This is a genomic window from Vibrio sp. CUB2 (assembly GCF_001557945.1).
GTDB classification, from domain to species: Bacteria; Pseudomonadota; Gammaproteobacteria; order Enterobacterales; family Vibrionaceae; genus Vibrio; species Vibrio owensii.
The window spans coordinates 403,701-461,371 of the sequence record NZ_LNRB01000005.1; the positions used below are offsets into that span (position 1 = coordinate 403,701).

Annotated in this window: 40 protein-coding genes (2 of these 40 cut by a window edge); 25 read left to right on the forward strand and 15 right to left on the reverse strand. The window is 45.5% G+C overall.

The window, feature by feature from the left end; all coding sequences use genetic code 11:
• The 5 genes from ATB78_RS10790 to ATB78_RS10810 form a co-directional block, all read right to left on the reverse strand.
• A protein-coding gene (locus ATB78_RS10790) for a DEAD/DEAH box helicase (RefSeq protein WP_061008659.1) crosses the window boundary here: on the reverse strand, positions 1 to 5,573 show its 5' portion. Its footprint begins 829 nt before the window's first position; only the first 5,573 of its 6,402 coding nucleotides appear in the window; its start codon is at positions 5,571 to 5,573; its stop codon lies off the left edge, out of view.
• Entirely contained in the window at positions 5,574 to 8,897 is a 3,324-nt protein-coding gene (locus ATB78_RS10795; protein ID WP_155647794.1) for an STY4851/ECs_5259 family protein, read from the reverse strand. It lies immediately after the preceding gene.
• 392 nt (positions 8,898 to 9,289) lie between these two features.
• Positions 9,290 to 10,249 carry a hypothetical protein gene (locus tag ATB78_RS10800; protein ID WP_061008661.1) on the reverse strand — a complete coding sequence of 320 codons (960 nt, stop codon included), beginning with the start codon at positions 10,247 to 10,249 and terminating at the stop codon, positions 9,290 to 9,292.
• 246 nt (positions 10,250 to 10,495) lie between these two features.
• Complete coding sequence (locus ATB78_RS10805) at positions 10,496 to 11,458, reverse strand: GGDEF domain-containing protein (RefSeq protein WP_020197995.1); 963 nt, start codon at positions 11,456 to 11,458, stop codon at positions 10,496 to 10,498.
• A complete protein-coding gene (locus tag ATB78_RS10810; protein WP_061008700.1) occupies positions 11,458 to 12,426 on the reverse strand; it encodes a response regulator in 969 nt (322 codons plus the stop codon). The genes ATB78_RS10805 and ATB78_RS10810 overlap by 1 nt, the downstream gene beginning before the upstream one ends.
• Before the next feature lie 224 nt (positions 12,427 to 12,650).
• On the opposite strand from ATB78_RS10810, the gene ATB78_RS10815 reads away from it, so the two are divergent.
• Together ATB78_RS10815 and ATB78_RS10820 are read left to right on the forward strand one after the other, a co-directional pair.
• Entirely contained in the window at positions 12,651 to 13,517 is an 867-nt protein-coding gene (locus ATB78_RS10815; RefSeq protein ID WP_009706070.1) for a fructosamine kinase family protein, read from the forward strand.
• Between the two features lie 252 nt (positions 13,518 to 13,769).
• The gene (locus tag ATB78_RS10820; RefSeq protein WP_005427574.1) at positions 13,770 to 13,964 is read left to right on the forward strand and encodes a CPXCG motif-containing cysteine-rich protein; all 195 of its coding nucleotides are present in this window, start codon (positions 13,770 to 13,772) and stop codon (positions 13,962 to 13,964) included.
• A 118-nt stretch (positions 13,965 to 14,082) separates the two neighbouring features.
• Here ATB78_RS10820 and ATB78_RS10825 read toward each other — a convergent pair whose 3' ends face one another.
• Positions 14,083 to 14,694 carry a riboflavin synthase gene (locus tag ATB78_RS10825; protein WP_061008662.1) on the reverse strand — a complete coding sequence of 204 codons (612 nt, stop codon included), beginning with the start codon at positions 14,692 to 14,694 and terminating at the stop codon, positions 14,083 to 14,085.
• Between the two features lie 281 nt (positions 14,695 to 14,975).
• Here ATB78_RS10825 and ATB78_RS10830 point away from each other — a divergent pair, with 281 nt between their 5' ends.
• Positions 14,976 to 16,346, forward strand: a complete 1,371-nt coding sequence (locus tag ATB78_RS10830; protein WP_009706068.1) for an MATE family efflux transporter — start codon at positions 14,976 to 14,978, stop codon at positions 16,344 to 16,346.
• 105 nt (positions 16,347 to 16,451) lie between these two features.
• Complete coding sequence (locus tag ATB78_RS10835) at positions 16,452 to 17,468, forward strand: DUF3080 domain-containing protein (protein ID WP_061008663.1); 1,017 nt, start codon at positions 16,452 to 16,454, stop codon at positions 17,466 to 17,468.
• A 7-nt stretch (positions 17,469 to 17,475) separates the two neighbouring features.
• On the opposite strand, the gene ATB78_RS10840 is transcribed toward ATB78_RS10835, so the two are convergent.
• Positions 17,476 to 18,318 carry a DNA ligase gene (locus ATB78_RS10840; RefSeq protein WP_005440958.1) on the reverse strand — a complete coding sequence of 281 codons (843 nt, stop codon included), beginning with the start codon at positions 18,316 to 18,318 and terminating at the stop codon, positions 17,476 to 17,478.
• 317 nt (positions 18,319 to 18,635) lie between these two features.
• On the opposite strand from ATB78_RS10840, the gene ATB78_RS10845 reads away from it, so the two are divergent.
• The 13 genes from ATB78_RS10845 (at position 18,636) to ATB78_RS10905 (ending at position 33,798) form a co-directional block, all read left to right on the forward strand.
• The gene (locus tag ATB78_RS10845) at positions 18,636 to 18,956 is read left to right on the forward strand and encodes an STAS domain-containing protein (RefSeq protein WP_005440957.1); all 321 of its coding nucleotides are present in this window, start codon (positions 18,636 to 18,638) and stop codon (positions 18,954 to 18,956) included.
• Positions 18,957 to 18,983: 27 nt separating this feature from the next.
• Positions 18,984 to 19,832, forward strand: coding sequence for an OmpA family protein (locus ATB78_RS10850; RefSeq protein ID WP_020198006.1), 849 nt, complete (start codon positions 18,984 to 18,986; stop codon positions 19,830 to 19,832).
• A complete protein-coding gene (locus tag ATB78_RS10855; protein WP_009706064.1) occupies positions 19,829 to 21,928 on the forward strand; it encodes an SLBB domain-containing protein in 2,100 nt (699 codons plus the stop codon). The genes ATB78_RS10850 and ATB78_RS10855 overlap by 4 nt, the downstream gene beginning before the upstream one ends.
• Complete coding sequence (locus ATB78_RS10860) at positions 21,928 to 22,617, forward strand: AAA family ATPase (protein ID WP_061008664.1); 690 nt, start codon at positions 21,928 to 21,930, stop codon at positions 22,615 to 22,617. Before ATB78_RS10855 ends, ATB78_RS10860 begins: the two co-directional genes overlap by 1 nt.
• A gap of 12 nt (positions 22,618 to 22,629) precedes the next feature.
• Complete coding sequence (locus ATB78_RS10865) at positions 22,630 to 23,013, forward strand: Hpt domain-containing protein (protein ID WP_005440949.1); 384 nt, start codon at positions 22,630 to 22,632, stop codon at positions 23,011 to 23,013.
• 213 nt (positions 23,014 to 23,226) lie between these two features.
• Entirely contained in the window at positions 23,227 to 24,786 is a 1,560-nt protein-coding gene (locus tag ATB78_RS10870; protein ID WP_061008665.1) for a sigma-54 dependent transcriptional regulator, read from the forward strand.
• Complete coding sequence (locus ATB78_RS10875; protein WP_061008666.1) at positions 24,761 to 25,837, forward strand: glycosyltransferase family 4 protein; 1,077 nt, start codon at positions 24,761 to 24,763, stop codon at positions 25,835 to 25,837. Before ATB78_RS10870 ends, ATB78_RS10875 begins: the two co-directional genes overlap by 26 nt.
• A 152-nt stretch (positions 25,838 to 25,989) precedes the next feature.
• Entirely contained in the window at positions 25,990 to 27,174 is a 1,185-nt protein-coding gene (locus tag ATB78_RS10880) for a glycosyltransferase (RefSeq protein WP_061008667.1), read from the forward strand.
• A gap of 10 nt (positions 27,175 to 27,184) precedes the next feature.
• On the forward strand, positions 27,185 to 28,357 hold the full coding sequence (locus tag ATB78_RS10885; protein WP_061008668.1) for a glycosyltransferase: 1,173 nt from the start codon (positions 27,185 to 27,187) through the stop codon (positions 28,355 to 28,357).
• Entirely contained in the window at positions 28,350 to 29,771 is a 1,422-nt protein-coding gene (locus ATB78_RS10890) for a lipopolysaccharide biosynthesis protein (protein ID WP_061008669.1), read from the forward strand. Before ATB78_RS10885 ends, ATB78_RS10890 begins: the two co-directional genes overlap by 8 nt.
• The gene (locus tag ATB78_RS10895; protein WP_041055776.1) at positions 29,768 to 31,153 is read left to right on the forward strand and encodes an O-antigen ligase family protein; all 1,386 of its coding nucleotides are present in this window, start codon (positions 29,768 to 29,770) and stop codon (positions 31,151 to 31,153) included. Before ATB78_RS10890 ends, ATB78_RS10895 begins: the two co-directional genes overlap by 4 nt.
• 96 nt (positions 31,154 to 31,249) lie before the next feature.
• Entirely contained in the window at positions 31,250 to 32,374 is a 1,125-nt protein-coding gene (locus ATB78_RS10900; protein ID WP_061008670.1) for a glycosyltransferase, read from the forward strand.
• On the forward strand, positions 32,371 to 33,798 hold the full coding sequence (locus ATB78_RS10905; protein WP_061008671.1) for a chain-length determining protein: 1,428 nt from the start codon (positions 32,371 to 32,373) through the stop codon (positions 33,796 to 33,798). Before ATB78_RS10900 ends, ATB78_RS10905 begins: the two co-directional genes overlap by 4 nt.
• Positions 33,799 to 33,832: 34 nt before the next feature.
• Here the strand turns inward: ATB78_RS10905 and ATB78_RS10910 are convergent, their stop codons facing one another.
• Together ATB78_RS10910 and ATB78_RS10915 are read right to left on the reverse strand one after the other, a co-directional pair.
• Entirely contained in the window at positions 33,833 to 35,341 is a 1,509-nt protein-coding gene (locus tag ATB78_RS10910) for an ABC transporter ATP-binding protein (protein WP_061008672.1), read from the reverse strand.
• Positions 35,338 to 36,201 carry a molybdopterin guanine dinucleotide synthesis B family protein gene (locus tag ATB78_RS10915; protein WP_240537393.1) on the reverse strand — a complete coding sequence of 288 codons (864 nt, stop codon included), beginning with the start codon at positions 36,199 to 36,201 and terminating at the stop codon, positions 35,338 to 35,340. The genes ATB78_RS10910 and ATB78_RS10915 overlap by 4 nt, the downstream gene beginning before the upstream one ends.
• A 595-nt stretch (positions 36,202 to 36,796) precedes the next feature.
• On the opposite strand from ATB78_RS10915, the gene ATB78_RS10920 reads away from it, so the two are divergent.
• From ATB78_RS10920 to ATB78_RS10930, 3 genes are read left to right on the forward strand one after another with little or no spacing between them, the layout of a single operon-like run.
• Positions 36,797 to 37,909 carry a glycosyltransferase gene (locus ATB78_RS10920; RefSeq protein ID WP_061008674.1) on the forward strand — a complete coding sequence of 371 codons (1,113 nt, stop codon included), beginning with the start codon at positions 36,797 to 36,799 and terminating at the stop codon, positions 37,907 to 37,909.
• Complete coding sequence (locus ATB78_RS10925; protein ID WP_061008675.1) at positions 37,906 to 39,114, forward strand: glycosyltransferase family 2 protein; 1,209 nt, start codon at positions 37,906 to 37,908, stop codon at positions 39,112 to 39,114. The genes ATB78_RS10920 and ATB78_RS10925 overlap by 4 nt, the downstream gene beginning before the upstream one ends.
• 10 nt (positions 39,115 to 39,124) lie before the next feature.
• Positions 39,125 to 39,763, forward strand: a complete 639-nt coding sequence (locus ATB78_RS10930) for a sugar transferase (protein ID WP_061008676.1) — start codon at positions 39,125 to 39,127, stop codon at positions 39,761 to 39,763.
• Between the two features lie 47 nt (positions 39,764 to 39,810).
• Here the strand turns inward: ATB78_RS10930 and ATB78_RS10935 are convergent, their stop codons facing one another.
• A complete protein-coding gene (locus ATB78_RS10935) occupies positions 39,811 to 40,200 on the reverse strand; it encodes an ATP-binding protein (protein WP_061008677.1) in 390 nt (129 codons plus the stop codon).
• A gap of 313 nt (positions 40,201 to 40,513) precedes the next feature.
• Here ATB78_RS10935 and ATB78_RS10940 point away from each other — a divergent pair, with 313 nt between their 5' ends.
• Positions 40,514 to 44,914, forward strand: a complete 4,401-nt coding sequence (locus ATB78_RS10940; RefSeq protein ID WP_061008678.1) for an SslE/AcfD family lipoprotein zinc metalloprotease — start codon at positions 40,514 to 40,516, stop codon at positions 44,912 to 44,914.
• 90 nt (positions 44,915 to 45,004) lie between these two features.
• Here ATB78_RS10940 and ATB78_RS10945 read toward each other — a convergent pair whose 3' ends face one another.
• Positions 45,005 to 45,667 (reverse strand): DNA alkylation repair protein, encoded by a 663-nt coding sequence (locus ATB78_RS10945; RefSeq protein ID WP_061008679.1) that lies wholly within the window; start codon positions 45,665 to 45,667, stop codon positions 45,005 to 45,007.
• A 325-nt stretch (positions 45,668 to 45,992) separates the two neighbouring features.
• On the opposite strand from ATB78_RS10945, the gene ATB78_RS10950 reads away from it, so the two are divergent.
• A complete protein-coding gene (locus ATB78_RS10950; protein ID WP_033006358.1) occupies positions 45,993 to 46,424 on the forward strand; it encodes a hypothetical protein in 432 nt (143 codons plus the stop codon).
• 56 nt (positions 46,425 to 46,480) lie between these two features.
• Here the strand turns inward: ATB78_RS10950 and ATB78_RS10955 are convergent, their stop codons facing one another.
• Positions 46,481 to 48,016, reverse strand: coding sequence for a diguanylate cyclase (locus ATB78_RS10955; RefSeq protein WP_061008680.1), 1,536 nt, complete (start codon positions 48,014 to 48,016; stop codon positions 46,481 to 46,483).
• A 445-nt stretch (positions 48,017 to 48,461) separates the two neighbouring features.
• Between ATB78_RS10955 and ATB78_RS10960 the strand changes: the two genes are divergently transcribed.
• From ATB78_RS10960 to ATB78_RS10970, 3 genes are read left to right on the forward strand one after another with little or no spacing between them, the layout of a single operon-like run.
• A complete protein-coding gene (locus tag ATB78_RS10960) occupies positions 48,462 to 51,620 on the forward strand; it encodes a response regulator (protein WP_061008681.1) in 3,159 nt (1,052 codons plus the stop codon).
• A 17-nt stretch (positions 51,621 to 51,637) separates the two neighbouring features.
• Positions 51,638 to 52,117 carry a hypothetical protein gene (locus ATB78_RS10965; protein WP_009706043.1) on the forward strand — a complete coding sequence of 160 codons (480 nt, stop codon included), beginning with the start codon at positions 51,638 to 51,640 and terminating at the stop codon, positions 52,115 to 52,117.
• Between the two features lies 1 nt (position 52,118).
• Positions 52,119 to 53,222, forward strand: coding sequence for a porin (locus ATB78_RS10970; protein ID WP_032802720.1), 1,104 nt, complete (start codon positions 52,119 to 52,121; stop codon positions 53,220 to 53,222).
• Positions 53,223 to 53,322: 100 nt separating this feature from the next.
• Here ATB78_RS10970 and ATB78_RS10975 read toward each other — a convergent pair whose 3' ends face one another.
• From ATB78_RS10975 to ATB78_RS10985, 3 genes are all read right to left on the reverse strand, one after another.
• Entirely contained in the window at positions 53,323 to 54,264 is a 942-nt protein-coding gene (locus ATB78_RS10975; RefSeq protein ID WP_061008682.1) for a DMT family transporter, read from the reverse strand.
• Positions 54,265 to 54,447: 183 nt separating this feature from the next.
• A complete protein-coding gene (locus ATB78_RS10980; RefSeq protein ID WP_020197365.1) occupies positions 54,448 to 55,062 on the reverse strand; it encodes a sugar O-acetyltransferase in 615 nt (204 codons plus the stop codon).
• A 173-nt stretch (positions 55,063 to 55,235) separates the two neighbouring features.
• On the reverse strand, positions 55,236 to 57,671 hold the 3' portion of the coding sequence (locus ATB78_RS10985) for an ATP-binding protein (RefSeq protein ID WP_061008683.1). It continues 48 nt past the right edge of the window; 2,436 of the gene's 2,484 nt are visible here — the last part of the coding sequence; the start codon falls outside the window, past its right edge — the gene reads right to left on this strand; its stop codon occupies positions 55,236 to 55,238.

Below are 57,671 nucleotides of genomic sequence, written 5' to 3' on the forward strand. Positions count from 1 at the left end.
TTTGCAGACAGATACTTTTCATCAACGATGCGAATATCCACTGTCGCGCTTGGTAGCATTTGTAGACCTGCCAGCTGAGATTTCACCGAGCTGTCAAGCTGTTCCATGTCTTCCTTGGTCAACATAAGTTGCACGTTACCGTCATTATTGGCAGCGTATCGGATCATATCTTCAAATAGGGGCCAGCGGTCCAGTTGCCACTCTGCTGCGTTCCCTGACAAAAGAACGCCACAACGAAGTACATTACCCTTTGATAGCTCCAAACGAAGTCTATCGGTCATTGAAAGAGTCTCAAAAACGCTGTTTTCACCAAGGTATTTTAGGTGTGAGCCTAACTCCAAGCGATTCACCATTTCTGGACTTACCCATCGCGACGCTTCAGTATGATCGAGCTTATCGATGAAGAATTGTGTGTCGTAGCTCAACAAACAGTTATGGCACGCCTTGTCACACTTACAATCCAATACATCACGTGCTTTTTCAAATACAGCTTTCCAACAATCTACCAGTTGTACCGCGTAACCTGCGCCCCCTGCCGATTTATCAAAGATAAACAAAGAGTATGTAAACTCTTCACGCTCATCTTGTGCTTGTTGAACCGATAGCCCCAACTCTGACGTTTCAATCCCTAGGTGACGGGCTAAACCTTCACGCAACGCAACAACTAACGACCAAGCCTCAGTGTCATTGCTAATTGAAATACCATCCATATCTTTTAGCTGGATTTCGATCACGTCTGTTTGTGCGCTATATCCAAGCTGTAGGTCAGTAATGACACTGCCGTGACAGAGTTTGGCTTCTCTACCATCACCGTCATTAGTTGATTTACCGCCTCGTAAACGAAAGTGCGTGTTCTCTAATTCTGGATTGATGAGTGAACGTGGCTTTCTCCCTTCTTGAGATTGAGATTCCGTTCGACCGCAGCTAAGGCAAACTGAATACCCCAAATCACACTCACCGTTCGAGTAGTGATAAATCTCACCTTTATTACTAAAACGGTAACGTCCCATACTTGGATCCGGTAGAGATAGCCACTGCGATACTGGTAGCAGCACCCTTGGCTGCTTAAACGGCATCTGTTTTGGCTGGTTCACGTCATTATGTGATTGATAACGAATATCCGTGGCAAATCCGATTGGTTGTAAGTAGCGATTGATGTCATCTTGTTTTAGCTTTGAACCACAGTGTGTACATACTCTTGGCATGGTTTGCTGAGTAGCACCTGCACCACAAGACGAACAATGCCAGAAGAAAGGCAGATGCTGTGAATCTCCCTTAAGTTCCTGCCCACTAGCCAAGACTTTGCCTAGCATAACCCCAGCACTACGATACACCTTTCCGCCCAATACAACATCGGCTCCAGGAGCATATTCTCTTAATGCTGTTGGCAAGTCACGACTCGGCATTGATGCAAAGTTGCGTGAACTTTTTCGCTCTTTTTCTGGTGCAGCGATCGCTTTAGCATCGTTTTCTGAGATCTTCTTAAAGTTCAAATCTTCAATGGTTTGATAATTGAAGTTAACAACACCAACAGGGAAACCATGCCCCGGCAAAAACGCTTTAGTTGCAAGCGATGAGAACAAATAATCCCCGCGGAAATCACGAAGCTGGAACAACACCGCTTTTCCAGCTGGTGAGTTTTGCCAGTTTTTATCCTCATTCTTCAGTAACTCAATGTTATCCAACATAATTTGAAGCTGGTCGAGCCATCGCTCTTGAACAAATTCAATGGATGAAATCACTTTTACAAGCATTGCTTTGGTCGACAAATGGGCAATTGCGGTACCTTTGGCAATGCGCTCAGCCCCTTTTGCCCAGTCACTTGAGTTGCCTTCTTGAGCAAGATCCTTTAGCCATAAAACGAATTTTTCACACTGGCTCACGTCGCCTTCAAAGAACCATTCACAGTTCAGTTTGGTGGCATCATTCGATTTTTGGTGTAAGAAGCTACCCAACGCGAAAGCATTAATATGACGGAGTGCTATCGCTTCACTTTCCAAACGAACTTGTGGTGGCTGACACGTCACGACAAACGGCCACAGTGTATTTTCGAACACTTCCATACCATGAGCGGTGTTTTTACATAGTGTCACAGCCGCCGCCGCTGTTTCTCCTCGACGGCCAGCACGACCAGCACGCTGCAAATAGTTAGCTGGCGCCGGCGGAACGTTATTCATAGCAACAAGAGACATGCCACCAATATCTACCCCCATTTCCATCGTGGTAGAACAGTTTAGAACGTTGACTTTGCCTTCTTTAAACAGAGCTTCATTCGATTTGTTTACTTCTGAGCTTTGTTGCGCTGAGTGTTCTTCTAATCGGTACCATGACTCTTTCGCTGCAATCCTGTCGCTTCGGTTCGGCCACATGTTTTGCTGACGCGCTTCTAATACCACTGGGTTGCTTTCTAGCCACGCTAACCGTTCTGCTTTAGGGATCGTTGAGTCATCTTCATTGCGCCAATGCTTGTTCGGAATAGCAGGCATTTCAACTTGTGTTGCTTTGAAGACGTCACGGATATCTTTATTTGGCAAATAAGGTGAATAACCACAAAGAGTCACATCCAGTGCTTTTCTCGTATAAGGACAAATCCACACTTTCTTCGGCGTTGCAAACACCACCTGCTCTTTGAGGTTGAGTTGATAACCAGATTCAAGTGAATGCAACATAGGCTTTATCGCTTCCCACGCTGAGACCATCAAATGATTAACGCTCTCTCGCCAAAAAGCCTCTTCCGGTATGATCTGAGGAAAAGCCGCCACCAGCAGTTTAATGATGCGGTTATGTTGTTTTTTCCTAAACTTTGGCCATAGCAAATCACGGCGTTGCTCTGCAAAATCAACCGCTGGACCACGAAGAATCTTTCTTGGGAAGCGCGCCCCCATCCATCGTTGGTAATGCTCGTTATCAAAGAATACCGCACTGTTTTCACGAAGGTAGAAATCCAGAATGATCTTTAAGAAGTTACGCCATTCGGCTACTTGACTATCGGTATCCGTTAGCAGGTGCTTCCACTCACTCGGGACTGTAATAATTTTCTCAAGTGCTGGGTATCGAACAGAGACCAGTCCAAGGCTTTCCAATGACCACGTCTTCTTAGGGCGACGACCGAACTCTGTATACAAACAGAAATCAGCGTACTGCTCTTTATCAAGATTTAGGCCAGACAACTTGTTGAGGCGACCACGCATCGTGTCAAAATCAGAACGGCTATTTGCCAACTGTTGAGCCATTTGCTTCCAGCTCAGCAATACCCCTGAATTCTTAGCTGTCCCTTTTAGCGCTTGCTGGAAAGACTCAACATACTCAGGTTTACCCCACATCGGTAACATTGATGGAATCGATTCCAACATCGTCCTTTCATGTGCTGGCACTTCTTCTCCGGACAGAAACTTTCTGATGATCGCCGCGGTCATGGCTGTCATTGGATGCCCATCAAGATCTTTACAAAGCGGCTCAAATTCAACAGAAAAATCGACGCCCGTATCACCTGTCGACGTTTCTACCAACTCATGATAAGTCAATGTTCTTAGAGTATTTCGGTCTGCGTCTTGCTGAAGTCTCGCTGAGATTCGTGCCGTTCCTTGACGAGAGTCGGTAAACGTCAAAAGGCGCTTACCTTGACTCGGCCCCATACGTTGATCTTTCTCTTGTGGCGCAGGAGAAAAATCGAGCATGGTTGGGATCATATCACCCAAGAAGAAAGGTGCACCAAGTCGTGCATAGCGGAACAATCCGCCGTTTTTAGTTTCTTTCTCGCCACAACACCCACATCGGAAATGACTGCGGGTTTCTCCATCGTCCGCTGATTGAAGCGGTCTCAATAAACCAATGTTGATGGCGTTTCCTTCTTTGGGTGACAACAGACCAAGATTTTCGCGCCCAATCCCCAGTTTAAAAGGTTCCCCACCTTCACCGAGCATGCGCTCAAATCCAGTGCCACCAATTTCTTCATCAGCGTCACTTTCAGGTTGCTCGATATCTAAAACAAACTCATCTTCATCAAAATCCAATATGCGGGGACGTAGATAAGTATTGCCTTGATGTAACTTTTCCTCACACGCCAAATAGGATGTGCCACATCCTTGACAGCTTACAAGCTCAAAGACTGGTGCGCCGCATTCACAGGTGTGCTTGAGATTGGTGAATACTTTGCCAAAGTTCCAATCGTCAGACTGTAAGGTCTCATGTTTGTGAGAACAACTTTGGTTACTACATGCCCATAAGCCTGAAGTTGTTCGCAAATACGCGTGCATACGTAGCGGCGTAAATGCTTCACCATTCATGGCATAAGTCATGAGATCAAGTACAGTTAGAACCTGCTGCTTGGTAATAGATGAATCAACCGATTTAGCAACACGATGTAATGTTGAAAGCTGGTAAGCAGGCATTGGCGTTAAATTAAACTGCTCTAATACCCTCGGGTCATTAGAAAAAACCTGTCGCAATAATCGGGTTAGCGTGTAGTTGCTTAACGTAGAATACAACTCTTCTCTAGTAAGCGCTTTAAGACGACTAACATGCTCAAATGGGAACTCCAAATTAGCGATCTCGATTGCAGGTAGCTTTGGAATGTCACGATAACCACGGACAATTTTCACCTTTTGTTCTACTTCAGCATCTTCTACACCCGCAAGAGCAGCAAGATACTTAGCAAGTGTTTTATTCCCTTCAGCCGTGTCTTCACCAATAGTTGCCGATGTAGCAATAACTTGAACTGGATAATCTGTTCCAGGCCCTACGCCATAAGCTTGCATCACGCGACGTAGCAATAAGGCAAGTTCAGCCGCCTGCGAGCCAACATAAGTATGAGCTTCATCCAGAACGATATATTTGAGCATACCTTTTGACTGCTCGATCAGTTGTTCATCTTCTTTACGAACCAACATGTATTCAAGCATTGTCGCGTTGGTAACAAGAATCGAAGGCGGATATTGCCAAAGTTCTTCTCTACTCAGAACCTGTTCCGGATGATCTAATTGTTGCTCTTTAACCTTAGAACGGTAACGTTCTGTTTCACCGTTGTACAAAGCAAAGCGAATATCCCCTCTAAACTCTTTTGTCCATTTAGAGAGTCGCTCTTGTTGACTGTTGATCAGAGCGTTTAATGGGTACAGGAATAAAGCCTGAGTACCGATAAGCTTACCCTTCCGAGCTTTTTGTTGGCGAACAAGGTCCTCCAAAATCGGAACCATAAAACATTCGGTTTTACCAGAACCTGTGCCGCTGCTGACCAAGGTCGATTTACCTTCCTCCAAAATAGAACGCCAGGCTGTCAATTGGTGCTTGAAAGGCGCTTCTATCCCTTTGAGGACATCAACCAAATGCTCAGAGAGTAATGAGCCCTTAAGCGAGTTCATCGTTTCATTTGCCTGCTGCCAAGGGAACATTGCCTCAAAAACAGGATCTGCCATTAAAGCGCTTTCAGAACCTGGCGCAGAGGACAGTGCATTACGCAAAAACGAGGTTAGAGCTTTACTCTTAAAAGCATATTGACTAACAACCGAACGTTCTGAACGTTTCTGTAGTTGTTCCAGTAGAGGAGCGAATTCTAAATGCCTATTCTGCGTCATCTATTTCACCAAATTATTCTGAAAAAAATTAAAAATTGGACCAAAATGCTCAGGAGCTTGTTGGTAGGCCAAGTTAAATAATGTGTTTAGTTTTATATATTTCTTAGCTTCATCAGCCCGTAATAACGTGAAAGCAGCAGAGAGCATCACGTGGTTCAGAAGATTGGATACTTCTATCGAATACTGTCGATCAAACCAACACTTATCTACCGCTTTAGCAAGTGTCTTTTCCGTACGCAAAGCACTTATATAGATCTCTCTACCATACCCATCGATTCGAGCAAGGTTATCAACAAGTCGAATGAGATCTTGAATTGCAACGTTGAATTGTTCCTCTGTCGCATTCTCAACTAATTCGATTGACTGCCCTATCTCTTTAGATAGACGTTTAAGAACAATATTGACCCCAGCTCTGATACGCCAATCTCGGTGAGCCAGCGTTCGCAAAGGAATTTGCATCATCGCTAACATGCCAACAAACATATTTGGGTCGTTTTTAGTATCCAAAACCAGCTTTTCTACTGCGGCTTCCCAGTCTTCTAACGGAATCCCGCCCCAACTAAAGCCAAGTTGATTCTCTAAGCTATATATTTGCTCATAGTTGCCGGTAAACGTAGATATAAGCAGTAGGTTTATCAGATGTTTGTTGTTCTTTTTCAGTTGGTTACATATCGAAAACGTCTTGGCATCGAAACGCCCCATAGCGACCAGATTTTTGAGTAATTCATACCAATTTACAGACGCAAATGAGCTCAGGTCCTCAACAAGGAATTTTGCAGCTGCGTCATCACAGTACAGTGAACGCGATACTAAATTTTCGTTATTTGGGACCTCAATGTTATTTACGATAGTTTGATTAGAAACAACAACGCCATCTCTTTCACAATAGAGCAACCAAGCACCTTGTTCACCAACTAAGTTGTAGAGCTCAACCCCACCATGCTCAGAAAAGCTTAGCGGTATAGGTTCCTGATCTAACGATGACAAATCCATAGCAAAAACTGACACATCATTGTCGAGATTCTGCATTGAATCAGGCGTCAAGCTGATGCCACTGCTATGAAAAGACAAAATCAATGAATATCGACCAACTGAAAGTGTATTTTCCTTGGTTCCTGCAGAATAAGCGCGCAAGTTAATGACTTCATCCGTTTCAGCCACTGATAGTAGACTTTGAACAGGTCGCTGCATGAATGCTAACGACAGCTCTTTTGTCCCCTCATTACCAGTCCCCAGCATTGGAAACTTGATCTTGAGTAAGTTAGCCCCGTTTGAAGGAGATTTGAGGTCTGATAACGTTTTTTCAGCCTCAATCCAATACTTTTCATCCTGACCGTCAATTTCAATGCCTTCAGCTCTCATACCAAAAAGATGACCAACCGAAACTAAGTCACTAAGATTCTTATCAAAACTAACAAATCGACTGCCTTTAGCTGGGAATGGGATCAAAAGCTCCACCGGTTCAACATCAGGCCAGCTAATTTTGAGTTTAAGGGACTGTTTATACTGAGACTTCGACAAAACCTCTAGGCGAATATCATTCTCTGAAAAATCAGAATGGGATTCATAGAACTCCCCCTCGTGAAGATCTTCAAACTTAGCGTCTTTAAATCCTACGAATCGAACTACTCCAGAAACTTCGCTTTTTGGTAGCAAGGACACATTGGCGTTTTCAGGGAAAATCACACAGCGGGAGCTGTAACGAACGACACCATCGACTACTTGTCTAAGTTCTACTTTACCTAAAGGCTTTCTTTCTGAACAAGGAATCCACTCGGCCTGACCAGGTCTCAGGCGACGCCAGACAAAAGACTCCGTATTAACACGCTGATATTCTGCCCCCATAACTTGAAATATAATGGGTTCACCAACAAATATTGGATACTTACTGAAGATATTCTTAAAAGCGGTTCGACCAAAAACAAAGTGAGGCACTTCATCTTCAACCTGTCCTGTCTTGATATTACAACGAACGCCATCTTCAAGCGTAACAATGTAATCACCGCGCACCTGAGTTAAGAACCTTTCACAGTTATCAATCAATTCAGGAATGCCAAAATCACCATCACTATCTAAGGTAATAAAACTGTTAGACAGCGGCATAGCTAAAAATACACTTGGAGACTTCGCAGATAGACTTCCGCTACCGATCAATCGTAGCTTTGTCATATCTTCATCAAGCGGCTCTAAGACCCAAGGAAGGTCACCAGATAACGCCTCGCCACCAACTGGTACATAAGCTCCTAACTCTGTACCACCATCAAGCAGTTGAAAGCTAAACTCACTTAGTGAATGTCGCCCACTAATAATGTCATTGGCTGCCGCATACTTTTCAACACTCCAGATGTCTTCATCGTGCTTTGAAAGTAAAGCTAGCGTTTTAGCTTCATCTGAATATGTGCACGCCAGAACCAATCTAGTCGCCTTGCTGTTTGGATTAAGGTTGAAGTGATTTTCTAAAACTTTAGTTTTTACTTGCAAAGGTAACTTGAACGTTGTCTCACAAAACCAAATGTCATCTTCTTTGATCCACTCTCGCTGGATCCTAAGAGACGAGCGAACGTTCGATGTCGAAGATGAGTCACTTGCAAATACGGCTTTAGCTAGCTTTTCTGCATCAACTTCACTCAACACCACAGGAAGCTGCTTATACCAGTTTTTATCGTTAGCTTTAATTTTACAAACAACGTCAGAACGCGATACATCAACCTGACGAGCTAAATCATTTAGCGTTCGGCAAAACTCACCAGCTAAGTTAAATACAACATCATTACGAAGAGATGTTGGTAGAAACTCTTCACAGCTCGCTGCCAACTCATATACATCAACAGTCTGCTGAGTGTTTTGGCGAATAGCTGTTAACACTTTGCGGAAGTAAGTTACTAATGTCCCCTCATTTGTAGAAACCATTTTCAGAGGAAGTCCACCTTCTAACACTAGTGTTAATAGGTAAGCTGGTTTGTTACCTTTAGTTCGTAGTGGTCTTTTCCAAAACTTTAAACCACTTTCAGTCAGATAAGTGAGTGTACTGCTACTTAAGTTCGGCCAATCTAAAGCTTCCGTTATGTCAGACCATTTTACGTGCCCCGTTAAATGATTTCGGCGAACCCATTCCGAGCAAAACAAACAAAACGCCTCATGAACATAGAGAGGAGCGCGCCTACCTTGACGCATAGACTGATTATGACTTGAGAGAAGTGTTTTCAGCTGTTCATACTGCTCGTCACTACAACGATAGCGATATAGAGGTAAGCCACTAGGGACAGAATGCCCATTAACAGCAAAAATACTATGCAAAACCGAGTACAACGGGTTTCGATACATAACTTAAAGTGCCTTTAAACGAATACCTAAATTTCTAAAATTCGCCCAACTAAACGACAGATTATATTTTGGGGAAAATAACACAGCATCCATGCCCTCGCCTTCATCGCTCTGTTAATACCTATGAGCTATATGAATACTCCAACTAAATCCTTATTTGATGCCAACCTATTCATGATATTGGTTGTTGCCCCACTACGAGAGCATACTACTTATTGAGTACATGGTAGCATATAGCTCTGTCTGCTACATGCTTTACCAAACTCAATATCAAGGGCGATCTTCAAAATAGATAGCAATATCTAGTTTTAGAATCATCATTGCTCCAGATTTGAGCTAAGTTGTTTAAATTTGACAACTTATATTCAAATTACATTATTTAATTGAGCCCCTTAAGCGGCCTCTAAGCGTGAAATGATTGCTTCTAGTGGCAAATCTTTCTCTTTTATCATGGCAATCACTTCTGCAATGTCTTGCTCGCGGTTCATTGCTAATGCTTGGTTCACATCATCAATCAGCTGCAGTGCCTCTGTTTTCGACAATTGACGTAACAACGAAATACGGTTGTTTGGAGACATAGCCATCAACTCGGAGGCTGAACCACCTTTTTGCTGGTTCTTATTGTTTTTCATATTGACCTCCGGTTGTGGCTGTTCTCCCACCAAACTGTTTTCCTTTTTAGGATCTGGTTTGGCAGTACCTTCCAACTTAATGACGTTGTTAGTTAAGGATTCTTTTGTTGCTTTAGATTGAGAATCATTGTTTTGATACTTTGTTTTGCTCCCTAACAATTCTGCGTAATAAGCCAACGTCGGCATCATAAAATCCAAGTGCGTTAAGATTTTTGATTCGATCGTCTTCATCTCTTTTGATTTGATGTATACACCCTGCTTACGAGCTTGAAGCGCCAGTGATACTGCGTGTTTGATGGCGGATAGACGATATTCGCCCACTTCATTGAGAGATTTGGTTGCCAATACTTGTTCTTCTTCTTTCGACTTCATCGTGTCGATGCGAGCACGCAATGACTTCACACAGGTTTGGATTAGTCTGTCTTGCGACAATTTAATTGGATTTGGCAATTGCATCGGTGCCGCGATGTTTTGTGCACTTTCGCCTTCTAGCTTGCTTGCCTTCACTTCTCGTTTTACTTCCGCCATGAAGTTGTTTATCGATTTGCAATCCGAAGGCGTCGAACCAGTGAAGATGGGCTTTGCTACCCCATCAATTAATACTTTGAGATGGTTAGTTTGTGTTCTTTCGTAGGAAAATGGGGTATCCGCACCTAAGTAATCAGACAGGAATTTAATCGCGCGTTTTTGATATTTGCTGAACGTTGCTTGTTTACACATAAAAAAATACCTCTCAATGAATCGTTTCGTTGAGAGGTATATTAGTGATGTTTTTTGTTGAATTGAGGTTCGTAAGCTTATGAGATTAATTTGACTTTGCCTCCAATCCTCACTCAAAGGCAACCTAAGGGAAAACTAACTAACAAGCTTATCATTAAATCACTTTAAAATGGGGACTGGATCTTTTTGCATTAGAGTAACTTGTAAAGCCCATAACTAGACCTGAATGGTTTTCAACCAATTAGGTTAGTCATCTTCGTGACAACAGGTTTGATTTCGTCCATTTTCTTTAGCGCGATATAACGCAGCATCGGCACTCTTAAGCCATTGTGTGTGACTCTCGAAGTACGATTTATACTCGCAAACGCCGATACTTATCGTGTAGTTAATCAAAAAGTCTTCAACTTTCACGATTTCTTGCTCGATTCGCTTTCTTAAACGCTCTGCAAAATAGCTCGCCTGCTCTTGATTGGTATGCGGCAGTAGAACAGTAAATTCTTCCCCACCGAAACGCCCACAAACATCACTGCTGCGTGCAGTTTTACGCAATAAGCTAGATGTACGACGAATCACTTCATCGCCAGTGTGGTGGCCATAGGTGTCGTTGACCTTTTTAAAATGGTCAATATCAAAGATCACCAACGAACTTGCCCCTTCAATGACTTTGAGTTGGGCAAACTCTTCTTTCAATGACTGCTCCCAGTACGCACGGTTAAACAACCCCGTGAGGCCATCTTTACGACTGATTTCAGAAAGGTGCTGGTTAGTTTCTCTCAAGTGAATACGGTTACGCGCGGTTTCTGAGACATCGTTGATTTGAATCGCAATGTGGCTCACTTCTCCTGAGAGGGAGCGCAATGGCGTGATCACAATGTCTTGGAACATCAAGTTGCTGCTGTTTGAAACCGGCGAGAAGTTGTTGAACTTAAAAAGATATGGTCGATTTTCCCAGCTAGAGAATGAACGCGTCTCTAGATCCGCCGACGTTTTTAGCTTTGTCTCTAACCATGTTCGAGGTAGATCTTCAAAGTGATCAAATAAGCACTCACCCAAGATGTTTTGCGACAGGATACCGCTGTACGACTGCATGAAACTGTTCCACACACAGACTTTATACTCTTGGTCGAGTACGATAAGTCCAGAGTCCATGGTATCCAGAATTTGGGTAACCCAGTGAAAGTCTGCTATGTCCAGCGTGATTTCGGACATTAGATTAACTCCATGATTTCATAGATGATTTCTACGGATGATTTATCTATCAAAAACAGAACTTCACACTCAAAGTCGAGTGCCTCTGCCATGTAGGTGTATTCGATGGTAAAGAGTTGGCCAGCTTCGCCCTTTTCTTCACTAAAAGGCGTAATGGTTTCAATGAGACCTGGCTGACGCAGAGAGAATTGCTTATCCAGTTGGTTACCTAAAGACGTTAGGAAAGAAGAAACCAACAAGTTAGAAACGTTTAAGATGATTTCATTGTGTGGCGTAAACTCTAACAAGTACCCTAACCGCTCACCGATTTGGTTGATGTCTTTACCGCGCAAGCAAACCAGTGCTTCACCGTGGATACCACCACCTACAAATCGCTGGGCAACCGCCACAGAACTCTCACGCCCGATCACATCCACCAGCGTCATATGAAGCTCGCCATAAGAAAGCGGCCCTACATGAGGCACAGGAAGTTGAATAAATTCGCGTAGATGGTCCGCCATGATTGCTGCGCCTTTGCCTAGCGCAATATTGGCCACCTCACGGAACTTAGATAATGGGGTAATTTCTATGTTTGGCGTTGGTTCAATTTCAACACTAGAACTAAAGGCGTAGTGCAAGCCCAGACTTTCATACAAAGGAACGACTTGTTCTTCAGAGAGTGGTTTTGCAATAAAGTCTATTGCACCAAGATCTAAACAACGTTGTTTGGCTTCTTGCTGGACGTCACCCGAAACGATGACAATCTTAGTTTGATGTTGGCTAACAGGCAGAGACTCTAGTACCTCGAATCCGTCCATTATCGGCATCGTCAAATCTAGAAACAAAACGTCAATATTTTGTTCCGCTAGGATTTTCAACGCCTCGTGACCATCTTGGGCTTCGAGAAGGTGCAATGATGTATCTTGTACGATGGATCGGGAAATCAACTTTCGTGCGACTGCCGAATCATCACAAATCAGTATTTTCATGCCACCAATGGAACTAAAGTCAAAAAAATTATAATACTCGTTGTATCTCAATAGCTCCATATGTTAAGTCGATAAATCATAGAGTTATAGGCGACATGATTCACACTTATGCACATTTTTCACTATGACCGACGTATTTATTGTCGAAGTTTGCTCAAGTGCGCGTCAATCTTCCGCCGTTTATCCTAAACTATTGTTGGTCAAATAGATGAGCGAGGTTTTGTATGTGGCAAGCAATATCGCAACAGCTTTCTGATACCTTAATGTTTGAATATCAAATCACCGAGAAAGTGAAACTTTCAGGCGGCGACATTAGCGAAAGCTACATGATCAATGACGGAGAGCAACGCTATTTCGTCAAACTTAATGATCGGGATTTCTTAGCCAAGTTTGAAGTAGAAGCGGAAAGCCTTCACCTTTTGCGTGAAACCTCTACTCTATTTGTCCCTGAAGTCGTTTTAGTCGGTAAAACTAAGACGCACTCATTTATTATCCTCAATTACCTCCCAACCAAACCGCTTGAAGATGCCAGCAACAGCTTTAAGTTTGGCCAACAACTGGCTCGCCTTCACTTATGGGGCGAACAGAAAGAGTTCGGTTTCGACAGCGATAATTATATCGGGTCGACACTCCAGCCAAATCAATGGCACAAGAAATGGTGCGTCTTCTTCGCAGAGCAGCGCATTGGGTGGCAATTACAATTGCTGAAAGAGAAAGGCGTATCTTTGGTTGATATCGATGACTTTATTGACGTCGTGAAACAGCTTTTAGCAAATCACTCACCTCAGCCTTCTCTTCTGCACGGTGACCTGTGGAATGGAAACGTTGCACTGACCCCTGCAGGACCTATTAGTTTTGATCCAGCCTGTTACTGGGGAGACAGAGAATGTGACCTCGCCATGACCGAGTTATTTGGAGGCTTCCAACCAGATTTTTATCAAGGATATGAATCAGTTGCACCACTTTCGGCTGGCTATGAAGAACGCAAAGATATCTATAACCTCTATCATGTTCTTAACCATTGCAACCTGTTTGGCGGACATTATCTGGAACAAGCGCAATCGATAATTAAGAAGATAATTTCTTATTGATTTGGAAGGAAAAGATCATTGCTGAGTGTAAATTTTCGACGCATATCACTCTAGAGAAAGACCCCAAGCCCAACGTTGGGTTTGGGGTCAACTTTTGTACTTATTTCGACTCAATTAGCAACAAGAGCACCTAATATTCTAAGTAACTCGGCTTACGTTGTATCTCTAACCCTAAGAGACAAGCGAGTAAATAAGGGCTGTATTTTCTCTACAATAAAGTATTAAAAGCCCTGCAATACTAGGAGTTTTTGTATGCAAAATTACACTGAAAGACATGTGAAATGTCCCCACTGTGGGCACTCAATCGGCATCACTCTCGATGCAAGTAATGGTAACCAAGAGTTCTATGATGACTGTCCGGCTTGTTGTCATGCGATTCACCTCAACATGAAAGTTGATGAGTTGCAGCAAAAGGTCGAATTGTTCATTGACGACAACTACGAGTAGGAACTCACATCCCCCCCCTAAAAACAGAAGAAACAAAAAAGGAGCCTCAAGTGCTCCTTTATTATTTTTACCCTGTTACTTTTGCCTAGTTAAACAGAATTAACTATTCCTCGCAGAACTAGAGCTGCTTCGCTGCCAATACACGTTCTACCGTATCAACAATGGCTTGCGTTTGTGGATCGAATTCTACGTTGATTTTTTCACCCACTTGGCGACGACCAAATAAGGTTCTCTCCAGTGTTTCCGGAATTAAGTGTACTGAGAAACGGTTGTCTTCGACTTCACCAATGGTCAGTGAGCATCCATCTAAGCCAATGTAGCCTTTCGCAAGCACGTACTTCATCGACTCTTCTGGCAGCGTAAACCAAATCGTGCGGTTGTTTGGCGTATCAATGACTTCTGCGATTTCTGCCATCAAGCTAATGTGGCCAGACATGCTGTGACCGCCGATCTCGTCACCGAACTTTGCTGCGCGCTCAATGTTGACGCTGTCGCCTTCCGCCAATTCGCCGAGGTTGGTCAGCGCAAGTGTCGCTTGCATTAGGTCAAAGCTGATTTGCGATCCTTCGATTTTCGTTACGGTGAGGCAACAACCGTTGTGCGCGACAGAAGCGCCAATTTCAAGACCTTCATTTAATGCGCCTTCCAGTTCAACAACGTGAGTTTGAAAGCGATCTTTCGTGTCGATATGAACGACTTTAGCCGTACCCTGAACGATTCCTGTAAACATTCTTTTTACCTATTTGTTAGAAGCGACTGATAGCCAAGCTAAACGTCCGCCGAGTGTTTTTACAATCGTCTATCAATTAACCAAAAATCCACATCTTGTGGGTATGGTATCTGAGCATACAATTGTTTATCATCTGCGCGGAGTTCCACCGAGGCATTTTTTCACCTTATAGTGACTAAAATCAACCATCAGATCAGTTCATCACATCTTTTGTCCTCGAGCACTCTCTTTCGATTCAAATTATTTCTTTTACAATATATTGTTCCGCTCTGGAGTATTTCGTGCATCGCTATAAAGAAGAAGCATCGAGTCTTATTAAATTAGCTACCCCTGTGTTGATCGCTTCTGTCGCGCAGACGGGGATGGGATTTGTCGATACCGTAATGGCAGGTGGCGTCAGCGCGACCGACATGGCTGCGGTATCAGTGGCTGCAAGTATCTGGCTTCCATCAATTCTATTTGGTGTGGGTTTATTGATGGCGCTTGTACCAGTGGTTGCTCAGCTCAACGGTTCAGGTCGCCGAGTTAAAATCCCATTCGAGATCCAACAAGGCATTGTACTTGCGCTACTGATCAGCATTCCAATCATCGGAGTGTTATTCCAAACCCAGTTCATTCTTGGGTTAATGGATGTCGAAGCAGCAATGACAGAGAAAACCATTGGCTATATCCATGCGGTTATTTTTGCTGTACCAGCGTTCTTGCTGTTCCAAACCTTACGCAGCTTTACTGATGGTATGTCTCTAACGAAGCCTGCGATGTTCATCGGCTTTATCGGTTTGATGCTGAACATCCCACTTAACTGGATTTTCGTTTACGGTAAATTCGGCGCACCTGCACTAGGCGGTGTGGGCTGTGGTGTTGCAACCGCGATCGTCTACTGGGTGATGTTTGGCTTACTGCTTCTTTACGTAACCACTTCTGCACGACTAAAAAGCATCAACCTGTTTGGCGAGTTCCACAAGCCTCAACTAAAGGCTCAAATTCGTCTATTCAAACTGGGCTTCCCTGTTGCTGCGGCGTTGTTCTTTGAAGTGACGTTGTTCGCAGTGGTTGCGCTTTTGGTTTCGCCACTCGGTTCGATCATTGTTGCCGCGCACCAAGTTGCGATTAATTTCTCTTCACTTGTTTTCATGTTACCAATGAGTGTGGGTGCCGCAGTGAGTATCCGCGTTGGCCACCGTTTGGGTGAAGAAAACGTTGATGGCGCACGTGTTGCTTCTCGTGTAGGTGTGATGGTCGGTCTCGCTCTTGCCATGATGACGGCAATTCTAACTGTTGTGTTCCGTGAGCAAATTGCCCTGCTTTACACCAATAACCCTGAAGTTATCGAACTGGCGATGGTGCTATTACTGTTTGCAGCAATTTACCAATGTACCGATGCAGTACAAGTTATTGCGGCAGGTGCGCTGCGCGGTTACAAAGACATGCGCGCGATCTTCAACCGTACCTTTATTGCGTACTGGTTACTTGGTCTGCCAATCGGCTACGTATTAGGTCGTACAGACTGGATTGTTGAGCCTATGGGCGCACAAGGTTTCTGGTTAGGCTTTATCATTGGTCTATCGTCGGCGGCATTCCTACTAGGTATTCGCTTGCGTTGGATGCACCGCCAAGACCCTGAAGTGCAATTGAATTTCTCTCAGCAGTAGTTCAAACTTCGACTATCAAATCTTAAAGCCAGCGAACGCTGGCTTTTTTGATCTCTCCCGCTCGTCACAAAGTATACTTATCTAAGTGATTAAAAAGGAAATGCTGTGAGAAGTTCACTTGTTGCTACGGCGCTTTTATTATCGACAAGCTTACTCACTGGGTGTAACGAATGGTTTAACCCAGAGAAAGCGGTATTCGAAAAATACAATCAACGCTTAGCGAACGTGTTAGACACATCAGAATCTGACCTAGAGGCCTCTCCTGCTGTCACGGTTCCTGAGAAAAGAGAACTGTTTCAAGAGCTCCCTCGCCTTTCACTTGGCTTGTTGGAAAGCTATCAATTACGTCAATGTGGCCTGTTCAACTTGCTTGCAGAAAAGAACTCGCAATTGGGTAAAGTTCAAGACGCCTTTTACGATTTCGACTATCAAACCAATCTGCTCAGAACGCTGAATGGTTGTTTGAATGATTACCCATTGAGTGACGAAGAAAGCACAAAGCTTAGCGGGTTGTACGATCAGAAATGGCATCACCTAAGCGTACATCTCGACAATATGTTGCTGACTAGCGATGCCATGCGCAAGCAATTAACCGGCTCTCAATGGTTGCCGATGGAAAGCAAAGACCAAGTCGCCCACGTTCGAGACGCTTTCTTAGCTTTGGATGAAATCTACCAAACGCCTTATCGCACCCTTTCTCGCTTACCCGACGTAACGATAGTGAACTATCAAGAAGAGATTGAAAAAACACGTCTCGTTGGACGACTGTATTACACCTTGATTGATGCGACCCATTGGCTAGAACAAACCACACAAATGCTCGAAGCAAACCAAGACAAAATTATTTGTGGTGCTAACCGAGACACCACGCAGTTTCGCTATTTGAGAAACGTATTTCAGTCGATTTATGTCGGCGAGGTTCAACCTTATATGGCGTTTGTCGACAGTACTTATCAGCAGCTCGATGGCGGGATTAACTTAGTCGAACAAAGAATGGCCGCACAGGGTGCAAATTACGGTATTGAAAAAGCACATGACCAATTTCGACAAAAGACATTGGAGCATGTGCAATTCTGGAAAGACTTATTTAAACGCTGCGGTGTCAGTGTTGGCAATCAGTAGCTTCGATTTATTGAGGAACACGCTCTCTTAGGAATCGGGCAAACCGTGGTTTTCCATTATGGGTATAGCCGTTAAAACGAAATGTGATTGTTGAGCCGATTCGTGGCGGCGACTTTCTTACATCATCGGTAAAGCCACTGCCAATGTAAAACTCTGTCCCATTGCTCAAACGCACCAATAACGCTCCCATCATTCCCAGCAAACGTCCCGTCCCTGGTTTGTAACCGACCACTAAGGCTTCTGCATCTTCAAAGCGTTTGAGCTTGAGTAAATCACTGCCTCTTCCTGCCTGATAACGGCTTGATACCTTTCTCAACATGACACCTTCACCGTCAGATTGCGAAATTTGGTCGAGTTGTTCGAACAAATGTTTCTCATCTTGAATTGCACGATGCTCAACGTACTTGATATGAGGCGCGTCAATCGCAAACACTAGGTCCTGAATGTTGTAGTACCGCTTTCTGTAATCACCGGCCGAATAAGGCATATCAAACAGCATGAAATCGATTCTTTGCCATGCACTGTCTACCGGTGTTCTGTCTAAAACCGTCTGCTGAACAAGATGGAAGTTACCTCGCCCAGCCCACAATTCGCCATCTAAAGGATAATCAGGTAACACTCGGATAAACCAATCTGGCGCGTAAATGCGATTACCATTTCGCGTCACTAAATGTTGTCCCGTCCAATACGCCCGAATGCCATCGAGCTTTTCGCTATACCAGTATTGGGATACGTCTATTCCGTCTTGATAGGAATCGGCAAGTGAAACAGGTGGTAGTAAGTTGGGATCAGCTTGAGGCTGGGCGGAAGCTATTACAGCGAGGGCAATCAATGTCATTCTTAATGGCATGCGGGAACCTTGTACGAAAAAGCACCTCTATTGAACCGTACCTCTCTTCAAACGCCTAACCCACATTTTACGTTCTACGACTCAACGCAACACTCATAAGCAAATAAATGCAACTAAATACATAAAGATCGGATCGAATTAGCATTTATAAACCCCTAAAACGATTCACTTTTTTGATTCTCATATTGAGAAAAACCAGATTCTCAATATGAAACATCGCTCTAAACTTATTTAATGCCCTGTAATTAAAGGATTTTTTATTTGGCACGTTCCCTGCTCTATCCAAATCAGGAAATCGAATAAATGGAGAAAGCATCATGGAACTACGTAAACTTGAAACCACCCCAAATACGCTAACTATCGAATTTTTTGGTGACCTAGATGCAAAGGGCTGCCGTCAAGCACAACATCAAATTGATGAGGTGATTCACAGTGACGATCACAAGGAAGTAGAAATCAACCTGCAACACGTCCAATTTCTTGATTCTTCAGGGATTGGTGCCATTGTTTATCTATATAAGCGCCTAGTTGAACGTGAGCGTAGCATGATTATTGAAAACGTATCAGGACAGCCATTGGAGATCATGAGCCTGTTACGCATCAATCACGCTATCCCGGTCAATTCAAAAGGTCATTAAAAAATACCGGTTAATACGGAGGTTGGCATGGTGAATCTTTTACGACAAAGTGTGTTTTGTAGTCTCGTTGTCGGCATGTTTGGTTGCTCAACGTTTAACTACCCTGATCATGGTAAGGGTGGCATGGCTGAAAGCTACCAAGATATTTCTATCGAGAATTATCAGTTTTCACCAGTGATGCCCGACGAGCCTCTTGGCCCTGAGCACGGTTTACGTTTCGATTGGCAGTTAACTAAACTGCATTTGGATGCTTTGATTCAAGAAGGCGCACGCTGGTGTTTCCCTGCAGCCGTCGTGCAGGCACTTGAGAAACAAAACCGTATCGCTCGTGAGTTGGAAGGTGGACTACTTCTTGATGCAGCTAACGACATCGTGATTCAGCGCCGACGCCTAAACCAGCTTGAGCAACAACTCGATTACGTATTATCGCAAACTACGTGTAAACCACCACAGGACATAGAAGCATTGCGCAGTGACCTAAACATCGTTGCGGACATCTATGACCTTCTGAACGTAGACAACCAATTCGCTGTCGACTCTGCGGAGATCAACCCAAAATACATGGGACATCTTGCTGAGGCGGCTTATATCCTTCGTGACCATCCATCTTTATCTCTGGTCGTAACCGGACATGCAGACGCCACGGGCACACCGGAATACAACCAAAAATTGGCTCAAGACCGAGCAGAGCAAGTTAAGCGTTACTTGAATGTATTCGGCATCACCTCTGACCGTGTGCAAACCAAATCCGTGGGTGAAACACTGCCTCTTTACGAAGGGCAAACACCAGCGGTTCGTTTGACTAATCGCCGCGTGAGCATAGAAGTCCTGAACGCTAATTCAGACACAAGCGCAGAAATGGGAGGCACGCTATGAGAATCCTCAAAGCCATTACCACCCTACTGATGCTGTGCTTAATCACCATCAATACGGCTTGGGCAGCGGAAGATGACGTGGTTAAAGTCGGCGACTTGGTACAAATCAACCTTCCCGGTGAAGCATCGCTGAATAAAGGTTTCCAAGTTGATAAACGTGGTCGCATCAATCTGCCAGAAATCGGTCCGGTTTTTGTTGCGGGTTACAACGAGACTCAGCTTCAAAATGTCATCACCGATAACCTTAAAACTGTGTTCCGCGATGTAAGTAACGCACGCGTATTCATCAAACAACAACAGCTATTGATTTCAGTACAAGGCTACGTGGTCAAGCCGGGCGAATATACGCTTCCATCTGGCTCCAATATTCAAATGTTCCTGTATGAAGCTGGCGGTCTACGTGCTGGTGCTCAGCTTGATAAAATCATCGTAAAGCGTGGCAATAAGAACATTGAGTTCGACTACAAACGCTTCCTCGATACCGGTGACGATTCAAAACTGCCAACTCTAGAATCATTGGACGTTCTTTTCGTCCCTGCTTCACCATTGGTGGGTAACATTGAACAAGAATTCGATGCAGCGAAACTGGCAAACTCGGGCGACAGTGCTGATTCTGCTCGCGCAATTAAAGTGTTTGGTGAAGTAAACGCACCGGGCTCATTTACCTACAAACCCAACACGACACTTGTCGATGTGGTCATGCGCGCTGGCGGTGTTACCCGTTACGCTAGTGTCGAACAAATCCGCGTTATCACCAACAACACACCGATTATGTTTAACCTAAAGCGCTACCTTGATACAGGCGACCAGAGCTTGCTGCCAGAGATCCTTCCGGGTGCAACCATCTTTGTGCCAAAGCAGGAAGAAGAAATCAAAGCTGGCGCGAATGTGGTTTACGTGATGGGTGAAGTGGCTCACCCTGGTGCTTACGAAGGCAAAAAAGGCGCGAGCTTTATGGACATTCTTGCCAACGCAGGTGGTCCAACACGTTTTGCAGAATCTCGCCAAATCCGCGTTATCAAAGCGGATGGTGGTGTCATCAATTTCGACTTAACCGCTCACACCGAAGGGCTGTCTAAGCAAAAAGTACCGACAGTTGGCCCAGGTGACGCTATCTTCGTCCCTGAAAAAACCGACATGAATGAAAAGTCATGGTTAAAGGTTGCACCAAGTCGTGCAGTCGCTGTAATGGGTGAAGTGGTTCGCCCGGGTCGTATCGAATGGTCAGACGAAATGGACTTGATCGATTTGATTGCCCATGTGGGCGGCCCTACTCGCCGTGCGGACACCAGTAAGATTGAAATATCCAACAACGGTAAAGTGACTAAGTTTGATTTGGATAAATACATCCTACAAGGCTCACCACATTCTAAGTTGCCAAGGGTTTCAGCAGGCACAGTGGTTCGTGTTCATGCGTTACCAGACGATCCATCAGACAACAAATCACAATGGGTCAGCCAAAGCTCTGATGCATCGATTTACGTGTTCGGTCAAATCAACGCGCCGGGTCGTTACCGCTTTACCAAAGAGATGCATTTCCTAGATATCTTGTCTGCGGCTGATGGTCCTACCAAAGATGCTGATATTCATAACATCCGAGTGACGCATCGTGGTTTGGGGTACGCAAAAGTAAGCAAACTTAACCTATCGCTTTACTTTGAAACTGGCGATGAATCGATTCTGCCAGATGTACGCCCTGGCGATACTATCTACATTCCAGAGAAAGATAAGAACTGGCTAGATCGCTCTAAAGAATCCACAGTTCGCGTTCTGGGTGAAGTACATGCACCGGGTCGCTATGTCTTCAATGACAACATGACCATTCTTGACCTGCTTGCTGAAGCTGGTGGACCGAGTGACAGTGCTTACGTTGAGAAGATCAGTGTGGTTAACATGTCTTGCTGCCAAGGTCAGGCGCGTGTGTTTAACTTGGTTGAATTCAGCAAAACCGCCAATATTTACGACCTGCCTGTGATTCGTGCCGGTGATACGATTTACGTTCCGCACAAAGACGAAAGTTTTGCTGAGAAAGCCCGTGCTGGTTTACGTGACTTGCTACAAATCACCACCACCATAGTGTTAATAGGAGCGCTGTAATGACTATTCCTGCAACACATGCTGAGATTGAGCAAATCTATCTTCAAAGCGAGCTCAAGGGCTACAGGTCAATTAGTGTGGTGGCTTGTCAGTCTGAAGATGGGGTTACGTCTGTGGCTTCCGCACTGGCAGAACGCTTGATTCTTGCGGGTCATAAAACACTTTATGTCGACTTGAACCTGTTCAAGCCCGCTTACAGCACGGTTCATGCTTTTGAAGAAGAGCCGGAAGAAGTCGGACAATTGATCTCTCGTGAGGAAGACCATCAAACGCTGGTAGGGTTAACCGTCCCTTCCCTTGCGAGCACACAACTCGCCTATCGCGACCCAACCATGTTGCGAAAGGCGGTCGATAAGTGGCTTGAGCAATACGACCGAGTGGTAATTGACACTTCACCGCTACTGAGCATGAACCGCAGCAACATTCCTGCCCAAGTCGTTGCAGGCGTTTGCGATACTTGTGTACTGGTTGCAAGTTATGGCTCAACGACTACGAGCCAAATCGACCAAGCTAAAAAGCTATTAGAAACCAGCAATGCCAATCTGCTAGGCGCTGTGCTCAACATGAAGCACAACGCAGGTTTAAAAGACGAACTGATTCGTCAGGTGAAAAAACTGCGCTTTTTGCCAGAGAAGCTGAAAGCGAGAATATCGAAACAAATAAAGAACAGCGAATTATTTACCTTATAGGGAGCGCGCACTATGAATACTCAAACTGATGTAACGTTGGAGCAAGAATTGGTCGACGAGTTGATTCTTCAGCAAATGATCAAAGACACCTGTGCGGAAATCATGCCTACCTTAATAGAGCACTATATTGAGGAATCTCGTGAGCGCGTCGAAAAGATCCAGCAGGCACTCAACAGCCAAGACAAAGAAGCGATGGAGTTTGAAGTCCACACGCTTGGTAGCTCTGCACTTGCCTTAGGCAATCGCACTCTATCGCGTCACGCTCGCACCATCGAGAAATACTGTGTTGAAGGTGATACAAAACAAGCTTTTGAGCTTTGCCAATCCTTACCAGAACTGGCAGAACAGTCTTTTACCGCGCTAAACCAAAGAAAAGAGCAAGGGTTTGAAGACTAACAACAAATTTCAGGGATTTAATTAACTAAAAAATATAGAATTTTCTGCAATCCTCACAGCGTGTGCTAATACTTAAATATAAAGATTCTCAAAATGAGAATCGAAAAGAAGCCATCAGCTTGAGGCAAGAAAAACGAACTTATCATGACAGCATGAACCTCAAGCCGACTTAACGCATTAAAACAACGAATTGAAGAAAGTTGGGAAAGGATTATGAGACCAAGGGTGTTACTGGTAGAAGACTCTACTTCACTAGCCATACTTTATAAGCAATACGTCAAGGATGAGCCTTACGACATCTTCCACGTAGAAACGGGACGTGAGGCGATTCAATTCATTGAGCGGAGCAAACCGCAACTTATCATTCTCGACCTTAAACTTCCGGACATGTCGGGCGAAGACGTGTTGGACTGGATTAATGAAAACGAGATCCCGACATCCGTTATCATCGCAACGGCGCACGGCAGTGTCGATCTCGCGGTCAATCTTATCCAGAAAGGCGCGGAAGACTTCCTAGAGAAGCCCATCAATGCTGACCGTTTAAAAACCTCAGTCGCTCTTCACTTAAAACGCGCGAAATTAGAAAATCTCGTCGAGAACATTCAATCAACCTTCGATCGCCACAACTACCATGGCTTTATTGGCTCTAGCCTGCCGATGCAAGCAGTTTACAAGACCATTGATGCGGTTGCTCCAACCTCTGCAAGCGTGTTTATCGTTGGTGAAAGTGGCACGGGTAAAGAAGTGTGTGCAGAAGCCGTTCACAGACAAAGCGATCGCAGAGACAAACCTTTTATTGCCATTAACTGTGGCGCTATCCCACGCGATTTGATGGAAAGTGAAATTTTCGGTCACGTTAAAGGCGCATTTACCGGTGCAACCACCGACCGTAAAGGTGCTGCAACGCTAGCCCACGGCGGCACACTATTCCTAGACGAACTGTGTGAAATGGAACTTGAGATGCAGAAAAAACTTCTACGTTTTCTGCAAACAGGGACTTACACCCCGCTTGGTGGCACCAAAGAGATGAAGGTGGATGTACGGATTATCTGTGCAACTAACCGAGATCCATTGACCGAAGTGGAAGAAGGTCGTTTCCGCGAAGACTTGTACTATCGTGTGCATGTTGTGCCAATCGATATGCCGCCACTTCGCGAACGTGGTAGTGACATTGTCACGCTAGCTAAGCATTTCTTAACCACTTACGCGAAGCAGGATAAGAAGAAGTTCAACAATATCGACAGCGAAGCCCAACATGTGATTAAGCATTATGACTGGCCGGGCAATGTGCGTCAGTTGCAAAACATCATTCGCAACATTGTCGTGTTGAATGACGATGACAAAGTGACGCTGGCACACCTACCCGCTCAACTGACTCGCAAGCCGTCAAAAGCACGCACTGTCACTTCACCTCATGTTGAAAGTGCTCAAGTAGCCGCGGTAAATCCAGTCTCCACTGCAACGCCAATGCAAGCACAACCATTAGAAAGTGCGCTTGTAGAAACATCTGCGCAACCGGAGTTCTCCTCAACTATGGTTGCGAACGAAGTGGCTCCAGCAAGCCCTGCGGCACAAGTGTCATCACCTTACTTCAATTCCGATGGCACCATTCGTCCAATGTGGAAAGTTGAGCGAGAGGCGATTCAAAACGCCATTGCGTATTGTGATGGTAACGTGCTTAACGCGGCGGTGATGTTGGAGCTTAGCCCTTCCACTGTGTATCGCAAAAAACAAGCGTGGGAAGCGGATGAAGCTAATCTCGAACAATCTTGAGATCCCAATCGTTGGCGAAGTTTGGATTCTGCTGGATAGCCGCATTTACGGTGGCATTGAAAGCCATGTCGTCGAACTCGCCACTGGGTTGCAGTCCTTTCATGTTAATGTACGAGTTGTGTTGGTGGTGGAATACGATCCACCAGCACCACTTATCGACAAATTAAACCAAGCTCAAATCCCTGTGAGTTATTTGTGGCACCTATGCCCAAAGTCAGAGCGGTCAAAAACCATTCCAGTCAAACAAATCACTGGCGCGGTGGCTGAGCATCAACCCAGCGTTATTCATACCCATGGTTACAAAGCGGCACTTTTAGCTAGAAGCGCAAAGCTATTCACTCGTACTTTCCCCCGTTTAATCTCCACCTACCACGCCGGTGAAACACCAACGGGCAAAGTTTGGGCGTATGACTGGCTCGACCGATATTCCGCGCGGCTCTCTGTTCACAGCTTTGCGGTGAGTCAGGCCATTCAAGACAAGCTCCCCACTCAATCAGAATTGCTCAATAACTTTGTTACGATTCCCGAACAGCATTGTCGCTACAAAGAAATCGCATTTGTTGGTCGCCTAAGCCATGAGAAAGGTGCAGACCGCTTCATCGATATTGCCCGCCAAATTCCTGATGTCGAGTTCTCAATTTATGGTGACGGCCCCGAAAAACCGAGACTCGTAGAAAGTGCACCAACCAACGTGATATTTCACGGCCATCAAAGTGACATGGATGCCGTTTGGCGCAATATCAGCGTTCTCGTCATTTCATCGCGCTATGAGGGCTTGCCAATGGCGGCGTTAGAGGCGATGGCTCGTGGTATCGTTGTGATAAGCCTTGACGTTGGTCGCCTTCCTGATTTGATCCAAGATGGTCAAAATGGATTCCTCGCCCACGATATTCCGGCACTAACCGACAAGATCAATAACTGGTTGGAAATGAGTCATAGCGAACAATACCCAATGCGCCACAAAGCGATTGAGACCATCAAAGCGCACTATTCCTCTCGCAGCATCATTCCTATTCTGATTGAACGCTACCAAATTGAGAATCACACTTGATGCATATCCATTGTCAAATTGAGAAGTTTCGTATCTAATTTTCACACCCACTTCATTTCCCATTCAAAAACAGACACTTAAATCAATAGCATATTTTGGCATCTCGGTTGCAATAGCTAATCCAAACAGATTGGCTAACCGAGGTAACGACTATGACTACTCCAAAACGCATTCTTTACGTTCATTATGGTGATAACTGGATTCGCGGCAGCGAAGTAGTACTGCTTGACCTCATCACAAATATTGACCGCGACCAGTACCAACCGATTGTCTGGTCAAACTGCGAGCCTTTGATTGAGAAATGCAAATCCTTAGGTATCGAAGCAGAACATTCGAACTTCAGCCTTGTTGGCGGTTGGAACACACCTCGCTGGGACATCAGCGGCTGGAATGATTTGATCAAACAAGGCACAGCGTTGATCGAAAAGCACAACATTGACCTTGTCCACGTAAACAGTGGCGGCCCATGCCAATGGATGTGCCTAGCTGCTCGCATGAATCACATCCCTTTGGTAACGCAACTTCACTGCCACTACACCTTGCGTGACCGCTTCTCACTGGGTCTGCACCTTTCACCAAAATTGATTTGTGTGAGTAAAGACGTGGGTCACGAGATTCTCAAAGATGGCTATCCAGAAGAACATCTTCATGTCGTTCATAACGGCGTGTCATTGGAGAGTCACGATGCACCTATCGATGTCAAGGAGCGTCTGGGCATTCCTCACCAAGCGTTCACCTTTATTTCGGTTGGATCTCTCATTAAACGCAAAGGCTTTGACCGCTTAATCCAAGCCATGCGTATGCACAACTACCATCAACATAGTCCACATTTGGTGATTGTTGGTGATGGTGAAGAACGTATCGCATTGAAGCAGCTAGCCGTTGATTTGGGTGTGGAGGATCGTGTGCATTTTGTTGGTGAACAACACAACGCCGGAGATTGGATGAAAGGTAATGTAGATGCCTTCATCAGTGGCGCTTACGAAGAGGCATTTGGTCTTGTTCTTGGTGAGGCAGCACTCGCGAAGTTACCAATCATCGCGCCAAAAACAGGTGGCATCCCGGAATTGTTTGAGCACAACCACAGTGCCCTATTGTTCGCTAATCACGGTATGGCAAGTCTGTTAAATGCGATTCAGCAGATGATTCAAGATGCGTCGCTACGAAATAAGCTAGCCGAGAATGCGCATCAACACGCGAATCAACATCTGACGGTTTCTGCCTCAGTCAAAGCGATTGAAGATATTTACCGCGATGAACTGACGCAGAAAGAACTGACACCCATGCCTGTCAGCCACTGCATGAAACCAATTTCGCGCTGGTTAAACATCAACTAAGGAGCTCACCATGAAACGTATATTGATGTTTGACGCCATCCCAATGCAAGGCGGCTCCAAAATTGCCAACGCTGAGTTGATTAAACAGTGTGACCAACGTGATGTGATTAGCTATGTCGCGACGACAAATCCAGAACACTGGACTGCCACATTCAGCTCAAACCCTCGCGTACAGGTACTGAAAATCAAGCGTTCTCCAATCACGTCGCATCATGGTATCGCTCATTGGTTGATGAACTGTTTTTACCTGGTGCAGCTGATTTTGGTGACGTTCAAACTTCCAAAACTCGATTGGTTTATGGGTTTGTCTTCACCAAACAACGACATGCCTTTGTACCTGCTTCGTCTGTTCAATCGCAAACCTATCGTGCAAATGGTGCATGGTCCGATCGGCGTGTCTCGCTCGTCTGGCTACTGCTTAGTAAAGGCGTCTGCGATTCATTATTTGTCGAACACTCGTGCTTCGATGATTGATGCGCTTACTGCCTATTTAAAAATGCCAAAACTGGCGGTAGAGCGTTTTTGGACAACCTTAAACACCTCTTCTTTTGTGAACGGCTTGTCTTCAGAACGCGCACCAAAGCAAGCGAACCCAATCTCTAATCGAGTGTTCTGGGCTGCCAGCCTTTTGAAATGGAAGAACGTTGACCTATTGCTCGACGCGATGAAGTTGGATGAGTCAGCGAACCTAAATGCGACCATCTGTTACATCAAACCTAACATTGAAGGCGTTGAATGTTCAAAGCCAGATTTCACTCAGGCAAACATTGAATGGCACGAATCGCCAGACAACCTTGACGAGCTACGTGCACAGTGTGGGGTGTTTGTGTCGACCAGTGAGAGCGAACCTTTTGGGTTATCAATTTTAGAGGCGTTAGCCGCTGGTATGTGTGTCGTGATTCCACATGACGACAGCTATTGGGATCGAGTGTTAACCCATGGCAAGAACTGCATCAAGTACACACCGAAAGACGCCGCATCTCTTCACAATGCCATTCGACTTTTAAACGAAGCGCCTTGGCTAAAAGTCACCATGGGGATGGAAGCACTGAACGTTGCGAGTTTATACACCGCAGAACGTTGTTACTTCGATATTACCCAACAGCTTTGTACTGACCCGACTAATAAAGCTCAAGACAGCGCAAAGAAGCGCGACAACGTCAAAGGATATGACCATGTCTAAAGCCATGACCAATATGTCACTGTTCGCCATTGCGTTGGTGATCAACAAAAGCATCAGCTTAATCATGCTGCCAGTGCTTCCTCAGTTTCTCTCACCCGAGCAAATGGGCAAACTTGAGTTACTAACCTCTTTTGGTGTTGTGACAGCCCTACTTGCGAGCATGGCAATGCACGAGGCGCTGTACCGCTTTGTTGGTGTAGAGAAAGATGGCGATAAGAAAGTGACCATGCTCAATCAAATCTACTCGCTTTCTGTCTGGATCGCAGCAGCGATTGGCTTGGTTTTATTGTTTGCGATTCTAGTTGCCCCGATTCCTAGTCCTTTTTCTCAATTTGAATTTATCGTGCTGATGTTAGCAATTATCTTGGAAGGCGCGATTGGTATCGGTACTGCTTGGCTGCGCATGCAAGATGACAAAGCAAAAACGCTGCTTAGCGTGATGGTCACCACCACCGTCCTCCAAGTTGTATTCATTGTCACCGCTTTAATGATTCACCCACACGTCATTTCTGTCTTGCTTGGTGGCCTACTGGCTGCCGTTATCCAATTTACCTGGCTACACATTATCAATAAATACAGAGTTGTCATGCCTGACATGGCGATCGCAAAGCAACATCTGCATTACTGCATCCCTGTCATGATGTCTGCGCTGGTTGCTTTTTGCTTGAATGGTGCCGAGCGTTGGTTCATTGGAGCGAACGCTTCACTAGCAACACTTGGTGTTTACGCGATTGCTGTGAAGTTTGCAATTGGCATGTGTATTTTGGTTCAACCATTCGGTATGTGGTGGATGCCACGTCGATTTGCGTATCTAGAGCGTAATCGTGGTAAAGAAGCCGTTAGAATTTCTCACTTCGGTATGATTTATATTGCAGCACTCACGGTTTTAGTTGCGACCTTGGCCTTCATTATGATCAGCCAGTTTTTACCAGAAACGTACCAAGAAGCCGCGCTTTACACCTTGTTCCTTCTGCCAATCGCCATGATCAAAGAATGGAGCGAGCTACTGAATATCGCGATTCTTTACAAACGTCGCACTCGCTGGTTACTGGGAATCAACGTCGTTGCCGCTGGCGTCGCAATTACTCTTCTATTTTCGCTTTCTTCTCTTGGTATTTATGGCGTATTCATCGCGCTTTACTACGCGCAACTAGCCAAACTGGCGATGACATTCGTGATTGGACAACAGTGCATGCAGCTTCCTTTCCACCTAAGTTTGATGGTCGCATTACAAATCATCTCAGGAGTGGCATTGTTCCTGCTTTACTCTACTCAATCCATTGGAAGCGCGATCGTGATTTGCATTTTGACATGCACACTGTTTGCAGGCATCGCCTTCCGATACATGTCTAAGGAAACACGTAACAATCTTGTGATGAGATTAAGAACGGAAGCGAAAAGAGTGACGTTATGAATGCCACGGATGTGAGACCAACCCAAATCATCGCTGCGATCACCATTACTGTGGTTATCGCTTTAGCGTGGTTGGTGATGCCACATCCAATTTTGATTGTCGCAATTTGTTTTGCCCCTCTTGCCATCTTGTTTGTGCTCAACCAAACCTTTTGGCTTGTGACTCTGTTCGTTATCTTCTCTTTCTTTCGAATTCACGAAGCGTTTCCCGTTATCTACAACTTCAAAATCCCGCTGTTGTTGTCTTTAGGTGCACTTGGCGCGTTATCTTTTCATCTATTGATCAGTCGTCAGCTATCGGTCTTCTGGCACCCTTCTTTAAAGTGGCTGTTCATCTTCTGGGCGTTAGTTATCATCGGTATTGTGTTCGCCTCAGCACGCGACATCGCGATTACCGTTTTCAAGAATACGTATTGGAAGATCATTGTGATGACACTGGCGATCACTTGGCTTATCACCACACCTAAACAGCTCGCACAAATGTCAAAAGCGATTATCGTTGCTGGGCTGTTGGTCGGACTCGTTGCACTTTATAACGCCACTAACGGCATTGATATTGTCGAAGGAACGCGCGTGTCGATTGGCCGGTCGTTCGGCTCGGTATTAGGCGACCCCAATGACTTAGCGCTGGTTTTGATGTTCCCCCTCGCCTTTACGGTGAGCCAATTGGTCGAGAAACGGTCGTCCATGTGGCTGCGAGGGTTCGCGCTGCTCACTTGTATCATTCTGTTTATGTCTATCCTTGAGACACAAAGCCGCGGTGGTCTATTGGGAGCACTGTCAGTCTTCGCGTATTTCGCGTTCAAACACATCAAGAGTAAGGCATTGGTTGTCTTCCTAGGCTTAGTCGCGGCTTTGATTCTTTATGCTGTCGCAGGGATCTCTGGGCGAGCATCGGGCGGCGCTGCAGAAGCCGGTATTGATGCATCGGCAATGGGACGTTTGTACGCTTGGGAAGCGGCTTTCAAAATGGCACTCGACAATCCGATAACCGGCGTTGGTTTAGAGAACTTCTACTACAACTATTTCTTCTATAGCCCGCATTGGGATGGCATTAACCACGCGGTGCACAGTACTTGGTTTGGTGTACTGGCTGAAACCGGTTTTGTTGGTTTAGCGGTTTTCATTACTCTGATTGTTTCTCTGGTAAAAACGTCATTAAGTTCCATTTCACTTCTGACTGAGAAGTCGCACTTCACGCTTTCTGTAGGTGCAAACGCGGTATTGAGCGGACTTATCGGCACCATAGTCTCGGGGACCTTCCTCACTCAAGGCTTCACTTGGCCGATTTACATACTTGCCGCACTAACCATAGTGATAAATCGCATCGTTCAAACTGATTGTCAAAATGAGAAATCTTCACCTTCTCAAATTAAGAAATAAGCTAACCACTTGTTTTAATGAAACTTATCCCCTTGGCACACATCGTGATACGTCTCTGAGTAACAACAACTAATCAATTGGCTCAAGGAGAGAACGATGACAGATATCGTAGTATTTGGAGAAGACTTCGGCGGCTTGCCATCTTCCACTCAACATCTGATAAAGCACCTAGCGAACAACCATCGTATTCTTTGGGTCAACTCGATCGGCTTAAGACAACCAAAGTTCACACCGAAAGACGCTAAACGCCTCGTCACCAAACTGACTGGTTCAGTCAAACAACAAGACAAGGTCCAAACGCCTTTCGGTCGTGAAGAAGACGCAAACATCCACACCATTACTCTGTTGACGATTCCTGCTCCCAAATCGAAATGGGCACGGAGCGTCGCAACAAAAATGATGAAGCATCAACTGAGCAAAAAGCTGAATGCGCTTGGCTTTCAACATGCCGTTTTTTGGACATCACTACCTACCGCTGTGGATATTTGCCGAGAAATGAGCACCAAAGGCATTGTTTATTACTGTGGAGACGACTTTGGCGCGCTAGCAGGTGTGGATCATCAAACCGTTTTGGAACATGAAGCAGACCTGATTAATAGTGCAGACCTGATTCTGGCCGCGAGTGACAAACTTGCCGCTGAGTTTCCACAAGAGAAGACCGTTACCCTACCGCATGGTGTGGATTTCAGTTTGTTCTCAGAGCCAGCAGACAAAGCGCAAGATATGCCAAACAATGGTCGTAAGGTCCTTGGTTTTTATGGCAGCCTATCAGAATGGTTAGATTACCGTTTGATAGAGCAAGTGGCCGATAAAGCTCCGGATTGGGACTTGGTCTTTATTGGTCCAAATGAATTTCCTCACAACCCGTTGCCACAACGAAGCAACATCCATTACCTAGGACCACGAGCACATCAAGATTTACCTAGCTACTCACAGCATTGGGATGCGAGTTGGCTGCCATTCGTCGATAACGCGCAAATTCAAGCCTGTAATCCACTTAAACTGTTGGAATACCTTGCAACAGGTACACCAATCATCAGTACGGCTTTCCCAGCACTTAAGCCCTACCAACACATGTTGCATGTTGTAGCGGACGTGGATGATGTTTGTGCAAGCCTCAATCACTTACTCCCACCACCAGAAGGATCACTCTCGATCATCCAACAACAAAGTTGGCAATCAAGAGCACGTCAAGTTGAGCAATTAGTGAGGGCGTTATGAACGATTTAAGAGACAACATCACCCTATTACTACACGGTGCGTGGCGACGTCGTTACCTGATTGTCATTCCTATGTTGGTGTTACCAATCTTGGGGTTGGTAGTCAGTAAAATGATGCCAACGAAATATGTGGCGCACACGAGCATGTTGATTCAAGAAACAGCCAAGATGAACCCGTTCCTTGAGGATCTTGCCGTCTCGACCATGCTAAAAGACCGCTTGAGCGCGTTAAGTACCCTACTTAAAAGCCGTCATGTGCTGTATTCGGTTGCGCAAGAGCAAGGCTTGATTGACGACACCATGGGTCCGAAAGAGCAAGAGTTCATCATTAAAGATCTTGCTAATCGTCTAACGGTTCAACAGCTTGGCAAAGACTTCATTCAAATCCAGTTAACCAGTGGTAAATCTGAAGGCATGGAAGAAGTGCTTGGCTCAGTCAGCGACCATTTTGTGGAGCAGTTGCTTGCGCCAGAGCGCTCTTCGATTAAAGACTCAAGCCACTTTCTCACTATTCACATCGATAAACGCCGCGAAGAACTAGATAAGGCTGAACAAGCTTTTGCCGAGTACAAAAACGCTTACTCGCACGCGACACCAGAGATGCAAGCGCAAAGCCTGACTCGTCTAGCGAGCCTAAAGCAAACATTGGCAGAGAAAGAAGCGGAACTGGCAGGGGTAAAACGCAGCTTGGGTAGCTTGGACCAACAGCTTTCGAAGACCAACCCAGTGATCGGTAAGATTGAGGAGCAAATCATCGAGATCCGCAGTGAACTCACCCTACTTCGTGCCAAGTACACAGAAGCGCACAGTATGGTTCAAGGTAAGCTACGCGAGCTAAATCGCCTAGAGCAAGAGCGTTCGGTTCTACTCAACTCAAAACAACCAGAGATGAACAGTAATCAGCTTTGGGATATCGCCAGTACAGCAACGGTAAGCAATATTGGTGATGCGCAACCTCTGCTTGTTTCTCAGCTTCATCAATTGCAAATCATGCGCGGTCGATACGAATCGCTTCAGGAAGAAACCATTAGCCTGCAAAGTATGATTCAGGAGCTCGAAGCCAATGCAAACCGTTTTGGTAGTACCGCAACTGAAATCAACCGCCTTGCTCGCGACGTGACAGTAAAACGCGAGTTGTATGACGAACTGGTTGAACGTTTTGAAATGGCACAGCTCACCGGATCTTTAGGTGTGTTTGAGGAAAACAAACGTGTGAAAGTCATTGATGAACCTTACACACCAACGATTCCTTCCAACCTACCTGCGTTTGTGTTTGTCATTTTGGGATTCATTGGCGGCGCAGGCTTAGGGATCGGCTTGGCAACTATTGTTGAACTGGCTGACAATTCGATTCGCTCTCGTAAAACACTCGAGAAACACCTTGGGGTACCAGTGATTACGACCATTCCAAAAATAGCCTTTTAGACCGAATGCTTGATTGCTCCTTGGTGCGATGGTGTTACTCCATTCGCACCAAGCTGAGCAAGGTGTAGGTTTCAACACTTGCATTCACCTTTAGCAAACGCATCAATACGACGTCTTGTCCAATACCATGATGATTCAACACAATGAGCTTAGGGTTCGACAACAAAACACGTGCAATCAGAATCTGGTTATACAGCGTTTTGTCTAAATGGCGTCCGAACTCGGCCACTGAACAATCCAAGCGCTCTGGACTGATGCCGACAAACAAACACACACTGATCACCTCCTCTTCTGTGGCTCGACGATTGCCATATCGTATGTTGGTCAAAACCGTACCTCGAAACAGCTGGCATTGGTCATCGATGATATAAACATGCCGACGTAATGAAGAATTGTTGATGGTTCGAATGTCCATTTTCTCCAGCGCCACGTCCCCCATGTAGTCGGTCACGATCCCACTCAATACAGTGCAAATCGCGGTTTTGTTGATTGGGTCGATGCTCGACAGATCAATCGAACGCCCTTTAAAGATATTGACCGATAAGTTTTCACCGGAGAACGGAACGGAGAAATTCTTAACGCACAAACACAGAGCAAGGTCAGTATCGATTTTATGAATCTGACGCTTGTAATTACCCCGCGTGCGATTCATCGCTAACTCCAATCGCTCCTTGGCGACATAGTAAGTGATGGCATAGCCCCAACTGATGGTGATGTCTCTTAGCGCGTTAAATAACAAACCGATGATCAGCATCAAAGTGCCAAAGTTTTGCTCCACCGGATGCTCTTGCCAAACTTGGTGAGTGAACAATAACGCAAGAAGAATACAGAACCACATTGCTGTTTGCTGGGTGAGAACCGCTTGGAAAACGCTATTTTGCTTTGATGTATCACCCAACATCTCGCTGCAGCGATTAAGGCGTCGCCCTTCACGTTTAATCTGACGAAACTGATTCACACTTTGGTAGCCCATAATGCGCTCGCATAAATGCCCGCTCAAACGACCTCGGTCAGTGCGCAGTGTTAAAGCAAGTTCGGTTAAGCGTGGCGTCAGCGCCAAAGACAATGAAAAAAGCCCAGCAACCACCCAAGACACTTGCCAACTAAAACTCGGCCACAAGTAGAAGATCAACACGAGATAGCCAATAAATGAAAACCCGCTGGTGACTAACGTCGCCGCCCCTAAACTCGCCCAATTTTTGATGTTGTTACTATCGGTGATCATTCGACTCATCGACACACCAAGCCTTCTTGGAGGTTGCTCGTTCTTAGGCGACATCAACTCGGTATAGAGTTGATGTCGTATGTCTTTTAAGTAATGCTGACCAAGCTTCTCGCCTAAATAGCTTTCGACTATCGTCAGCAAGTACGCCCCAATTCCCAACAGCAAGAAAAGCACTAAGTTGTTAAACTCCGCATCATGCCAAAGCGTATCGAGCACCAAAACATTCCCGACGTTGAGTGCGGAGATGATCAACCCTAGTATCACTAACTGAACCAGCCAGCGCTTTCTCACGCCGGAAAAAAGGGCGTGCAGCTTCATGCTAGTTCGAGCTCCGGTGTCATGCTTGGGAAGTACAGTAAAGACTTCGAAATACTGGGCTCAATAAGCAAATCTAAGCCATAAACCGGCGTGTCTATCTGTTGTGTAATCTCACGGGTAGACAAGGGTGATGCACACACAATACCGCTGACAGCAGAGACGGAATAACCTTGATTACTCAACCACTGGACGCCTGCCGTTGCCCCTAATGACTCTCTCGCCGCAAAAACGACGTTTGGGAAGCGGGCTCTAAACTCCCGATTCTCAAGTAATTCTCTGGTTTCTTTCTGGAAGATCCCGTCGGCGATCTCAACCACAATGGCGTTACACCCAAATCGAATCAACTCCTGAGACAGACGATCGACAATATTCATCAGGTCAAAACTGTTTACTTTAAAGGTGGTGGCGTGACCTGCATCTGTGAAATCAAGCGCAATATAAGCACCGGAGTCTTTCATTAACCAAAGGTCGCCGCCTGCCCCGGTTCCCGTCACCTTCATCGCGCCAACACGATAACCGGCCTTGTTCAGGCCTCTGATGATGTGCGCAGCAGAAGTCGTTTTGCCTGCGTTCATAGAAGTACCAACTACCGCTACGCTCGAGACGAGATCAACCAAGTTCGATTCATCCACAGCGAAATCAGACACATTAATGATTTTGCCCGAGTAGTCAGCAATAAGACCAACAGGTTGAATGACCGTTGGCGATTTGGTCTTGGCATGCCAAGAGATCGCTTGGGCAGCAATCCCTCCCGCGGCCACCATATGGCACTCTTCGAGTGAACCTGGTACAACAGCTTCAAACTGATCCGGCGCATAACGATGCCCATACGCCAAGATGATCTCGTCCCCTTCAAACAACGCGGCACGTCGTCCGTCCGTTCTCTCTCCAAATTTGTGATGACCAACCTGCACAATTTTCGCCAATACAAGATCACCAGATCTTGGCTTGCTTACCCCATTCCCTCCAACAAGAGATTGCATAAGCTCAAGGGGAACACGACGGGTTACAAAAGTTCGCTTAGCCGAAGCAATACGGTAAGCCTGACTCAACATAATCATAAGAATTCTCCATTTCTACCATCTGTAGAGATGCGTTTTTTCAACTCGATTTCCGACTTAGTGGTATCAACGCCCTGCGTATTTGGTCAGGTTTTGCGCTGACAGAAAGCACTGTAGAAAACTAAATGTGAAGCAGTTGTGAAGAACTGATGGTTTGAAATAAAAGATTCACAAAACTTATTAGTTAGATTCCGAATAGCTGCTAACCAATTGAATTCTCGCTCCTCTTGGTATGACGAAATTTGAATCTCAATTTGAGAATCGACCCTTCTCGTTTTGACTCACTTTGAAAGATGAGATTTAACCCACTGAATTTTAATAGTTTTATTTCTGGCATACAGACTGCAATGAACTGGATAAGCAAAATTAAGGGAAGTGCGTCGAGGGCTCAGAAATGAAAAACTCACAGACTAAAAACTCAGCCAATAATGGCAACGTGATCGTTCACATCGTTCAACACCTTGCTCCGGGTGGTTTGGAAACTTTGGTGCTTGAGATGCTTCGCTTTGCCAAAGCCGAAGACTCCGTTTTTGTTATCAGCCTAGAGGGAAACAAACAAACTGCGCTAAATCAATGGGAAAAGTTGGCGGACTTTGAAGACCAACTCCACTTTCTAAACAAGCCGTCTGGTTTGCATCTATCAACCTTCAAGGTTTTGAAAGCAAAATTAAAACAACTGAATGCAAACATCGTCCATACACATCACATTGGGCCTTTGTTGTACGGTGGCACCGCAGCTCGTTTGAATGGCATCAAAACCCTGATCCACACTGAGCATGATGCGTGGCATTTAAACAATAAAAAGGCCGCGAGACTGCAATCGACACTGCTTAAAGTGCTTCGTCCTCAAGTCGTGGCAGATGCAGACTTTGTCGCTGACCAAATCACGAATAAGTTGGGATATCAGCGTGTAAGCACCATCCATAATGGAATCGATTGTGAAAAGTTCACCGATGGTAATCCACAAAAAGCACGTGAGTTGTTCTCTCTTCCTACAGACAAGTTCATTGTGGGTACAGCGGGTCGCCTAGAAACTGTGAAAGGACAAGAGATCCTCATCAAAGCCTTTTCTCACCTGCCACAAAACACACACCTTGCGATTGCTGGTTGTGGTAGCCAAAGAGGCATTCTAGAAGCACAAGTTCGCACACTCGGGTTAGAAGACCGAGTGACTTTTCTCGGATTAGTAAGCGACATGCCTCGTTTTTATCAGAGCCTTGATGTGTTTTGCCTGCCTTCGCTTCAAGAAGGTTTCCCTCTATCCACATTAGAAGCACAAGCTTGTGGCGTACCTTGCATTGCAAGCGATGTTGGCGCAGTGAAAGAAACACTTTGCCCACAAATCGGAGCGCTCGTCGAACCGAACAAAGTGCCAATGTTGGCAGATGCGCTATCGCAGCAATTATCACAAATACCTCAATCACCAAGAGCACACATTCTTAAGCATTTTGACATTCGCAATATGGTAAGCCGCTACTCAACATTGGCTCAGGGAGAGAACGCATGATTGATCTACTATGGACAGCTGGTTTTGTTTTATCTGCACTACTGATTATTTACCATCACGTGGGCTACCCTTTGGCCTTGAATTGGTTGTCGGCACGCCGAGCACAAAGCAAAACAAAGAAGATTGCGAAAACGCAAAATACAAAAGAGCGCTGCTACAAAGCTTCAAAGCGTGACTGCACACTGCCAAGTGTCACGGTGATAGTCCCTGCTTATAACGAAGAGCAATGGATCGGAGAAAAAATTCGCAACCTAGCAAGCCTAGACTATCCAAGGGATAAACTGACCGTCATCATTGCTTGCGATGGCTGTACAGATAACACCGCAGCAATTGCACAAGATACGATTCAAGAAGCCATCTGCGCAGACACTCTATTCATTGTTCATGATCATGAGGTAAACCGCGGTAAAGTCGGATTAATCAACATGGAAATGGAGAACGTCACTTCAGATATCACCGCGTTAAGTGATGTGTCTGCGCTCGTCTCTTGCGACTCGCTCTTATTGGCCAGTCAGCATTATCAAAATGAGAAAGTGGGTGTGGTGAACGCAACCTATCAAATCATGGCGACACAAAACCAAGGCGAAGCAGCTTACTGGCAATATCAATCGAACGTGAAGTACAAAGAGTCATTGATCGGCTCAACCATTGGTTCTCACGGCGCATTCTATACCTTCAGAACCAAATTGTTTTCGCCATTAGAACCTGAGATCATCAACGATGACTTCATTTTGCCAATGCGCATTGTGCTTCAAGGTTATGACTCCGTTTATGAGCCAAAAATGTTAGCCATCGAACTGGAAGAAAGCTCAGACAGTTCAGACTTCAAACGTCGCCTACGTATCTCGGCAGGTAATATGCAGCAGTTCTTGAAACTGAAAAAACTGTTATTACCCCGCTATCGTGGCACTGCATTTGCATTTCTATCAGGAAAGGTACTGCGTCTTGCGACACCTTACCTAATGATTATGTGTTTGGTGAGTTCATTACTGCTGATTCACTACCCAGCGTTTCAATTTCTGATGCTGGCACAACTGGCAGTCTACTTAGTTGCTCTCATCACTTACTTAGTACCAGTATTAAATTTGTTTAAGCCATTTAAGTTAATCAATTACTTGGTGGTTGGACACATAGCTAACTTCGCAGGCGGACTACGCTACCTACTTGGAATGGAAAACGGACGCTGGAAGCGCGTTAATCAATAAGGAAAGCATCATGAAAACTTCACGCTACGACTCAAATATTCATCTAGCAAAACGCGCTTTCGATGTGGTTGTTTCACTGCTCATCTTGCTCGTCGCCATGCCGATTATGCCTTTGATTGCGTTAGCAATTGTGATGAACTCAAAAGGCCCTGTGATTTATCGTCAGCTTCGTGTTGGACGCTGCACACCGGAAAAAATGGATCTGTTTGAAATTATGAAATTTCGAACCATGTATGTAGATGCAGAACAACGCTCTGGTGCGGTATGGGCTTCTGAGAACGACCCACGTATCACTCCGGTTGGACGCTTCCTACGTAAGACTCGCTTGGATGAGCTTCCACAACTGTTCAATGTGCTAAAAGGTGAAATGTCTTTGATTGGCCCTCGTCCAGAGCGCCCTGCTTTCTATCAAAAGCTGGAAGACGAAATCCCTTATTTTGTTGAACGCACTTACGGTGTGCTACCTGGCATCACAGGTCTAGCGCAAGTAAACCAAGGTTATGATTCTTGTATTGAAGACGTTCGTCGTAAGGTAGGTTTTGACCACAGTTACGCACTGAGCTTGAGTTCTTTCTACTCGTGGATTTCCATGGACATTGCCATCATGAGCAAAACACTAGTAGTGATGATTGACGGTCGCGGCCAGTAAACCATAGAGGCTCAACTGATTAGAAAGAAACAAAGAATGAAGAACCGTTACTCTTGCCATTGGCGGCGCATATTCTCTATCGTCGCTGATGGCACACCATGAGTGCTCTCGTACTCACCTCGGCAAACCTGCACTTCCACTTCAATCTGCTTTTTTTCACAGTGCTTCAAATACCGTTTCATCTCCCAATGGCGCACAAACGTGTTACTGACGATCACAGTCTTTCCTTTGCTTAGCCATTTGCGGGTTTGTTGAAAGCACCACTCATGCGCATCAGCCAGCTTTGTGCCATCAAAATGGTATTCGCCAATTTCATTCTCAAAATACATGTCAGCTTCAAAATATTTTGCTTTGAGCTGTTTGGACAATTTCTTGGCAAGTGTCGTCTTACCAGAGCCCGGTAAACCACGGATTAGAAGAAGTTTCGCGTTAGACATAATGGGATGATTTCAGTGAAAAACCAGCAAACTGTACGCTATTTTTATAGAAAAGAAAGCGAAAGCAACCACAAGGTTTTGCCATTCTCGGAATCCTGCTCCCATTTGTGTAAATAATCGCGATGCGCCATTAATTTTTGTTCCCTCCTGCCGCATTTGAAACTAGAATGCGCGCGCATTTATTGAGCCCTAAAAAGTCACTAAAAGTTAGGCACTTATAAATCAAAACTCAATATCTGTGAGCTTTTAGATAAAGTTAATCTCAACCAACTAGCCATCCAGACGACGATGGCATTTCATAAGGGTTTAGTCTTTGAAAAGAAGTCTTCTTTCAATCCTTGTCGCTTCGCTGCTGTTTGGCTGCGGAGGCGATGAAAACAAACACTCAACAAGTACCACACCTCCAACGGTCGAACCAGATTTACCGCCTGATCAACCAGATATTGGCGTGACTACCTACCAAGGTAAGCTGTTCATTAACGGTAAACAGATCACTGGCGATATTCAGTGTGATGGACAAGACACCAGTGAGTCTGGCTACTTCACCTATACTGCTTCAGAAGGTCAGTTTGATTGTCAATTTGGTGGTGTGACTTTAGGTGAGTTCAGTTACCAGATCCCTGAGCAAACTCGTATGGGTTCACAGCCAGCTGAATTAACGCAAGCCTATGACCTAAAAGACGTACTCGGCCAACACGCAAACAACGCCACTAAGCTGTTAAACAAGATTGACACGTGCCCTACTCAGGACGCACAAGTGTGTTTGGATGAAATCAACAGTTATGACATCCAAGACTTATACGAAAGCGACGATCAAACTGCGATTGATGAGTTCCTCAATCCAAGTGTCGCAAACGAAGGTGAACAACCAAGCGCGCACGTTGACCCGGAACTTCAACCAGAAGTCACTCCGGGCGCAAGCAACAACTTAACGGGGTCGTTTGTGTCTGCCAATGCAGAGGCGACTTACGAATACAAACCAAGTGCAGCTAACAAACCGTTGACCAAAAGCCGTTTGACCGACTCGCAAGGAAATGCGCTTGCTGGCGTCGAGTTCTTCAGCCAATCCGCACGCGGAATCACGGATGCCAACGGTGAATTTGAATACCTTTGGGGTGAGAACCTGATCTTTGGTATCGACACCTTTACTCTAGGCCAAGTGAAAGGCAATAAGGTCAATTACCAACTTGCGGATTTAAGCGACAACCCATTGGTGAAACAGAACCTTGATGCGTTCGTTAATCGCTATGGTGTGTCTTCTGGCAACCACATTGAGATCAGCGATACCGTTCGTCAGGTGTTTGCACAATACCCGAACGTTATTAACGAGCTGATCAATTTGAGCCTACCAAACGGCGCAAAAATTGAAGGCACGAACTTCACCACGCCAAATGAGTTCGAAGCACAATTCAGCCAAGGTTTAACACAAATCATTGATGGGCAACTAAAGCAGACGCCTCAATGGTCACGCTTTGCTGCGCCTATGCTGCGTACGGTCCGTGCTTCTGGTAGTAATTATGTCACGCAGTCTCTGCATCAGATTTATGCTGGTGTGGATAGCGTGCACATCTTCCATGATAACCATGGTTGGGGCGGCTCTGGTTACACACGTGCAATGCGCAACTTCAACCTAACCAATGAAGCATTCCCTGTTCTGATGCCACGTAACGACAACAGTTACTGGCTCCCGTTTGGTCAAGAAGCGGCGTGGACACGTGGTTCAGGCAAAGATCAAAAAGCCTACATTGTGGATGCCACAACCGTTGATGAAAACTCAACGGTGGTTATGCAGCGCCCAGAAGTAATTTCCAAACAAACCGCGACCTTTAATCTACCGACCATGACGGCAGGTATGATTGGCTCGGGTAAAGTGGTGTTCTTGGGTAACGCGATGTACACCTCTATCTTCTCTTGTCCAGACAATTACTGGGCAGGTGCAGATTTGGGCATCGACAGCGAAGCGCAGCAATGTCGTTATAGCACGCCTCACAATCAAGACGCGCAAGATGCGGATACTCGTACCGACCACGGCAGCATGCAAATCATGTTCAGCAACTTGATTGATTGGTTAGTGCCGAATGAAACACAAGAATCTGTCGCGATTGCTACCAACATCAACAAAGGTCACGCATTCCGCTGGGATCGCAAAGAAGGTCAAATCTACGATTTCTTTGTCAATCCAAGCTATAAATTGGGTGAAATGGACGTACTAAGCAGCGGCCAGTTTGACTCATTAGATCCAACCTCTACACCACTGCTTTTGCTTCAGTCTTACGAAATCAAAACCGATGGCTACGCGACAAAATCCGTCGTGTCTGACATCATCCAACCTAAGTTGGACGCAGATGACGTTACAGCGCTGATCGAATACGTAAACAACGGCGGTAGCATCATCTTCTTTGATGCTTTAGAAGAAAGTAACCCAGAGCCAATTGCTCGTTTAGCGGATGCGGCAGGCGTTTCTGTTGGTGGAGCGAACGTTGCCAAAACATTCCAATCTCTGTGTACGGACAGCTATTGGTGTCACAGCACATCAGGCCCGAACGTACCTAACTTGCATACCGTCGCAGAGCACGATCTCGTGGTTTATGAACGTTATGCAGACACGACTAAGATTGAGATCAATGACAACGGCACGGTGACATGGCCGGGCAATATCGACATGCCTACCCTTGAAATACCGCTATACAACGTCTCCATTGATGGACAAGAGCATCAACGTTATGCATTCCACATTGTGAAGTCTGAACAAGAGAAACAAGCAGCAATTGCAGAGCTTCAACGTGAGTTCCCTGGCGTTCCGGTTTGTAAAGACGATTACCAATACGAAGTAAACTGTATTGAAGTGCGCGAAGGTCATGGCATTCCTAGCCGTGGTAACCACCATCGCCCAGACTTTACTCGTTACGAAATGAGCCCTGAAGTCGTGGATAGCATGGTAAAAGCGGCGAACTTAGGTGCCAACATTGATCGTCTACTTTCTCACGAGCTTTACTACCGCAGTAAAGGGGAAATTGGTGAACGCTTGTCGCAGGCTGAGCTAACTTCAACCTACGATAACCTATCCGTTTGGCTATGGAATGACGAGCAGTACGAATTCAATCCAAACGTACAAGATGAGCTTGGCTTCGAACGTGCGGTCGAAATGCTGAACTGCTACACGAGCAACGCACATCAAGGCGGTAATGTTTGTGGTCAAGATACACGAGAGCAACTTGCTAAATGGTCAATGATTACCAAATCAGGCGAGCTGAACCCGTCTTACCCTCTGAATTGGATGGAGAAGCCATTAACACGCATGATGCTGGGTCGCTCTTACTGGGATTTAGAGATCAGTGTTGATACGACTGGCTACCCGGGTCGCCCTGTTCAATCAGGCAGTGCAGCGAGCGTTGCGATTCATACCGACAACAAAACCGTGATTGGTACGGCAGGCAGCATGCAATCGACGGGCTTGTGGGCGCCGCAACTTGAAGAAGTCACCATCTCTGGTGGTGTAAAAGCGTCTATCAATGTTGCATTAGTGGATGACCTGACGGGCCGTGCAAACCACGAACTGAGCTTGAAACGCCCGCCACGCGTGCAAAAGACCTTCCAATATGATGGTTCGTCTTTGAGCTTCAAAGTACCTTACGGTGGTTTGATTTACATTCAACCGTTAGAAGTGGATTCTCGTGACGTTGTGACGTTTAACTTCACTGGTGTGCTTCGTGCGTCTTGGTGGAAAGACGGTGCTTGGTTAAGCCCAATCAACACTGACGTCCCATTGGCAGAAATCGATTCTGGTCATTTCGTCTACACGACGCCAGTGAAAAACGTATTGGACACAGACGTACCTAAGTTTGCCGATGAGCTGAACGCATTCGCGAACCATGCGAGTGATTTTTACGGACGTGATCAAGTCACGGCAGAAGGAAAACACCGTCGATTTACTTATGGTGCCCTGCTCGCCAACCGACATCGCTTCGTGAATGATGCGCAAATCTCGATTGGTGCGGCGCACTCAGGCTATCCAGTTCAAAGTAACAGCTACTGGCCTACATGGACTGTCGTTCCATCAAACCCAACCAATGACTGGTTACTATGGCATGAAGTCGGACACAACCTTGCTTCAGCGCCGTTTATGATGGCAGGCTCTACTGAGGTCACCAACAACATTCTTGCGCTTTACATGCAAGAACAGCGTGAATCAAAGCCATACATGGACCGCATTGCGAGTGATTTATCCAAGTCACCTTTATGGCTCGATCGCTTTGAAGGCCATGCTTGGAGTGAAGCGGATGTCGGCATGCGTTTAGCGATGTTCGGTCAGTTAAAGCTTTGGGCAGAAGACCATTTCAACATCGATGATTGGTATGCAAATCAAGCCGAGAAGCCGAGCATCTTTGGTGAAGACCAAGGCTGGAACTTCTTCAAACTCGCACACCGTAAAGCACGTGGTAACAGCGTTGGCGACCAAGGCATTAACTACTGTTCTGCACAAAGCAGCCAATTAAGCCAAGGCGATCTCATGATGGCATGTACCTCATACCTGACCGGATACGATCTGACAGATTACTTCCGTATGTGGAACCCATCAGAAACCAAAGCCAACCTGCCAAATGGCACTGTTGATTACTCTGGTGGTTTAACGCCTGCCGGTTTCAACGCGGTTGCGTCGATGGATTTACCGAAACCAGATAAGTCTCCTTCTGAGTATTTGTCTGTTAAGTAACCCGTAAGACGATAAAAGCCGACAGAATTCGATTCTGTCGGCTTTTTTTGTATCACTCTGTTTGCTTTGGCGAAATACCGAAGAGGTAATCTACAGGGCCATGAGCTCTCGCTTAGTTTGCTTATCCAGCTTTTCTATCGCATATCGAAACGCCGTTCTCGGCATCTTGCTATGGTGACGTTTCAAGTAGTTCACCACTCGCTCTGGTTCTTTTTGGGCCAGCACTTTGAGCATCCAGCCATAGCCCTTTTGCACTAAGTAATGATCATCTTCGAGCAACAAATCTGCTATGTGAAAAGGCTCAGTCCCTTTATACAGACCTTTATTGATCGGATAGATAAGCGTTACCGCCGCCGCTCGCCTCACGGCAAAGTTATCACTCTTAACCCACTCCAATGTGCGAGTAAACAGGCTGTTGTCTTGAGCAATAAGCGCACCGAGTGCATGGGTGCAAAAATCATCACAATCATTCCAATCGGTAATGTAGTGATAAAGCCAAGATTCGAATCGATCGTACGTGGCGGCGTCATACTGCTTTTTCACTCTGAACGCCCAATCAAAAGCAATCACGCTTAATGCCCAATCGCGCTCTGCCAGCAATGTTTCACACTGCTCAAAAATGAAGTCTGCTTGCTTTGTGTCTAAACTTCGAAAACCATCGGCAGAGATCGATCTCACCAAACCCGTACGCACTCGCTTCTCTGGGTATCCAATCTCACTTAACTGTCGAGTTAACGTTTCTACAATACTCATTGTTTTTCTTTCTGTACTTCCATTTCGATGCATTTAGCGTGAACGACTTTATTGGCGAATTACTTTCCTCACATGTCTCTCCCTTTGTGCTGTTTAGCGACTCCTTGCTCAAAAGAAAGAGTGACATCTTCTATGAGCTACATCCACCTTGAGTCTGCGAATACTTCATTTTTGCCAATTCAGTCATATTTCCGTGGTTTATGTATTGTGCTGACAAGAATCCAAATTGGAACGGGACACGAATATTTACATATCTCGTTGTAATCAGTTTAAGAAAGAGTCGGTCTGCCATAAGGAACCTTCACTACTCAATAAAGGAATGAAAATGAAAGAAACGCTCCAACCAAAGCTTCAACGTCAGTTGGGATTAGGGCTGTTAGCATTGCGCTTAAGTATCGCGTTGGTATTTATCATGTGGGCGCTAGATAAAGTGCTGGTACCAGAGCATGCAATGAAAGTGTTCTCTGGCTTCTATGGCTTAGATATTTCGAGTGGATTTTCTGTCGCGTTGGGTATTGCCCAGTTGGTGTTCATCGGTATTTTTGTGGCTGGACTTTGGAAGAACCTGACTTATCTTGCGATTCTGGTATTGCACGCAGGCTCGACTTTTTCTTCGTTCGCGAAGTACCTAGACCCGTTCAACAACCTGTTATTCTTCGCTGCATGGCCGATGCTTGCTGCGTGTTTCGCTCTCTACCTATTGCGAGATCACGACATCTATGTGTTGAGAAAACAGCCTCAAGCGGTTACGGCTTAACTGACCACCAGCGACTGAGACACAATAAAAAAGGGAGGTTGAACACCTCCCTTTTGCTAACTGAATATCGGTACGTCTACCATCGCCGTGTGATAGAAAGCATAGCGACCTTTACCGAGCTGTTTGGCGCGATAGACCGCCAGATCTGAGCAATGCAGCAGAATATCAATATCGCGCCCCACACCTTCGGTGAGAACAACCCCAATTGACGCGGTTAAGCTGATATCGATGCCCAAACGATCCGCCGTACTTTGTAATTTTGCGAGAAACTTGTCTAGCTTAAGTTCTAACTCACGTTTAGTTCGAAACTCTTGCGTTAACACCACAAACTCATCGCCACCAAATCGGCCTATGATGTCGCGCTTGTGACCAAAACTCTCTCTCAACACGGCCACAAACAGAGCGATAACTTTATCGCCCGCTAAATGACCGTATGTGTCGTTGATATACTTGAGGTTATCCATATCAAAGAAGATACAGGCTTTGGGCGTATTACTAAGAGACAACGACTTTTCTGCCCCTCGCAAGAAATACTCCCGCGTGAGCAGCCCACTGCGTGAACAAAACACGCCATTGCGGCTGGCTTGAAGAACTTGTTCAAAGTGCTCTTTTAGCTCCATCGAGCTGTCGTTGAACACCACTTTGCTTTCTTCTAAGAATCGATCAAGCGGCTGAGTTAAACCGACCACCTGCTTACCCATCAAGCGCGCGATAACGACGTAAATTGCGACAATCAACATCACGTTCGCACCAAACATCAAAGTTCCATCACCCAACAGGGTACTGAACTTAGCTTTAGAAAGCAGAATCCAAGGCGTCCCCTCCACCTTAGTAAACTCCACATAAGACAAATCTAACGGATAACTGTAGGTAAAGAAGCCGCCGCTATCGGTGCCCGTCAGTGCTTTTAAATTCCCCTCTCGGTCAAACAGCTTTTCATATCCATAATTGAATAAGTTCACACCGATATAATGCTCGTCTACAGAGTGGCTAATGATGTTAAGGTCTTCATCCAATAGAACACTGTAAATGTCGCTTTCCCCGTCAGTATCGAGAGCCATTTGAATCTCAGAGAAGTGAATAGATGCAGATATTGTTCCTTGTAGATCACCGTTTTCATCAAACATAGGACGGCACAATACATATACGGTCTTCCCGTTGGAGACATCGGTAAGAACATTAGTCATGACCGTTTCTTTGGTGCGGATAACTTGATGAAAGTAATTCCTGTGAGCGATGGAATGCACTTTATTGTTGTGTGTGCTGACCATGTTCCCCACACCGTCGCTGAATCCAATGCCTGCCAATTCAAAGGCTTGCTTATATGGAACCGCACGTTGCGCACGCTCTTGCAATGTGATGTCTGATTCGATGAAGTGCTCATCTTTACTCATTGCGCGTAACAGATCACGGTAACCATCGACGATAGTACCAAGGTTGAGCTCTGCAGATTTAACATGGTATCGGGCTAGGTTTTTCGCTTCATCGACCTGCTGATATGCCCAGTAGGTGAAGTTAGTGAAAAGCGCGATCAAGACAATCGGGACAGTGTAACGCAGAGTGACCGATTGAAGACTTCGAGATACGTTCATGATTTAGTTATTGTTATTTGTTGTCGTATGGAGGTTAACTGTTTATTTAAGCCTTTTTCCCACTAACCTTTGCATCGTTTGAAGTACAACTCCGTAAAATCGCAAGCACGAATTCCACAAAGTCTCATTAGCAAGAAAATCCGACGATTATACCCACCCCTGTATATCGACACAGCCACTTTATGACCTTTTACGACAAAACATTTTACTCACTCGACAAATGATTTTTGTTTATAAATATCATCATGTTGAATAATTCTCACTGAGTGAGAAACCCTATTTTTATTGATAGATTAGAAGATTTATCTCTTTCAAACACCAAGCTTTTGTAACGGGCATCACAGTTTTTATATGGCGAAAGTGTGAATTTTTCTGCTTGATTTCTAACAATTGAGATAGTTAGCCTACACTTTTCATATCAACTTATTGGATATGGACGTGCACAGTGGTCGGATCGTTTTCATGGAATAACCTATCTGTTAAGCACAAGCTGTTTAGCTTAGTTTTTTTACCCATCGTTTTACTCCTCTTTCTTGCGGGGCAACAAGTTCACAGGCTTTCCACTCAGGCTCAAGATCTGGAGAAAGCACAACTGTTTTCCGACTATATGGATAGCGTCTCTTTTCTGTATAACTTGCCGAATAACAGCGAAGTGTCAGACAAAGAGTCGGAGATCAAAACCGTCTCGCAGTCGCTCAATAATGAAGCCAAGAATATCTTTGCCGACAATGGCGTAGAAATGACAGATCTGCTCGCGAGTCTGGAAGAAGCCAGTCTTTCTCTCGCAACAACAACGGACATGGATGAGCGCTTAGACGTTGCTGAGTGGCGCGCAGACACCTACAAACAGATTCTATTGGCGTTAGAAAAAGTCCCTTTTAATGACGCTACATTCGAAATCCAAGCCCACCTCTCTGCTCTTATGCAGATTGAATGGTTGATGTTTTGGTCCAAAGAAGAAAACCGCCTTAGCCAATATCTGATTTACTCCGTTGAGCAAAACCAATTTTATGACGCTGACATCAGCAGCGAGATTGAATCGCTCGTCAAAAACCAACAATTGTTCCTTGAACGCTTCGTCACACTTAATGCCAACCAACAACAAGTTGAACTGTTGATCGAAACATTCACCAATGAAGTGTTCGTCCTTAGCCAAGAGTTCAGAAGCTTTCTGTTCAACGAAGAAGCACTCAGCACTCTGCCAGAAGGTGAAGTTGCCGCAGGTTTAACCGCATTAAACGGACGCTTAGCGCTCTTAAAAAACGTCGACAACAAAATGACCGAGCAACTGAAAGCCGACGTGGACCATGCAATTACGACTGCAAACCAACAGCGCTTGATGTTCATCGGTATCATGTCTGCCATTACCATTTTGGTGATTAGCTTGGCGTTACGTCTGGTTCGTAAAGTGACGAATAATCTTCAGTTGGTTTTGGAATTTCTTCGTCGTGATAGCTACAGTGAGGAATCTCCGCTTGAAGAGCTCGTTAAAGGTAAAGACGAGTTAAGCAAGTTTGCTCAAGAAGTGGAAAGACTGAGCTATGAGCGTGAACAAGCCAACATCAAACTGACACAAGCAAAAGAAGACGCTGAACGCGCCAAAGACGATGCGATCAAAGCCAGCAAAGCAAAAAGTAGTTTCCTTGCTAACATGTCGCATGAAATACGAACGCCACTTAATGGTGTTATCGGTATATCAGAAGTGTTGTCTGATACCTCCCTCACTGCCACGCAACGTGACTATGTGGATACTATCGAGACGTCATCGCAACTACTGTTGAGCTTGATTAACGACATTCTAGACTTCTCAAAAATTGAATCGGGCATGCTACTTATTAGCCCGCATTCAACTTGTGTTCGTGAATCTATTTACGACATCGCTTCTATCGTTTCGCCTAAAGCCAAAGAGAAAGGCATCGATCTTCAAGTGAGCATTAGTCGTAACACACCTTTCCGTTTGATGATTGATGATCACCGCTTACGCCAAGTGGTGATGAACTTTATGTCTAACGCGGTTAAGTTCACGGAAAAAGGTACGGTGCTTCTTTCTGTTACCACCCACAGTGTTTCTGGCTCTAATGCGGTCATGGAGTTCTCTGTTCGAGATTCAGGTATCGGTATCGATGAACAACAACAGAAGAAAATCTTCGAACCATTTGCACAAGAAGACGACTCTACAACACGCCAGTTTGGTGGTACCGGTCTTGGCTTAGCAATCAGTACTCAGCTCGTTGAGTTAATGGGCGGTAAGATTCAATTGGAATCCGAAAAAGGCCAAGGCAGTCGCTTTTTCTTCCAACTGTCCCCTTCTGTTGTTCAGCTAGACTTTGATGCCAAACATGCCGCGGCCAACAGCCAAATTTGGTTGGTTTGTGAAGATGCCGCAATGGAGAGCACGCTACGTGATGAGCTGAACTTCTATCGCATTGCGGTTCATCAATCCGTGACGAGCTTAGACGCCCTCCCAACTTGGATCAACGACAAAGAACACGTCATCGTCATCTATGCCGAAACGCGACCAAATGCGGCAATGGAAAGCGAAGATGCCTTCCACCGATTAGAAACTCAAAATGTACGCGTTTGCCTAATCAAACATCTGCAAAGCGATCAATTTGACTTCGGCGAAAGCGTCAGTGCAATGATCACACAGCCTCTACTTGGCCAACGTTTGGTGAAAGCGCTTGAAAACTGTGAGGCCAAATTTAGCCAAACTGCTCAACGAGCCGCCGTAAGCGCGACAGCCAATACCAAAAATAAAATCTTGGTGGTCGATGACAACACAGTAAACCAAAAAATTGCGGGCTTACATGTGACAAAAGCCGGCTTCACGTTCGACCTCGCCGCCAACGGGCAAGAAGCGGTCGACATGTTCAAGAAGAACCAATACGCCTTGATTCTAATGGACTGCATGATGCCCGTTATGGATGGGTTTGAAGCAACAGAGAAAGTCCGCCAAGTCGAAAAAGAAGAGAACCGCAGTTACCGTATTCCAATCATTGCACTAACCGCCAGTGTGGTCGATGACGACATCCAGAAGTGTTTTGATGTCGGCATGGATGACTATGTACCCAAACCATTCAAAGCCAACATCCTTAAAGAAAAACTGGCAAAAGCCGTTGATATCCCGACAGTAGATAGCCCTGATGTAGTGCCAACCCCAATCAGTACCGCAGTAAAAACACGCCCGGCAGACAAGCCAGAAGAGCCCGCAATGAACACCTTGCCAAGCCGCTCTGAGCGCATCTTGTTGGTCGAAGACAATACCGTTAACCAAAAGGTTGCGTCGTTGCTGCTGAGCAAAGCGGGTTATCAATTTGAGATTGCCGAGAATGGTCAAATTGCCGTAGACATGTTCCAACAAGATAACAGCTTCGACATCATCTTGATGGATTGCATGATGCCAGTGATGGATGGGTTTCAGGCGACAAAAGAAATTCGCGCTTATGAACGAGTTTCTGGTCTGCCTAAAACCCCGATCATCGCACTGACGGCAAGTGTGGTGGACGACGATATTCAGCGCTGTTACGACTCAGGTATGGATGCCTATGTGCCAAAGCCGGTGAGAAAAGAAAAACTTCTTCACCAAATTGAAAGTGTGATTTAACGGATAAGGTAATGGTCATGGATACCCATTTCTTAGTGAACAAAAACAAAGTGTTGAGATCACTCTCTACTGCAATGATCGCCTTTGCCCTGTTAATGTCTTTTGATAGCGAAGCATTGGCGGCAGACCAGTATGCGATTTTCTCTCTCGACTCAGGCTTTGATGAGCTCAGTATCACCAAAGCAAGAAAGCTTTATCGTGGTAAGACTAAGCGTTTGCAAGGTAAGCGTATTGAGCTGTCTGATTGGCCTGATACTTCCTCAGAACGCTCAGAGTTTTATCGCTATTTACTCAACAAAAACATCGCGCAGATGAACGCGCACTGGGCGAGCTTGTCGTTCTCTGGCAAAGCGCGTCCACCAAAAGTTATCGACAATTCCAACATGGATGCCCTATTAGCCTGGATGAAAGAAAAGCCGAATCGCATTGGCTATGCACCGGTGAGTAGCCTCCCTTCTGATGCACAAATCCTCTACGTAGTAAGTTCGGAGAAATAATATGAAGAAAACACTCATCGCATCAATGACAGCAGCAGCGCTTAGCAGTGTGGCCTTTCCGAGCTTGGCGGCAATAGAATTAACGGACAACTTATCATTGAGCGGCTTTGGCTCGACGTCTTGGGCAACCACCGACAATGAAACGCCCGTCCTCGTGAACCGATTTATCGACGACGAAAATTGTTACGACTGTGATACCACGTTCGGCGTTCAGCTCGACTTCTACTACGATGCCTTTAAAGCTTCCGCCCAAGTGGTAAAAAGACCGCAAGATCACTGGAGCGATCCACAACTTGAATGGGCTTATCTCGCTTACACCTACGGTAATGTTGAATTTCGTGGGGGTCGCTTAAGAATGCCAGTGTTCTTGGCCTCCGAGTATTACTATGTAGGTCACGCCTTTACGCCAGCGCGCCCACCAAACGAGGTTTACGACAGTATCTTGGGGATTACCGCCTTTAATGGCATTTCATTCTTGTGGAACTACGAGCTCAATGACAGCATGACGTTAACCACAACGCCTTTTATTGGCTTTCGTGATGAAAGCACCGTCGACTTTAACGCCAATACTGAGCTAACGTTTAAAACCAATGAAATGTACGGCGTGAACTTTATCCTGAGTGGGGATTACTACCGCTGGAACTTTACGTATTTAGACTCAAATTACGATCAAGAGACCAAGCTACGTAACCTTACCACCAATATTCCTGGTGTGGGTATCGTTCAGATTCCGGATCAAACCATTAAAGCGAAAGACCAAAACATTCAACTGTTCTCACTTGGTGCTGAGTACGAGTTTGATGCGCTGACGTTAACCGTGGAAGGACAAACCAACGACATTGCTTCCGCATGGTATGTGCAAGGTACCTACAACTTAAACAAGTTCACACCTTATGCGACCTATGGTCAGCAGTTTGATGATCACGAACATCGAGTTGGCGATAGCTACCTCTTCGGTGTGAGATACGATCTTCACTACAATGTGTCACTCAATGCAGAGTGGCAACACTTCAAGGCTTATCGTGACGCCTCTGGCGCGTTCGTCTCTAACCCTTCCGATGACGACGCTAATATGTACACCATTATGCTTAACTTTGTGTTCTAACCCTTTGGCAGGTCGACACTCATCGACCTGCCTTTTCCTCTATAAACATTATCCGTCTATAAACATCACAACTTACTTCATCCTTTGCCGTTGTACCTATTTATGATTTGAATCGGTTGATCATCACGACCGAGACAATGGTTAGCACCATCCCTAAAGCGTGAAACCAAGTAAATGCTTCGTCCAGTATGAAAATGGCACACAACGCTGTCATTGCTGGGCCTATGTTACTCACTAAACTCAGGTGCGCAGGGTTCAGTCGCGCCATGGCAGCAGCAATCAGATAAGAAGGAATGACAGTACAAAAGATGCCCAGCAACACACCAATAGTAATGAGTTCATTGTTCATCGAGCTCAACTGTAACGAGCTAAACGATAAATGAATAAGAATAGCGACACCGGCACTGCCCATGCCGATACTGGTAAACATGGTACTCCCTAGCTTCGCGATGCTGGCTTTGCTCAACACCAAATACACGGCAAACACAAATGCAGAAAGAATCGCCAACCCGCCGCCAAGCCAGATCTGCTCACCATAATGAGAAAGGTCATGCGCCACAATCAGCCCCACTCCCAAATACCCGACCAATACGGCTGACAGCACCTGACGGTTGGGTGATTGCCCCTCTTTAAACCACATAATTAACACGACAAAAGTCGGGAACAAGAACAACAACAAACGTTCGAGTTGAGCAGAAATGTAGTTAAGTGCCGTGATATCGAGATAGCTCGCTAAGTAATAACCAAGCACACCAATCGCGGCAGCTTTGATTCCGTGGTGTTTCACTTTCGCTCGGTTCTCTGAGCCACGTAGCATCCAAAAGAGAATACAGAGGTAAAGAGGCAGTGAACTCATTGCTCGAAGCGTCATGATGCTCACCGCGTCACCGCCATACTGATACGCGAGTTTGACAAACACAGGTTTAATCGAAAATAACAGCGTACCAGCGAGCGCAAACATGACGCCAACAGTCATTGCACTGGCATGCTTCTTTTGGGGTTGATGTTCTGAACTAGGGCTGGAATCGGATGCCGTATTCATTTTCTCTCCTTGATGATTGATAACATTCAAACAAGGCTACGAGATAGAATACGATTCTGGCTGCATCTACTCGCAGCCAGGCACAACTCAACCTACCGACTGCTTGGCATTGGAAGGAGGAGCCACCAGAGGTTGGTTGTGCGGATGATCATTTTACTTTCCTATTCGGGTAGAAGGTTCAGACTAACCATTGAACATATTTTGTTCAAGCTTACGGTCTTTAAAATAGTACTCTTTATCGTGTTGTCCGACCTCTCTAAGCACTCGACAAGGGTTACCAACGGCCACCACATTGGCAGGAATATCCTTAGTTACGATACTGCCCGCGCCAATCACCGAGTTTTCTCCGATCGTCACACCCGGTAATACCACCGAGTTCGCACCAATCCATACGTTATCTCCGATTCGAACCGGCATGTTGAACTGCGCGACGTCTCGCCTCAAATCGGGATCGATTGGGTGCCCTGCCGTTGCAATGGTCACATTCGGTCCAATCATTACGCTATTCCCGATGTAGATGTAGGTATCGTCGACCAAAGTCAGGTTGAAGTTTGCGTAAACATTGTCGCCAAGGTAAGTGTGACAACCCCAGTTCGCTCTTAAAGGCGGTTCGATGTAGCAGTTCTCACCAACAGACGCGAGCAGACGACCGAGTATCTCGCCCCGCTTTTCTGATTCCGAAGGACGTGTGTGGTTGTAATCGTATAAGATCTCAAGACATTCGGTTTGCATTGCCGCCAATTCTTCATCATTACAGAAGTACACTTTTTGGCTGTGCAACATAGTTTTCTTATCCATTATTATTCCTGTTGAGGGGATGTTCTTGGCTGGAATTTATCAGAGTAAGAATAAGAAAGGCTTGCCAAAAGTCATGAAATTCGCGCCTTACTTTGTAAGTAAGGTGAAGTAATGAACCCAAGACACGTTTTCATCGATGATGTGTTGTTTCTTCACAGACAAAAATGCGACGCTTAATCCTTGGAGGCGTTAGGTAGATGCCGAGACAAAGCATCCATGAGGTCCTTTTTGATGAGTGGTTTGGCAAGAACTTCATCGGCACCCGCATCGATAAAAGATTGTGTCGATTGCTGCATCACATCCGCAGTCCAACCGAAGATCACGACATCATCCAACCCTTGCTCGCGAATTCGCTTAACGACCTCAATGCCACTCATTTCTGGCATATGGTTATCAATAATGATGAGATTGAAAGACTGCTCGTTCAACAAGTTCAGCGCTTCTTGTCCACTGCTACATGTGTGACTTTTCGCCCCTAACTTATCTAAAAAGACTTTAGCGATGATTTGATTCTTCCGATTGTCATCGGTAATCAGCGCGTGAACGGAAGAGAGATCTTCAACCTTCACATCTTCTGTTTTCTCTTCAATGGCATCGCCTGATGCACTCGGTAAGCTAATCACAAAGCGGAACAGGCTTCCCTTTCCTAACTCGCTCTCAACACTGATTCGGCCATTCATAAGAGTCACTAATTTTTGACAAATCGCTAAGCCCAACCCGGTGCCACCATACTGCCGAGTCGTCGACACTTCCGCTTGTTCAAATTCATTAAAAATAGAATCCATACGATCTTGAGGAATACCGATACCGGAGTCTTCTACGCAAAATTCTACGAAGGGCGGCTCTAGCGCTTTGATGGAAACGTTAATATGACCAGCCTTAGTAAACTTGAGCGCATTCCCGACAAGGTTGAGCAAGACCTGCCGAATACGTACAGAATCACCACTATATTGGCATTCATCGCTGCATTGGTTGTCCACGCTGAATACAATACCTTTCTCTGAACACAAGCTTTGGTAAGTCACTTCCACCGGAGTAATGATGTCCGCCATTTTGAAAGGATGAATATCGAGTGCAAGCGCATCACTTTCTACCTTGGCTAGATCTAAGATATCATTGAGAATCGAGATCAAGTGTTCACCCGAGTTCAATGCGAGTCGCAGCACTTTCCTTTGTTCCGGGTCTCGGATGTCATCGATCAGTATTTGTAGCATCCCCAATAGCCCATTAAGCGGCGTTCTGATTTCATGACTCATCGTCGCTAAAAAGGCCGATTTCGCTTCGTTGGCGTGCCTTGCCTTTAATGCCTCGGTTTCAAGGTCACTCTCTAAGCGTTTCACTTCTGTGATATCACGTTCAATGGCAATAAACCGCTCAACAACACCTTGCTCATTCCTCAATGGGATAATATCGATATCAATCCAATAGGGTTGTTTGTTTCTCGTATAGTTGAGTATCTCCGTCCTAACTTGCTCACCCTGTCGAATCGCTTTTCCGATGTCTGCGATCGTCTCTGGTGAAGTATCAGCACCTTGCAAGAAAGCCCCCGGCGCTAGCCCTTTGATGCCATCGAGTTGATAACCCGTCATGGATTCAAACGCCTTGTTTACCCACTCAACCTTTCCGTGGTGGTCCGTGATAACAACGGCATCTCGCGCGGCTTTAACAACGGTCGCAAGTAACTCGCTCTCCTTCTCTTTTTCTTTCAATTGAAGGTTAGATTCTTCTAGCTCCTGCTTGGATTTTTCGAGTTCACGGTGTGGGTTAACAAATAGCCTTTTTCCTATGACTGTCACGATAATCGAACTCACGATTAACACGCCAATTAAGCCCTTTAGCAAACTGCTTTGAAGGTTCGTTAATTGTTCATCCAAGAAGGATTTACTGACACCTTGAGTCAAAAGCAAATTACCTCGACTCAAGGGTTCTTTATTGATGATCCATCGGTCGATTTCGCTTGCTGTTGGAACATGCTCGTGGCTATGGGAGAGATGGTCTTGCGCCTGTGTTTCGGTTAGGTGAGCCAGTTCAGGAAGTGGCGGAATGGTTTGACTGAGTTCATACCAACGCTCTCTTCCCGTTACGAACGAACCAAAAAAGTCATCGTAATCGACAGCGGTTTCACCATATAGCACTCCGACAAAATCACCGTTATTTACAAGGGGCATAAAAAGCTTTAAGCAGATGTGATTAGTATCATCGTGCAGCAGATACACGATGCGCTCATTTAGTCGAGACTCGGAAAGCGCATTAAAAATCGCGACTTCTTGTTCTGATGCGGGATGACGGAAAGTGTCTTCGAACAACAAATCGCCGTTTACATCTCTTGCTGCAAATTGCATCGTTTGATGTTGGCCTTTAAAACGCTCTAACTGGAACGCTAACCCTTCAACATCATTGTCGACCACGGCATCGATAACCCCACGGTATTGGGACGCAAGGACGATTCGGTCTTCCGCTACCTCTAAGTACTTCTCCATGAAGATCTTGGCCGACTCTAGCTCAAACCGACCATTCCCCTTTTGGAGTTGTTTTATTGTCGCCTGACTTTCTTGAGATAACACAATAAGTGAAATGACTCCGTAAATGAGCGCAGTCATTCCAATAAA

Bases quoted from the DNA above. Each gene is read 5' to 3' on its own strand.
- ATB78_RS10795 (WP_155647794.1), bottom strand. From the start codon at position 8,897: ATGTATCGAAACCCGTTGTACTCGGTTTTGCATAGTATTTTTGCTGTT.
- ATB78_RS10800 (WP_061008661.1), bottom strand. From the start codon at position 10,249: ATGTGTAAACAAGCAACGTTCAGCAAATATCAAAAACGCGCGATTAAA.
- ATB78_RS10805 (WP_020197995.1), bottom strand. From the start codon at position 11,458: ATGTCCGAAATCACGCTGGACATAGCAGACTTTCACTGGGTTACCCAA.
- ATB78_RS10810 (WP_061008700.1), bottom strand. From the start codon at position 12,426: ATGAAAATACTGATTTGTGATGATTCGGCAGTCGCACGAAAGTTGATT.
- ATB78_RS10815 (WP_009706070.1), top strand. From the start codon at position 12,651: ATGTGGCAAGCAATATCGCAACAGCTTTCTGATACCTTAATGTTTGAA.
- ATB78_RS10820 (WP_005427574.1), top strand. From the start codon at position 13,770: ATGCAAAATTACACTGAAAGACATGTGAAATGTCCCCACTGTGGGCAC.
- ATB78_RS10825 (WP_061008662.1), bottom strand. From the start codon at position 14,694: ATGTTTACAGGAATCGTTCAGGGTACGGCTAAAGTCGTTCATATCGAC.
- ATB78_RS10840 (WP_005440958.1), bottom strand. From the start codon at position 18,318: ATGCCATTAAGAATGACATTGATTGCCCTCGCTGTAATAGCTTCCGCC.
- ATB78_RS10845 (WP_005440957.1), top strand. From the start codon at position 18,636: ATGGAACTACGTAAACTTGAAACCACCCCAAATACGCTAACTATCGAA.
- ATB78_RS10850 (WP_020198006.1), top strand. From the start codon at position 18,984: ATGGTGAATCTTTTACGACAAAGTGTGTTTTGTAGTCTCGTTGTCGGC.
- ATB78_RS10855 (WP_009706064.1), top strand. From the start codon at position 19,829: ATGAGAATCCTCAAAGCCATTACCACCCTACTGATGCTGTGCTTAATC.
- ATB78_RS10860 (WP_061008664.1), top strand. From the start codon at position 21,928: ATGACTATTCCTGCAACACATGCTGAGATTGAGCAAATCTATCTTCAA.
- ATB78_RS10865 (WP_005440949.1), top strand. From the start codon at position 22,630: ATGAATACTCAAACTGATGTAACGTTGGAGCAAGAATTGGTCGACGAG.
- ATB78_RS10870 (WP_061008665.1), top strand. From the start codon at position 23,227: ATGAGACCAAGGGTGTTACTGGTAGAAGACTCTACTTCACTAGCCATA.
- ATB78_RS10875 (WP_061008666.1), top strand. From the start codon at position 24,761: ATGAAGCTAATCTCGAACAATCTTGAGATCCCAATCGTTGGCGAAGTT.
- ATB78_RS10880 (WP_061008667.1), top strand. From the start codon at position 25,990: ATGACTACTCCAAAACGCATTCTTTACGTTCATTATGGTGATAACTGG.
- ATB78_RS10885 (WP_061008668.1), top strand. From the start codon at position 27,185: ATGAAACGTATATTGATGTTTGACGCCATCCCAATGCAAGGCGGCTCC.
- ATB78_RS10890 (WP_061008669.1), top strand. From the start codon at position 28,350: ATGTCTAAAGCCATGACCAATATGTCACTGTTCGCCATTGCGTTGGTG.
- ATB78_RS10895 (WP_041055776.1), top strand. From the start codon at position 29,768: ATGAATGCCACGGATGTGAGACCAACCCAAATCATCGCTGCGATCACC.
- ATB78_RS10900 (WP_061008670.1), top strand. From the start codon at position 31,250: ATGACAGATATCGTAGTATTTGGAGAAGACTTCGGCGGCTTGCCATCT.
- ATB78_RS10905 (WP_061008671.1), top strand. From the start codon at position 32,371: ATGAACGATTTAAGAGACAACATCACCCTATTACTACACGGTGCGTGG.
- ATB78_RS10910 (WP_061008672.1), bottom strand. From the start codon at position 35,341: ATGAAGCTGCACGCCCTTTTTTCCGGCGTGAGAAAGCGCTGGCTGGTT.
- ATB78_RS10920 (WP_061008674.1), top strand. From the start codon at position 36,797: ATGAAAAACTCACAGACTAAAAACTCAGCCAATAATGGCAACGTGATC.
- ATB78_RS10925 (WP_061008675.1), top strand. From the start codon at position 37,906: ATGATTGATCTACTATGGACAGCTGGTTTTGTTTTATCTGCACTACTG.
- ATB78_RS10930 (WP_061008676.1), top strand. From the start codon at position 39,125: ATGAAAACTTCACGCTACGACTCAAATATTCATCTAGCAAAACGCGCT.
- ATB78_RS10935 (WP_061008677.1), bottom strand. From the start codon at position 40,200: ATGTCTAACGCGAAACTTCTTCTAATCCGTGGTTTACCGGGCTCTGGT.
- ATB78_RS10945 (WP_061008679.1), bottom strand. From the start codon at position 45,667: ATGAGTATTGTAGAAACGTTAACTCGACAGTTAAGTGAGATTGGATAC.
- ATB78_RS10950 (WP_033006358.1), top strand. From the start codon at position 45,993: ATGAAAGAAACGCTCCAACCAAAGCTTCAACGTCAGTTGGGATTAGGG.
- ATB78_RS10955 (WP_061008680.1), bottom strand. From the start codon at position 48,016: ATGAACGTATCTCGAAGTCTTCAATCGGTCACTCTGCGTTACACTGTC.
- ATB78_RS10965 (WP_009706043.1), top strand. From the start codon at position 51,638: ATGGATACCCATTTCTTAGTGAACAAAAACAAAGTGTTGAGATCACTC.
- ATB78_RS10970 (WP_032802720.1), top strand. From the start codon at position 52,119: ATGAAGAAAACACTCATCGCATCAATGACAGCAGCAGCGCTTAGCAGT.
- ATB78_RS10975 (WP_061008682.1), bottom strand. From the start codon at position 54,264: ATGAATACGGCATCCGATTCCAGCCCTAGTTCAGAACATCAACCCCAA.
- ATB78_RS10980 (WP_020197365.1), bottom strand. From the start codon at position 55,062: ATGGATAAGAAAACTATGTTGCACAGCCAAAAAGTGTACTTCTGTAAT.